This window comes from Bradyrhizobium liaoningense (assembly GCF_018130955.1).
Lineage (GTDB): Bacteria > Pseudomonadota > Alphaproteobacteria > Rhizobiales > Xanthobacteraceae > Bradyrhizobium > Bradyrhizobium liaoningense_C.
This window is the reverse complement of the sequence record NZ_JAFCJM010000025.1, coordinates 1-55,045: the sequence shown is the minus strand read 5'-3', so window position 1 is coordinate 55,045 and position 55,045 is coordinate 1. Positions and strand designations below refer to the sequence as shown.

General features: G+C 62.9%; 55 protein-coding genes and 4 pseudogenes (1 of these 59 cut by a window edge). 25 read left to right on the top strand and 34 right to left on the bottom strand.

Features of this window, described 5'->3' with window-relative positions:
* Window positions 1–287, bottom strand: partial view of an Ig-like domain repeat protein gene (locus JQ632_RS21165; RefSeq protein WP_212404513.1) — the start only. It extends 3,937 nt beyond the left edge of the window; the window shows 287 of its 4,224 coding nt (coding positions 1–287); the start codon lies at window positions 285–287; its stop codon lies off the left edge, out of view.
* Window positions 288–1,070: 783 nt separating this feature from the next.
* A complete protein-coding gene (locus JQ632_RS21160) occupies window positions 1,071–3,173 on the bottom strand; it encodes an autotransporter domain-containing protein (RefSeq protein ID WP_212404512.1) in 2,103 nt (700 codons plus the stop codon).
* Between the two features lie 282 nt (window positions 3,174–3,455).
* Between JQ632_RS21160 and JQ632_RS21155 the strand changes: the two genes are divergently transcribed.
* Both JQ632_RS21155 and JQ632_RS21150 read left to right on the top strand, forming a co-directional pair.
* Complete coding sequence (locus tag JQ632_RS21155; RefSeq protein WP_212404511.1) at window positions 3,456–6,014, top strand: sensor histidine kinase; 2,559 nt, start codon at window positions 3,456–3,458, stop codon at window positions 6,012–6,014.
* Window positions 5,992–6,714: a response regulator transcription factor gene (locus tag JQ632_RS21150; protein WP_212404510.1), complete on the top strand. Its 723-nt coding sequence runs from the start codon at window positions 5,992–5,994 to the stop codon at window positions 6,712–6,714. Before JQ632_RS21155 ends, JQ632_RS21150 begins: the two co-directional genes overlap by 23 nt.
* Before the next feature lie 14 nt (window positions 6,715–6,728).
* Here JQ632_RS21150 and JQ632_RS21145 read toward each other — a convergent pair whose 3' ends face one another.
* The 3 genes from JQ632_RS21145 to JQ632_RS21135 all read right to left on the bottom strand — a co-directional run bounded on the left by JQ632_RS21145 (window position 6,729) and on the right by JQ632_RS21135 (window position 10,539).
* Complete coding sequence (locus JQ632_RS21145) at window positions 6,729–7,790, bottom strand: neurotransmitter-gated ion-channel ligand-binding protein (RefSeq protein WP_212404509.1); 1,062 nt, start codon at window positions 7,788–7,790, stop codon at window positions 6,729–6,731.
* A gap of 9 nt (window positions 7,791–7,799) precedes the next feature.
* Window positions 7,800–8,831, bottom strand: coding sequence for a cache domain-containing protein (locus tag JQ632_RS21140; RefSeq protein WP_212404508.1), 1,032 nt, complete (start codon window positions 8,829–8,831; stop codon window positions 7,800–7,802).
* A 214-nt stretch (window positions 8,832–9,045) separates the two neighbouring features.
* On the bottom strand, window positions 9,046–10,539 hold the full coding sequence (locus tag JQ632_RS21135) for an MFS transporter (RefSeq protein WP_212404507.1): 1,494 nt from the start codon (window positions 10,537–10,539) through the stop codon (window positions 9,046–9,048).
* A gap of 160 nt (window positions 10,540–10,699) precedes the next feature.
* Between JQ632_RS21135 and JQ632_RS21130 the strand changes: the two genes are divergently transcribed.
* The 4 genes from JQ632_RS21130 (at window position 10,700) to JQ632_RS21115 (ending at window position 14,319) form a co-directional block, all read left to right on the top strand.
* Window positions 10,700–10,948: a hypothetical protein gene (locus tag JQ632_RS21130; RefSeq protein WP_212404506.1), complete on the top strand. Its 249-nt coding sequence runs from the start codon at window positions 10,700–10,702 to the stop codon at window positions 10,946–10,948.
* 269 nt (window positions 10,949–11,217) lie between these two features.
* Window positions 11,218–12,714: an IMP dehydrogenase gene (gene guaB, locus JQ632_RS21125; RefSeq protein WP_212404505.1), complete on the top strand. Its 1,497-nt coding sequence runs from the start codon at window positions 11,218–11,220 to the stop codon at window positions 12,712–12,714.
* A gap of 150 nt (window positions 12,715–12,864) precedes the next feature.
* A complete protein-coding gene (locus tag JQ632_RS21120) occupies window positions 12,865–13,887 on the top strand; it encodes an NADP-dependent oxidoreductase (protein ID WP_212404504.1) in 1,023 nt (340 codons plus the stop codon).
* A gap of 147 nt (window positions 13,888–14,034) precedes the next feature.
* Window positions 14,035–14,319 (top strand): hypothetical protein, encoded by a 285-nt coding sequence (locus JQ632_RS21115; protein WP_212404555.1) that lies wholly within the window; start codon window positions 14,035–14,037, stop codon window positions 14,317–14,319.
* A gap of 78 nt (window positions 14,320–14,397) precedes the next feature.
* Here JQ632_RS21115 and JQ632_RS21110 read toward each other — a convergent pair whose 3' ends face one another.
* The 11 genes from JQ632_RS21110 to JQ632_RS21060 form a co-directional block, all read right to left on the bottom strand.
* Window positions 14,398–15,462, bottom strand: a complete 1,065-nt coding sequence (locus JQ632_RS21110; protein ID WP_212404503.1) for a LacI family DNA-binding transcriptional regulator — start codon at window positions 15,460–15,462, stop codon at window positions 14,398–14,400.
* A 25-nt stretch (window positions 15,463–15,487) separates the two neighbouring features.
* Window positions 15,488–16,516 (bottom strand): succinylglutamate desuccinylase/aspartoacylase family protein, encoded by a 1,029-nt coding sequence (locus JQ632_RS21105; RefSeq protein ID WP_212404502.1) that lies wholly within the window; start codon window positions 16,514–16,516, stop codon window positions 15,488–15,490.
* A gap of 306 nt (window positions 16,517–16,822) precedes the next feature.
* Window positions 16,823–17,167, bottom strand: a complete 345-nt coding sequence (locus tag JQ632_RS21100) for a RidA family protein (RefSeq protein WP_212404501.1) — start codon at window positions 17,165–17,167, stop codon at window positions 16,823–16,825.
* Window positions 17,168–17,227: 60 nt separating this feature from the next.
* Complete coding sequence (locus tag JQ632_RS21095; protein WP_212404500.1) at window positions 17,228–18,025, bottom strand: transporter substrate-binding domain-containing protein; 798 nt, start codon at window positions 18,023–18,025, stop codon at window positions 17,228–17,230.
* Window positions 18,026–18,071: 46 nt separating this feature from the next.
* Window positions 18,072–18,800 carry an amino acid ABC transporter ATP-binding protein gene (locus tag JQ632_RS21090; protein WP_212404499.1) on the bottom strand — a complete coding sequence of 243 codons (729 nt, stop codon included), beginning with the start codon at window positions 18,798–18,800 and terminating at the stop codon, window positions 18,072–18,074.
* On the bottom strand, window positions 18,787–19,437 hold the full coding sequence (locus tag JQ632_RS21085) for an amino acid ABC transporter permease (RefSeq protein ID WP_212404498.1): 651 nt from the start codon (window positions 19,435–19,437) through the stop codon (window positions 18,787–18,789). The genes JQ632_RS21090 and JQ632_RS21085 overlap by 14 nt, the downstream gene beginning before the upstream one ends.
* Window positions 19,438–19,447: 10 nt before the next feature.
* A complete protein-coding gene (locus JQ632_RS21080; protein WP_212404497.1) occupies window positions 19,448–20,107 on the bottom strand; it encodes an amino acid ABC transporter permease in 660 nt (219 codons plus the stop codon).
* Between the two features lie 9 nt (window positions 20,108–20,116).
* A complete protein-coding gene (locus tag JQ632_RS21075) occupies window positions 20,117–21,412 on the bottom strand; it encodes an alanine racemase (RefSeq protein WP_212404496.1) in 1,296 nt (431 codons plus the stop codon).
* Between the two features lie 142 nt (window positions 21,413–21,554).
* Entirely contained in the window at window positions 21,555–22,394 is an 840-nt protein-coding gene (locus JQ632_RS21070) for a metallophosphoesterase (RefSeq protein ID WP_212404495.1), read from the bottom strand.
* Between the two features lie 63 nt (window positions 22,395–22,457).
* Window positions 22,458–23,324, bottom strand: coding sequence for a tetratricopeptide repeat protein (locus JQ632_RS21065; RefSeq protein ID WP_212404494.1), 867 nt, complete (start codon window positions 23,322–23,324; stop codon window positions 22,458–22,460).
* A 3-nt stretch (window positions 23,325–23,327) separates the two neighbouring features.
* Complete coding sequence (locus tag JQ632_RS21060) at window positions 23,328–23,951, bottom strand: acriflavin resistance protein (RefSeq protein WP_212404493.1); 624 nt, start codon at window positions 23,949–23,951, stop codon at window positions 23,328–23,330.
* 156 nt (window positions 23,952–24,107) lie between these two features.
* Between JQ632_RS21060 and JQ632_RS21055 the strand changes: the two genes are divergently transcribed.
* Together JQ632_RS21055 and JQ632_RS21050 are read left to right on the top strand one after the other, a co-directional pair.
* On the top strand, window positions 24,108–24,527 hold the full coding sequence (locus JQ632_RS21055) for an MAPEG family protein (protein ID WP_212404492.1): 420 nt from the start codon (window positions 24,108–24,110) through the stop codon (window positions 24,525–24,527).
* Between the two features lie 71 nt (window positions 24,528–24,598).
* On the top strand, window positions 24,599–25,900 hold the full coding sequence (locus JQ632_RS21050; RefSeq protein ID WP_212404491.1) for an RsmB/NOP family class I SAM-dependent RNA methyltransferase: 1,302 nt from the start codon (window positions 24,599–24,601) through the stop codon (window positions 25,898–25,900).
* A gap of 215 nt (window positions 25,901–26,115) precedes the next feature.
* Here JQ632_RS21050 and JQ632_RS21045 read toward each other — a convergent pair whose 3' ends face one another.
* The 3 genes from JQ632_RS21045 to JQ632_RS21035 all read right to left on the bottom strand — a co-directional run bounded on the left by JQ632_RS21045 (window position 26,116) and on the right by JQ632_RS21035 (window position 27,548).
* Window positions 26,116–26,325, bottom strand: a complete 210-nt coding sequence (locus JQ632_RS21045) for a cold-shock protein (RefSeq protein WP_212404490.1) — start codon at window positions 26,323–26,325, stop codon at window positions 26,116–26,118.
* Window positions 26,326–26,585: 260 nt separating this feature from the next.
* Entirely contained in the window at window positions 26,586–26,918 is a 333-nt protein-coding gene (locus tag JQ632_RS21040) for a DHCW motif cupin fold protein (protein ID WP_212404489.1), read from the bottom strand.
* Window positions 26,919–27,176: 258 nt separating this feature from the next.
* Window positions 27,177–27,548, bottom strand: coding sequence for a nuclear transport factor 2 family protein (locus tag JQ632_RS21035; RefSeq protein WP_212404488.1), 372 nt, complete (start codon window positions 27,546–27,548; stop codon window positions 27,177–27,179).
* Between the two features lie 149 nt (window positions 27,549–27,697).
* Here JQ632_RS21035 and guaA point away from each other — a divergent pair, with 149 nt between their 5' ends.
* Window positions 27,698–29,296 (top strand): glutamine-hydrolyzing GMP synthase, encoded by a 1,599-nt coding sequence (guaA, locus tag JQ632_RS21030; RefSeq protein WP_212404487.1) that lies wholly within the window; start codon window positions 27,698–27,700, stop codon window positions 29,294–29,296.
* Between the two features lie 292 nt (window positions 29,297–29,588).
* Window positions 29,589–30,845 (top strand): site-specific integrase, encoded by a 1,257-nt coding sequence (locus tag JQ632_RS21025; protein ID WP_212404486.1) that lies wholly within the window; start codon window positions 29,589–29,591, stop codon window positions 30,843–30,845.
* Here the strand turns inward: JQ632_RS21025 and JQ632_RS21020 are convergent.
* A complete protein-coding gene (locus JQ632_RS21020) occupies window positions 30,799–31,095 on the bottom strand; it encodes an AlpA family transcriptional regulator (RefSeq protein ID WP_212404485.1) in 297 nt (98 codons plus the stop codon). The genes JQ632_RS21025 and JQ632_RS21020 overlap by 47 nt on opposite strands.
* Window positions 31,096–31,265: 170 nt before the next feature.
* Between JQ632_RS21020 and JQ632_RS21015 the strand changes: the two genes are divergently transcribed.
* Together JQ632_RS21015 and JQ632_RS21010 are read left to right on the top strand one after the other, a co-directional pair.
* A complete protein-coding gene (locus JQ632_RS21015) occupies window positions 31,266–32,366 on the top strand; it encodes a hypothetical protein (protein ID WP_212404484.1) in 1,101 nt (366 codons plus the stop codon).
* Window positions 32,320–33,159 (top strand): annotated as a pseudogene (locus tag JQ632_RS21010) (DUF2130 domain-containing protein); the annotation flags it as partial. The gene JQ632_RS21015 and the pseudogene JQ632_RS21010, both read left to right, overlap by 47 nt.
* 282 nt (window positions 33,160–33,441) lie before the next feature.
* Here the strand turns inward: JQ632_RS21010 and JQ632_RS21005 are convergent.
* From JQ632_RS21005 to JQ632_RS20990, 4 genes are all read right to left on the bottom strand, one after another.
* On the bottom strand, window positions 33,442–34,236 hold the full coding sequence (locus JQ632_RS21005) for a TIGR02391 family protein (protein ID WP_212404483.1): 795 nt from the start codon (window positions 34,234–34,236) through the stop codon (window positions 33,442–33,444).
* Between the two features lie 98 nt (window positions 34,237–34,334).
* Entirely contained in the window at window positions 34,335–35,495 is a 1,161-nt protein-coding gene (locus tag JQ632_RS21000) for a patatin-like phospholipase family protein (RefSeq protein ID WP_212404482.1), read from the bottom strand.
* Window positions 35,492–37,759, bottom strand: coding sequence for a ThiF family adenylyltransferase (locus JQ632_RS20995; protein WP_212404481.1), 2,268 nt, complete (start codon window positions 37,757–37,759; stop codon window positions 35,492–35,494). Before JQ632_RS20995 ends, JQ632_RS21000 begins: the two co-directional genes overlap by 4 nt.
* Before the next feature lie 4 nt (window positions 37,760–37,763).
* Window positions 37,764–38,831, bottom strand: a complete 1,068-nt coding sequence (locus JQ632_RS20990; RefSeq protein ID WP_312015638.1) for a hypothetical protein — start codon at window positions 38,829–38,831, stop codon at window positions 37,764–37,766.
* A gap of 230 nt (window positions 38,832–39,061) precedes the next feature.
* Between JQ632_RS20990 and JQ632_RS20985 the strand changes: the two genes are divergently transcribed.
* Entirely contained in the window at window positions 39,062–39,385 is a 324-nt protein-coding gene (locus JQ632_RS20985) for a helix-turn-helix domain-containing protein (RefSeq protein WP_212404479.1), read from the top strand.
* On the top strand, window positions 39,382–40,263 hold the full coding sequence (locus tag JQ632_RS20980; protein ID WP_212404478.1) for an ImmA/IrrE family metallo-endopeptidase: 882 nt from the start codon (window positions 39,382–39,384) through the stop codon (window positions 40,261–40,263). Before JQ632_RS20985 ends, JQ632_RS20980 begins: the two co-directional genes overlap by 4 nt.
* A 318-nt stretch (window positions 40,264–40,581) precedes the next feature.
* Here JQ632_RS20980 and JQ632_RS20975 read toward each other — a convergent pair whose 3' ends face one another.
* The 3 genes from JQ632_RS20975 to JQ632_RS20965 are packed head-to-tail and all read right to left on the bottom strand — an operon-like array spanning window position 40,582 to window position 42,202.
* A complete protein-coding gene (locus JQ632_RS20975; protein WP_212404477.1) occupies window positions 40,582–41,307 on the bottom strand; it encodes an SOS response-associated peptidase in 726 nt (241 codons plus the stop codon).
* Between the two features lie 3 nt (window positions 41,308–41,310).
* Window positions 41,311–41,760 (bottom strand): hypothetical protein, encoded by a 450-nt coding sequence (locus JQ632_RS20970; RefSeq protein WP_212404476.1) that lies wholly within the window; start codon window positions 41,758–41,760, stop codon window positions 41,311–41,313.
* Between the two features lie 46 nt (window positions 41,761–41,806).
* Window positions 41,807–42,202: a hypothetical protein gene (locus JQ632_RS20965; RefSeq protein ID WP_212404475.1), complete on the bottom strand. Its 396-nt coding sequence runs from the start codon at window positions 42,200–42,202 to the stop codon at window positions 41,807–41,809.
* Between the two features lie 145 nt (window positions 42,203–42,347).
* Here JQ632_RS20965 and JQ632_RS20960 point away from each other — a divergent pair, with 145 nt between their 5' ends.
* From JQ632_RS20960 to JQ632_RS20950, 3 genes are all read left to right on the top strand, one after another.
* Window positions 42,348–43,280, top strand: a complete 933-nt coding sequence (locus JQ632_RS20960) for a Ku protein (protein ID WP_212404474.1) — start codon at window positions 42,348–42,350, stop codon at window positions 43,278–43,280.
* A 64-nt stretch (window positions 43,281–43,344) separates the two neighbouring features.
* Window positions 43,345–43,848 carry an NUDIX domain-containing protein gene (locus JQ632_RS20955; protein ID WP_212404473.1) on the top strand — a complete coding sequence of 168 codons (504 nt, stop codon included), beginning with the start codon at window positions 43,345–43,347 and terminating at the stop codon, window positions 43,846–43,848.
* Window positions 43,845–44,309 (top strand): metallophosphoesterase family protein, encoded by a 465-nt coding sequence (locus JQ632_RS20950; RefSeq protein ID WP_212404472.1) that lies wholly within the window; start codon window positions 43,845–43,847, stop codon window positions 44,307–44,309. Before JQ632_RS20955 ends, JQ632_RS20950 begins: the two co-directional genes overlap by 4 nt.
* A gap of 83 nt (window positions 44,310–44,392) precedes the next feature.
* On the opposite strand, the gene ligD (JQ632_RS20945) is transcribed toward JQ632_RS20950, so the two are convergent.
* A complete protein-coding gene (gene ligD / locus JQ632_RS20945; RefSeq protein WP_212404471.1) occupies window positions 44,393–45,340 on the bottom strand; it encodes a non-homologous end-joining DNA ligase in 948 nt (315 codons plus the stop codon).
* A gap of 140 nt (window positions 45,341–45,480) precedes the next feature.
* Between ligD (JQ632_RS20945) and JQ632_RS20940 the strand changes: the two genes are divergently transcribed.
* Window positions 45,481–46,101 (top strand): cell envelope biogenesis protein TolA, encoded by a 621-nt coding sequence (locus tag JQ632_RS20940; protein WP_212404470.1) that lies wholly within the window; start codon window positions 45,481–45,483, stop codon window positions 46,099–46,101.
* A gap of 61 nt (window positions 46,102–46,162) precedes the next feature.
* Here the strand turns inward: JQ632_RS20940 and JQ632_RS20935 are convergent, their stop codons facing one another.
* Both JQ632_RS20935 and ligD (JQ632_RS20930) read right to left on the bottom strand, forming a co-directional pair.
* Window positions 46,163–46,330: a hypothetical protein gene (locus JQ632_RS20935; RefSeq protein WP_212404469.1), complete on the bottom strand. Its 168-nt coding sequence runs from the start codon at window positions 46,328–46,330 to the stop codon at window positions 46,163–46,165.
* Window positions 46,330–47,250 (bottom strand): non-homologous end-joining DNA ligase, encoded by a 921-nt coding sequence (ligD, locus tag JQ632_RS20930; protein WP_212404554.1) that lies wholly within the window; start codon window positions 47,248–47,250, stop codon window positions 46,330–46,332. The genes JQ632_RS20935 and ligD (JQ632_RS20930) overlap by 1 nt, the downstream gene beginning before the upstream one ends.
* Before the next feature lie 105 nt (window positions 47,251–47,355).
* Here ligD (JQ632_RS20930) and JQ632_RS20925 point away from each other — a divergent pair, with 105 nt between their 5' ends.
* Window positions 47,356–47,544, top strand: a complete 189-nt coding sequence (locus JQ632_RS20925; protein WP_212404468.1) for a DUF3606 domain-containing protein — start codon at window positions 47,356–47,358, stop codon at window positions 47,542–47,544.
* A 25-nt stretch (window positions 47,545–47,569) separates the two neighbouring features.
* Here the strand turns inward: JQ632_RS20925 and JQ632_RS20920 are convergent, their stop codons facing one another.
* Complete coding sequence (locus tag JQ632_RS20920; RefSeq protein WP_212404467.1) at window positions 47,570–47,848, bottom strand: hypothetical protein; 279 nt, start codon at window positions 47,846–47,848, stop codon at window positions 47,570–47,572.
* A gap of 1,262 nt (window positions 47,849–49,110) precedes the next feature.
* Between JQ632_RS20920 and JQ632_RS20915 the strand changes: the two are divergent.
* The 3 genes and pseudogenes from JQ632_RS20915 to JQ632_RS20905 all read left to right on the top strand — a co-directional run.
* A pseudogene (locus JQ632_RS20915) lies at window positions 49,111–49,299 on the top strand (ArdC-like ssDNA-binding domain-containing protein); the annotation flags it as partial.
* Window positions 49,299–49,736: pseudogene (locus JQ632_RS20910) on the top strand (TrbI/VirB10 family protein); the annotation flags it as partial. The pseudogenes JQ632_RS20915 and JQ632_RS20910, both read left to right, overlap by 1 nt.
* 4 nt (window positions 49,737–49,740) lie before the next feature.
* Window positions 49,741–49,971, top strand: coding sequence for a DUF2274 domain-containing protein (locus tag JQ632_RS20905; protein ID WP_212404466.1), 231 nt, complete (start codon window positions 49,741–49,743; stop codon window positions 49,969–49,971).
* On the opposite strand, the gene JQ632_RS20900 is transcribed toward JQ632_RS20905, so the two are convergent.
* Complete coding sequence (locus JQ632_RS20900) at window positions 49,956–50,861, bottom strand: LysR family transcriptional regulator (RefSeq protein ID WP_312015637.1); 906 nt, start codon at window positions 50,859–50,861, stop codon at window positions 49,956–49,958. The two genes, JQ632_RS20905 and JQ632_RS20900, sit on opposite strands and share 16 nt — an antisense overlap.
* Window positions 50,862–51,229: 368 nt before the next feature.
* Here JQ632_RS20900 and JQ632_RS39520 point away from each other — a divergent pair, with 368 nt between their 5' ends.
* From JQ632_RS39520 to JQ632_RS20885, 3 genes and pseudogenes are all read left to right on the top strand, one after another.
* Window positions 51,230–51,385: a DUF3363 domain-containing protein gene (locus JQ632_RS39520; RefSeq protein WP_312015636.1), complete on the top strand. Its 156-nt coding sequence runs from the start codon at window positions 51,230–51,232 to the stop codon at window positions 51,383–51,385.
* 69 nt (window positions 51,386–51,454) lie between these two features.
* On the top strand, window positions 51,455–52,597 hold the full coding sequence (locus tag JQ632_RS20890; RefSeq protein WP_212404464.1) for a patatin-like phospholipase family protein: 1,143 nt from the start codon (window positions 51,455–51,457) through the stop codon (window positions 52,595–52,597).
* A gap of 119 nt (window positions 52,598–52,716) precedes the next feature.
* A pseudogene (locus JQ632_RS20885) lies at window positions 52,717–52,980 on the top strand (helix-turn-helix domain-containing protein); the annotation flags it as partial.
* 117 nt (window positions 52,981–53,097) lie between these two features.
* Here JQ632_RS20885 and JQ632_RS20880 read toward each other — a convergent pair.
* Together JQ632_RS20880 and JQ632_RS20875 are read right to left on the bottom strand one after the other, a co-directional pair.
* Window positions 53,098–54,300, bottom strand: coding sequence for an MFS transporter (locus JQ632_RS20880; protein WP_212404462.1), 1,203 nt, complete (start codon window positions 54,298–54,300; stop codon window positions 53,098–53,100).
* Between the two features lie 106 nt (window positions 54,301–54,406).
* Complete coding sequence (locus tag JQ632_RS20875; protein WP_212404553.1) at window positions 54,407–54,865, bottom strand: cupin domain-containing protein; 459 nt, start codon at window positions 54,863–54,865, stop codon at window positions 54,407–54,409.
* Between the last annotated feature and the right edge of the window lie 180 nt (window positions 54,866–55,045).

Sequence of the window (55,045 nt, the reverse complement as noted above, 5' to 3'; positions counted from 1 at the left end):
CCGCTTGCCGAGGCGCCGCCGCTCACGGTCGCCGTCAGCATCACCGAGTTGCCGTAGGTCGCTGAAGACGGCAACGCCGAGATGGACAGCGTCGGCGAGGCCTTATCAATCGTGATCTGATAGGTGATCCTGGCACCGAGGCCGCCATTTATGACGACTGCGTCGGCAGGATAGGTGCTTGGCGGGGCTTCGTCGATCTCAACGATTGTGCTGTAAGTGCCCGCCAGCGTGGGCGTGCCACTGAGGAGAGCCGTGCATGTGACGTCGCCAGGATTCGTCGTGCTCATGAACAAGAGCGTCGACGGCACGTTGGAGACTATCCGGTCGACGTTGCACCAAGCGCCGTTTACGTCCGTATCGATCGTGATACTCTGCGAATACGCAGTGCCGGCCGTTGCGTTCGGGAGCGTTCGGTCGGCGTGGGCGGGTGCGCTCGCCGAGAAAAGCAGAATGACGGCCAGCCAAATGGACAGGAAGCCGTTTCGAATGGTGGAAGTCAGCGCGGTTGCGACCGAGCGTTCGCCGGCAAATGGTGATCGACCGGCGCGACCGTTCTCAAGCTGGTCGCAACGCGCGACCACGTCGAAACAACCCGAATGCATGCCCTGTCCCCTTCGTTCGGATTGCTGCGAACGACGTCGCAGGAATCGCATCGGCGAGGAGAGGGTCGTCAGGGGAAATGGCCCGCCAGCCCTGATATCTCACACGCTGTTTCGTTGCGTCTGGTAGGCGACGGGTGGCAGATCCACCATCAACGTGGATTGATCTCAGGGGCTGGGCAGCCAGAAGGCGACATCGGCGAGGCTAGTCGCATTCCTGTGATAGTGCCGATTGTGCCGGGAGTGGTCGGTCTGCGGAGGCGCGTTCGCAGATCGTCAAGGCGACGATGTGAACGATCAGAAAGGCGGCGGCTACGGCCAGGAGCCAGCCCATTTCGTCTTGGGCTGGAGGGCCAGCGGTCAACCTTGCTCGATCTGACCTGCCTGCAACGATCATTTCCGGCCTCCGCAATCCGTGTGAAGTCCTGTGGGGTGTGTCATCGCGACCGATCCCACAACGCCAGCGCCATCTCAGAATCCAATCTTGAGGTGGGCCCGTCCGCGTTCGTTGCGCGCGTTGTTGGCGATCAGTTCGTCGAGCTGGACGCCAAGGCTGACCGACCGGTTCACCTGCAACTCGAAGCCGAGACCGATCAGGGCCTGGTCGCGCTTCTCCGCCAAGCCGAACAGGCTGTAGGTCGTCGTGGGATCAAAGTTGTAGGCGATGAGCTGAGTGTATGAGCCGCTGAAGCTGCGACGATAGGTGAGCTCGAAGCTCGATTTGAGCAGGCCGGCCGAGGTGTCCATCACATGGGTGAACCTGGTCCCGAGCATGCCCGCCAGATCGACGGCCGAGGTCCGGTTGAAGGTCAGGTTGTAGATGCCGGCGCCACTCTCGGCATAGCCGTCGAGCCGAATCCATTGTAGGTCCAGCCGCGCATAGGGCGCGATCTTCCAGCGATCGAGCTTGATCTCACGGCTCACCGCCAGCGAGCCGAACAGATCGTCGGCCCCTCGATGTCCGGAGCCGAACGCCAGTGCCGAGCTGTCGTAGCGATAATTGCCGAGCCTGCCCGCGGCATAGCCGAGGATGCCGTCGATGAACCACTGCGGCGCAGCCCGGTAGCTGGCATAGGCCTGCGTCGACCAGACATTGGCATTGATGTGCGAACCGTCGCTGCCGATCGTGGCATGATCGATACCGAAGCCGACGGCGACACCGGCTTTCAGGTTTCGGGTCAGGCGTGTGTCGACGCCGGCGGTAAGTCCGGTGGAGACAACGTTGTATTTGGCGCTGGCATAGGTGGTGTCCTGGCCGAATAGCAGCGAACCTGCGGTCCAGTAGCGCAGTGGAGAGTCGGATACGGCCGTCGCCGGCGCGTCCTTCGGCCCGTGCCGCGTCTGCGCCGGATTGGCGGCCGCGCCCGTCTTGTCCTCAGCACCCGCTGGCGGGCCATACGGCCTCTGTGGCGCTGGGATCTGCGCGAAGGAGGCCCTGTTGCTGACCACAGGCACGTCGTCATTGTGCAACTCGGTCAATCGGTCCTGCACATTGTCGATCTGCTGTTGCCCCATCACCTGCACGGTGTGAACCTGGAAGTCGACCATCGCCTTCACGGTCGGATCGGCGGTCGGATCCGGCATGGCCGTGTAGCGATAGATGCCCGTACCCGTGGCGGAGCCGAGCGGTGTGGTGACCGTGACGTCGACCGTGCCGGCGGCATGGGGCGGCGTCACCACCGTAATCTGCGTCGCGCTCAGCACCTGAAATCCGAGCACGTTTACGCCGCCGAACTGGACCGACGTGGCGCCGGTGAGTTGCTGACCGGTGACGATCGTCGTTTGGTGCCCGGCCACCAGCCCGGCGGCCGGGCTGGCGCTCGTCACCACGGGACCGGCACTCTTGACCGTGATGCTCACGGTCGCCGGTGACGACGTGCCGGCCGCATTGCTCGCGGTATAGGTGAAACTGTCGGCGCCGCTGTAGCCGTTCGCCGGCGTATAGGTGATGGACGTCCCCGACGCCGTCGCCGTGCCGTGCGAGGCCGACGCACTCACCGCTACCGAGGTTGCCACCGCGCCGGTGATGTCGAGCGTAACTGGATTGTTGCTGCTGTTTTGCGCCACCGTCGCGCTTACGGGATTGGCGACCGGCGCCGACGTCGTGCCCGAGCAGGTGACGGTGACGTCGATCTGGGACGGCAGGCCTTCGCTGAGCGCACGCCACGCGAAAATCTGTGCTCCCGTCGTTGTCACGGTGACATGCAGCGTGCCCGATACCGTGTTGGAGCCGTCGGCATAGTGGCCGCCGACGCCGAGCTCGATGCCGTAGAAGAAGGTCGTGTCAACGACGAACGTGTAGTTCAGCGTGATGATGTCGCCCGCGGTCAGCGACACCGTGGTGTCTGATTGGTGGTCGGCCCCGCTCGCGTCGAAGGCACCGGCCTTGATGTCGGCGCAGGTGGTTGCCGCCAGAGCCGAGCCGACGCTGGTCGCCTGGAGGAGAACGAACAGCACGATCAGGCGCAACGCCGCCGCAGCGGCCTGCCCGAAGCCGTTGGAAGGGGCGCGCAGGCTGACGAGAGCGTGTCGTATCACGCTTTGCGCGGCCATATCGAGATCAAAGCAAGTCATACCCCATCCCCACCTGCACGGATCCCAGCCGAGAGCTTGTCTCGGTGCTGCGGCCGCACTGATCGGGGCGTGCGGCCATCAACGGCCGCAAATCCAAGCGACGCGACGTCTTCGTGTCTGGGATCGACTGGAAGGTCTGGTAGGCGAAGGGGAGAGAATCGACCATCAACGCCGATTGATCTCCGGCTTAGGGGCCGCAAATCTCCGGTCTATATTGGCTCTGGACGAACGTGGCACACTCCTGCAAATGAAAGCAGGTGGCGAGCGAGGAGATCGGCCGGGATGCCGGCGGTAGAATTGGACCTTCCCGGGCTGATTGGGACGAGCGGCGAATTTCGCGACGGCAAGACGGAGGAGGCGTTCTCCGCGAGCATCTGGCAATCGGCACGCGCGATGGCCCTGTTGTGCATCCTCGCCGAAACGGCCGCGAGCCTGTCATTCGTGCCGCTGGATTTTTTGATGCTGACCGGCCCACGGCTCGCGTCCTTCGTTGAGGTCCGGCTGCTGATCGCGCTCACGGCGGCGGCCGCCGTGCTGGCCGTGCTGCGGACGACCCGATATGCCCGCATCGTTGCGATCACCCATCTGCACCAGGTTGCGTTCTTCACGCTCAACGCCCTGATATTCAACCATCCGAGCCTGACCCGTCATGGCGGACTATTGCTGCCGCTGATTGCCATCGCGCTCAACCTGTGTCTCCCGGGGCGATTTCGCTGGGTTGCGTTGACGAGCGCCTATGCGCCCATCGTCAGCCTGTTGTTCTGGGCGGTGCTCAGGCCCGACCCGGAGAGTCCGCTCGATCTGACGATCATCGTGCTGGTCGTGCTGGTCGGCTATGTCGTCGGTGCCGTGTCCCGCACGCAGTTCAATCGGCTGCGGCGCGAGGAATATCTGCGCATCGCCCGCGAACGGCAGACCAATCTCGATTTGCGCGAAGCCAAGGACGCGGCGGAGGCGGCCGCGAGCGTCAAGGCCGACTTCCTCGCGGTCATGAGCCATGAGATCCGCACGCCGATGAACGGAATCCTTGGCATGGCGCAACTGGCGCTGGATGATCCCTTGCCGCTCACCCAGCGCAGGCGTCTTTCGACCATCAGGTCCTCAGCGGAGGGCCTCCTCCGGATCCTCGATGACATTCTCGACATCTCCAAGCTCGAACGGCAGGCCGAGATCTACGAACGCGCGCCGTTCGACGTCAGGCAAAGTCTGCGCGAGATCGTCAACCTCATGACGCCGCGTGCGCACGAGAACGGCTTGACGCTGGAGCTCGTGCTTTCGCCGGCCGTGCCGCGATGGGTGCTCGGCGATCAGTCGCGGGTGCGGCAGATTCTGTTCAATCTGATCGGAAACGCCCTGAAGTTCACGAGTCAAGGGGGCGTCAGGGTCGAGGTGACGGTATCGGGGCTCAAGGACGAGGCGCGGGTCGCCTTCTGCGTTTCGGACACGGGCATCGGCATCACCGCCGAGCAGCAGTCCCATCTGTTTCAGTCGTTCGAACAGGGCGACGCCTCGATCCGCCGGCGTTTTGGCGGCACCGGCCTCGGACTTGCGATCTGCAAGCGGCTTGTGGAGGGCATGAAGGGCGAGATCGAGGTCGAGAGCGCGCCGGGGCAGGGCAGCCGCTTTCGCTTCTCATTGCCGCTGCCCGCGGACGATGGCTCGGCTGCGCGCGAGACGATCGACGCGCCGACCCCGCCCGTCAGGCCATTGAAACTGCTGCTGGTCGAGGACCTTCACATCAATGCGGAGGTCGCTCGCGGGATCCTGGAGAGGGCAGGTCACCGGATTGCGCTCGTGAGGACAGGCGAGCAGGCGATCGAACTAGTCCGGAGCGCGCGCTTTGATGCCGTCCTCATGGACGTGCAGATGCCGGATATGGACGGGCTGGAGGCCACGCAGCGTATCCGCGCGCTGCCGCTGTCACTGAGCGGGGTCCCGATCGTTGCCCTGACCGCAAATGTCATGTCGGAAGATGTCGATGCCTGTCGCGCTGCCGGCATGGACGGACACCTTGCGAAACCGATCGATGTCGCGGCGCTGCATCGTGCGGTGGAGACTGTGCTGAGGATCCGGCAATGGCCGGTCGCCGGCCCCGGCGTTGTCCTGACTGTCGGCGGTGATGTCCTGGTGGTGGGCGATGCACGCAAGGCAACGGACGGCCCGTTGCGGCATCTCGGGTTTCGCGTCTTTCCGGCCGGCTCGTTCGAAGCGGCCGGCGCCATGCTTGCGGCGCGCGAATTCGCAGCGATCGTTGCGGTCGCTCCACCGCCCGGCTTTCTAAGAGCGCTACGCGCGCGCGCCTCGGACGGAGGCAAGCGCATCTTCATCATCGCGGCCTCCATCCCCGGCGAGGGCGCGGGGCTGTTGGAGGAAGGCGCGGACCTCGTGCTTGCCGCGCCGCCATCGCCGGACGAGGTCATGTGGAAGGTCGAGGCGTTCCTGGCTCCGCAGCCGCCGGACGATTTGTTTACGCTCGAGGAGGTCTTCGGGCGTGATCGCATTGACGAGTTTCAGGAGCTGTTTGCCGGCGGCCTGCTAGAGTTGGACCAGGCGTTGGCGCGAGACGACCTGACGCCGAAGGAATTGGCGGGAATTGCCCACCGCATCAAGGGAAGCGCGGCCAACTTGCGTATGCCTGAACTTGCCGCGAGCGCCGATGATGCGTTGATCGCCGCAAGGACCGTCGTGGCCGGACTTCGGGATCGGGATCAGGCCGTCAATGCGCTCCGCAGGCAGATCGGCCTTGTGTTGAAGGGGCCGGGCGCCGGACGAGGCGCGCCGGCGTCAACAGCGGTCGGCAGTAAGTTCGAGGAAGCCAATGTCGACAGTGCTCGTGGTTGAAGACGCGCCGGAGATCCGGCTGATGCTGACCTCGTTCCTGAAGGAGGAGGGCATGGTCGCGCATGGCGTGGCGACCGGTGCCGAGCTGCGCGCCGCCCTGGCTGCGCTCAGGCCCGACATCGTCCTGCTCGATATCAACCTGCCGGATGCCGACGGCATCGCGCTGGCGCGTGAATTGCGGCTCGGCGAGCAATGCGGCCTGATCTTCGTCACCAGCCGTGACTCCGACGACGACATGCTGTCAGGACTCGATGCCGGCGGGGATGACTACGTCTCCAAGCCGATCAACCTGCGCACGCTGATGGCGCGCATCCGCAGCGTCCTGCGGCGGACGAACGAGTCGATCATTACTTTTGACGGATGGATCCTCGATCCGGTTCGGCGCGAGTTGTTTCGTCCCGACGGAAGCATGGTCACGTTGACGTCTGGGGAGTTCAACATCCTCGTCGCCCTCGCGTCCCACATGACCCAACCCTTGAGCCGCGATTTTCTGCTCGACGTCATCTCCAACCGCGACCCGCGCGAGATCAGTGAGCACACCGTCGACAATCTGATCGTGCGGCTGCGCCGGAAAATGCAATATGACGGAACGGCGGCGCCGATCGCAACGGTGCGCGGCGTCGGCTATGCGCTGATTCCGGCGCAGCAGGCGGCCCCGCGCCCGGCGAGCCAGGCGGACACTGGTACGGACTGTCCCTAAGCGTCTCGGTCCGGTCAGGCCGGGATCGCCCGCACGGCCGCACCGATGCATATGGCAGCCATGATGGAAGGCAGCGCCCAGCGAATCTGCCTCCTGAGTTCATCGATCACCGCCCTGCTGACCGCTTGGGTGTGACGCGACAAGGTGTCCAGCGACATGTCGACGATCAGGACCACGATCAAGTACATGTATCCAAGAGAGATGATCTGGGCGACCGGCGTGTTGAGCGAGATGCAGCCCGGGAAGCTCGATTCGAAGGTGAAGCTGATGGCCGCGAGGGCGAGCAGCGACGAGAAGATCAGGCTGCCCTTGTCCTTGGAGGCGAGACCTGGCGCCCATAGCACGAAAACCGATACGGCCAGTACGGCCATGATTGGCACAAAGATGCGCAGCAGGTAATGCGTCGAGATCCGCGCGAGCGTCATGGTCACGTCGAGCTTGGAATAGCTGCGGGCGTTCCACCCCATCGCGTCGCGGTTGGCGAAGCGCAGACCCGCGGCGCGCCAGTCCACCGACGCGGACGTATCCTCGATTCCGGAGATGTCTCGATCGGCCTCGGCGGAAATCAGGATTGCGTCCTGCGCCGCGTGGCGCGGCAGGAAGAACGAGAGCGTGAGATCCTGGCGATCGAACGGGAAGGCGTTGAGGTTCAGGCCAAAGCGAAAGCGAGCCTCGTAACGCTCGATGAGCATCACTTCGCCGTTGGCATAGGTTGACGTGGCCACGGTGCGGGCCTCCGGCTCGCCGATGCGATTCTCGATCTCGAGGCCAGCCGTCCAAATCGATTTCAGATACTCGTCGGCATCCGCACCTGTGCGGTCGAGCCGGCCGAAGCCTATCGCGACCGGATCGAAGGCCTGCCGATGATCGGTCCAGCGCTGCGTGACTTCGACGAACAGGCGTCCCTCTCCGACGACTTCCTTGATCGAGAGCACCTTGAGGATTCGCACCGCGACCCGCACCCGCACCGGAAGCTGCGCTCCCGCCGGCAACTCGATCTGAATCGCCTCCGCCGGCGCTGAAGCGAGACAGAACAACGTCAGGAAAAGGCCTAGGATGCCGGCGAATGGTCTCATGGTCATGCTCTACCGCGCGCGCGTGGCCCGGAACAGGAGCGCGAACGCCAGGAAAGCGCAGATGCCGCCGCAGATCGCAATGACGCGCAATTCGGTGCGCGAGCGTCCGAGTTCGGTGCCGTAATCAGCCTTGAGCGCGATCGAGAAGCCGATCATGCGGCCGCTGAAATCGACGAGCGGCCGCGTGATCAGGTCATAGCGACGGCCGTCAATCGTCGGCGAACCGGCCACGCTGTCGTGCGCCGGACGCAGCGGCATCATCTTCATCAGCGACGAGAACAGCTGCCCGTCGGTCGACATCGCCAGCACGAGATCGCCGAAGGCAGGCAGCTTGGGATCGAGCGCGATGCCCGCAAGCGAGGGAACGACGACGATCGCAATGTCGGCGTTGGAGGTTGCCTTGACGCTCTCGATCAAAGGCTTGAGATCGAGGCCGACCTCAACAGTCCCGACCATGGCGCCCTGCTGCTCGACGATGGTCGCCCCGCGCAGACCGATTCCGGCAACGCCGATCTCCAGCCCGACCTGCGGGCGACCGGTGCGATTGGCGGCGACGATCATCGGACGAAATCCGGAGATATCGTCGTCGAATTGCTCGGGCTTGTGGACGCGCAGGAAATAGCGGATGTTCTTGTCCTGGAAGCCGAAGATCTGCACGCCGGCCTGCTGGCGCAGATGGTCAAAGGTTTCTGCGGACTGGCGCATCAATTCGGCTCGATCCCTCGCAGCGAGCGCTTGGCGAATCGCCGTGCGCCGCGCCGTGACCTCGGCCAGCGCCAAAGCGAAGTGGCCACCGCGGTCGAAAGCGGTCGAGAGCTCGCCGTTGACGAGCCGCATCTCGTCGCTGCGGACGCGGGTTCGGATTTCAGTCTCGTAATCGTCGGCAAACCAGAGCATGACGCCGAAGGCGGCCGCGATCACGGCGGTCACCGTTGCGGCGACTACGCCCGACAGACCGAGTGACTGGCGGCGCTCGCGTTTGAAATCGAGCCGCTCCGTCGCCGTGTCAGCGGCTGTAGTAGAATCTTCGATCGCGAGCATATGGAAATTCCGTGGCGGCGGACGTGAGGCGGCGGCCTGATAGAGAGCAAGATGCAATTGCGGTGAGATGAGCTAGCGGGCGGCTGCTTCGCGTGGAAGCCGTCCATTTCCAGCTCACCCTATCGCAGCACTCTACCCGCTGCGGGTGGCGCCAAATATCAATGGGCGTTGATGAAAGCCTGAAATCCAGCAGGATGAGTGACGGGTTGAGGCGCTACCCCAGCCTCTGGTCCCGCACGTCCTGGGTATCCTCCGTCGCCGCCTTGACGGCGGCGCTCGCCGCGCTCTTGGCCGCGCCCTTGCGGCTTGCGACCTCGACCGCCTTGCGCCCCGAAATCTCGTGGCCGGCATCGGCCGGCATCTGCCAGAAGAACCAGCTCGACGCAGCCGAGCTCAGCGCGACCACGATGAAGGCCGGCGCGAACACGGTGGCGTTGAGCTCGCTGACATGGCTGAGCCACATCGTGGTCTCGACCGATGCGGCGCCGACGGCGACGCCGGCCGAGACCGCGAGCTGCTGGTTGACGCTGACAAGCGTGGTGGCGCGGCTCATCTGCGCCGTCTCGACGTCGGCATAGGCCACCGTGTTGATCGCGGTGAACTCGAGCGAACGGAAGAAGCCGCCGACCACCAGGATGACCATCATGATGAGCAGCGGCGTCGTCACCGTGAACAGCGCGCAGACGGCGAGGAAGAAGGCGCTGATGATCGCGTTGATGGTCATCAGATTGCGGAAGCCGAAGGTGCGGATGATGCGCGCCGCCAGCGTCTTCATGCCCATGGCGCCCAGCGAGGAGGCAAAGGTGACCAGGCCCGAATGGAACGGCGACAGCCCGAACCCGATCTGCATCAGGAGTGGAAGCAGGAAAGGTAGCGCGCCGATCCCGAGCCGGAACATGAAGCCGCCGAAAATGGCCGCGCGCAGCGTCGGCAGCTTCAGGAGCGAAAAGTCCAGCACCGGCGATCCCGTCCGCCGCGCGTGCAGGACATAGAGTGTCATCGAGATCGACCCGCCCACGACCAGGACCGCGACCGTGCTCCAGGGCAGGAGGTTGAGCCCTGCCACCGACAGACCGAACGCGATGCCGGCGAGACCGATGCCCGCAAGCACCACGCCGTAGAGATCGAACGGCTCCTGCGTCTCGCTCTTGATGGGATCGATGAAGCGGAGCGCCATGAAAATGCCGACGAGCCCGATCGGCAGGTTGATCAGAAAGATCCAGTGCCACGACGCGTAGGTCGTGATGAAGCCGCCGAGCGGTGGACCGATCACGGGGCCGATCAGGGCAGGGACCGTCACCCACGCCATGGCGTTGACCAGCTCGCTCTTGTCGATCGAGCGCAGCAGCACGAGGCGGCCGACCGGCGTCATCATCGCTCCGCCCATGCCCTGCAGGATGCGCGCGAACACGAAATGGGTGACCGATTGCGACAGCGCGCAGCCGACCGAGCCGACCATGAACACGCCGACCGCGATCGCGAACACCAGCCGCGCGCCAAACCGGTCGGCGGTCCAGCCGCTCGCCGGGATGAACACCGCCAGCGACAGCAGATAGGAGGTGATCGCGAGCTTGAGCGTCAGCGGGCTCGTGCCGATGTCGGTGGCGATCGCCGGCAGCGAGGTGGCGATGACAGTCGAGTCCATGTTCTCCATGAACAGGGCGGTCGCCACGATCAGCGGGATGATGCGTTGCTTGTTGTCCGACATGACCGAAAAGTAATGGAAATCGGAAGCGAGGGTGTTTGCGGCTTAACACCGCCGCGCGGTTGAGACCATTGCGGAACTGCGCATAGCACCTAGATCCTGCCTCACACCGGTGTGACCACCAAGCGTGTCCCAGGTTGCGCCGGCTGCCGGAGATCCCGCGATGATCTACATCCTTGCCGCGCTGCTGCCGCCGATCGGGCTGCTCCTGAACGGTCAGCCGTTCTCGGCGATCCTCAATCTCGTCGTGATCGTGGTCTGCGTAATTTTCGGCCTGATTTTCCCGGTCCTGTTCCTGGTGCCATCAGCCCATGCACTGATCGCGGTGCACATGAAGCGGGAAGACCGGCGGCATCGGGAGGTTGTGGACGCGATCCGCCAGCACGGCCCGCCGCCCGGCTATCCGCAGTAAGGCGTTTCCAGCGAAGCCTGTCCCGGACTTGATCCGGGATGGACACCGGTTCGCGTCGAGAAAACGCATCAAAACCAGTACCCAAGGCGCAAAAAAGCCTGTGCATGGCTGGCAAACGGGCCGAATGGCTTTGATTCGTCAGCCGGCCGTGCTATCGACCCGCGTCAACCCCACTGATGGGCTCCGATTCGACGGTACTGCCGCAAGGCAGGCCAAGGGCGGCGCTCATCCATAAGCATTTGCGGCATGGCCGCAGGAAGGAGTTGGCGATGGCGACGGTGCAGGGCCTTCAGGGCATCCGCGAAGCCTATACATTCGACGACGTGCTGTTGAAGCCGGGCCTTTCGGACGTGCTGCCGTCCGAGGTCGACATCCGATCGCGCGTCACCCGCGCCATTCCGCTCAACATCCCGATCATGGCGTCCGCCATGGACACCGTCACCGAGGCGCGCATGGCGATCGCCATGGCGCAGGCCGGCGGCCTCGGCGTCATCCACCGCAATTTCGACCCCGAAGGGCAGGCCGCGCAGGTCCGGCAGGTCAAGCGATACGAGTCGGGCATGGTGGTGAATCCGCTCACCATCAGCCCCGATGCCTCGCTCGACGATGCGCTCAAGCTGATGAGCGATCACGGCATTTCCGGCATTCCCGTAGTCACCGGCGCAGGCAAGACCACGCCGGGCAAGCTCGTCGGCATCCTGACCAACCGCGACGTCCGCTTTGCGCACGACCGCCGGCAAAAAGTCTCCGAGCTGATGACGCATGAAAACCTCGTCACGGTGCGCGAGAATGTCAGCCAGGACGAGGCGAGGCGGATGCTGCACAAGCACCGCATCGAAAAGCTGCTCGTCGTCGACGATCAATATCGCTGCGTCGGCCTGATCACCGTCAAGGACATGGAAAAGGCGGTCGCCCATCCGCTCGCCTGCAAGGATGCGCAGGGCCGCCTGCGCGTCGCCGCCGCAACGACCGTCGGCGAGAGCGGCTTCGAGCGCACCGAGCGGCTGATCGATGCCGGCGTCGATCTCGTCGTCGTCGATACCGCACATGGACATTCCAGGCACGTGCTCACCGCCGTCAACCGCATCAAGCGGCTGTCGAACTCGGTGCAGGTCGTCGCCGGCAACGTCGCGACCACGGAAGGCACGCAGGCGTTGATCGATGCGGGCGCCGACTGCATCAAGGTCGGCATCGGCCCGGGCTCGATCTGCACCACGCGCATCGTCGCCGGCGTCGGCGTGCCGCAGCTCACCGCGATCATGGATGCGGTCGAGGCCGCGAAGAAGGCCGACGTGCCCGTGATCGCCGACGGCGGCATCAAGTACTCCGGCGATCTGGCCAAGGCGCTCGCCGCGGGCGCCGACATCGCGATGGTCGGCTCGCTGCTCGCTGGCACCGACGAGACGCCCGGCGAAGTATTTTTGTGGCAGGGCCGCTCCTACAAGGCCTATCGCGGCATGGGCTCGGTCGGCGCAATGGCGCGCGGCTCGGCTGACCGCTACTTCCAGCAGGACATCAAGGACACGCTGAAGCTGGTGCCCGAAGGCATCGAGGGCCAGGTGCCCTACAAGGGCCCGGTCGGCAACGTCATGCATCAGCTCGCCGGCGGCCTGCGTGCCGCGATGGGTTATGTCGGCGCTCGCACGCTGGACGATCTGCACAAGAAGGCACAATTCGTCCGCATCACCGGCGCAGGCCTGCGCGAAAGCCACGTCCACGACGTGACTATCACGCGCGAATCCCCGAACTATCCGGGCGGGGGTTAGTCGGCTTCGCTCTATCCATCGTCATGGCCGGGCTTGACGACGGAGACTTGACAGCGCTGTCGCCCGGGATCGGGAACGACGGTGCTCGGGTTTGCGCCGTCGCGATGCGTCTCCTAAATGACTGCAACAAGCATTTTGGAGGAAGCCATCATGTCCCAAGGCAAACGCATCGTTCTCGCCGCGCGCCCCGTCGGCGCGCCAAAGCCGTCCGATTTCCGCATCGAGGAATTTGCGGTGCCGACGCCAGGGCAGGGCGAAGTTCTGCTGCGCACGATCTGGCTGTCGCTCGATCCCTATATGCGCGGACGCATGAACGACACAAAGTCCTATGCGGCGCCGGTGCCGGTCGGCGGCGTGATGGAAGCCGGCACGGTGTGCGAGGTGGCAGCCTCCAACAATCCGAACTTTGCCAAAGGTGACATCGTGCTCGCGCGGGCCGGCTGGCAGACGCATGCGATCTCCGATGGCAAGGGGCTTGCGAAGATCGATCCAAAACTCGCACCGATCTCGACCGCCGTAGGCGTGCTCGGCATGCCCGGAATGACCGCCTATACGGGCCTGCTCGACATCGGCAAGCCGCAACCGGGCGAAACCGTGGTGGTTGCCGGCGCCTCCGGCGCGGTCGGCTCGGCCGTCGGCCAGATCGCCAGGATCAAGGGGGCGCGCGCAGTCGGTATCGCCGGCGGCAAGGACAAGTGCGATTACGTCAAGAACGAGCTCGGCTTCGACGACTGCCTCGATCACCGCGAAACCGAGTTTGCCGCGAAGCTGAAGTTTGCCTGCCCGAAAGGCATCGACGTCTATTTCGAGAACGTCGGTGGCGCGGTGTTCGAGGCGGTCTTCCCGCTGCTCAATCCGTTCGCGCGCGTTCCCGTGTGCGGCCTGATCGCCCACTACAACGACACCGACGCCAAGCCGCCGAAATGGGCGTCGTCGCTGATGTTCGCGATGCTGACCAAGCGCCTGACATTCCGCGGCTTCATCGTCAGCGATTTTGCCTCCCGCCATGGCGACTTCCTGCGCGACATGTCCGGCTGGGTCCGCGAGGGCAAGGTGAAATACAAGGAGTTCGTCACCGAGGGCCTCGACAGCGCGCCTGATGCCTTCATGGGCCTGTTGAAGGGCGCCAATTTCGGCAAGCAGCTCGTCAGGGTCGGGCCGGACAAGGCGTGAGACGGGGGGCTTGAGCGGGCCCCGTATGGTTAATAAGGCGTTACCAATCGGCAACACCTGCCCGCAAAAGCCGCAAGTATGACCGCCGGTTCATTGACCGGCGGTCGAAGGCATTGAATCATCGAACCAATTTCAGGTGATGCGATGTTGTTTGAGATCGGTATTTTCTGCGTAATTCTTCTGGCCGCCGGCTATTGGGCGACGATGTTCGTCATGGGCCGGCGCGACGACGTCATCCATGGCAAGTTCGTTCATGCTGACGACGAGCCCGGGCAGGCAGCGATGCCGGTGCCTCCGCCGCCATATCCTGCACGGCCAAAATTCCCGGCGCGTCCGACCCCGCGCGTGGCCAATGACGCCAAGCCGGTGAACAGCGACGCGCTGCAATCGCTGCTGGCCGCGATCCAGCAGGATCTCAAGAACGTCGCCTAAAGCATGATCCGGAAAAGTGCGCAGCGGTTTTCCGAAAGCGCGATGACGATTCGACCTAACGCCATCGCGCTTTAGGCCTCAGACGCTGCCGCGCTCGAGGAGGACCAGCTCGACCGCATGTCGCGGCTCGGCTGGTGGCGTGCCGGCCAGACGCGCCAGCAATAGCTCACCCGCCGCCCGGCCGATCGCGGTGGCATCGAAGGTGATGGTGGTGAGGCCCGGCGTGATCTGGTCCGCAACATCATTGTCGCCGAAGCCGAGCAGCGCGAGGTCGCGCGGCACCGAGATGCCGCGCGAGCGGGCCTCGATCAGCGCGCCGGTCGCCAGGAGATCGTTGGCGCAGAAAACCGCGCTGACGGGATTGCCGCGATCGAGCAGGGCCGCGAATGCGGCCCGGCCATCGATGAGGCCGGTGATCTCGCCGACGCCGATCTCATGAACGATTTCGAGACCGAGCCTCGTCGCCGCCGCGCGAAAACCATCGCGGCGCAGCGCGCCGCGGCCGCTGCTCCGTCCGATGAAGGCGACCCGGCGATGGCCTGTCTGCGCCAGGCGCTCCGCCGCCATGGCGCCGGCATCCGCATTGGAAAATCCGACCAGCATGTCGATGGGGTCGCGCGGAAAGGCCCAGGTCTCGATCACGGGAATGCCGAACTCCTGCAACGCGGCGCGATTTTCCTGCAGCTCGATGACGCCGGTGAACATCACCGCCGCCGGCCGGATGCCGCGCAGAGACTGGATCATCGCGACCTCCTTGGCGTAGGAGTAGGAGGTCTGGCCGACCAGCACTTCATAGCCTTCGGGCTCGAGCGCGGCCGCGAGGCTGCGCACGGCGAGGCCGAACTGCTGACTGAGGATGTTGGAGACGAAGGCCACGACCACGTTCGATCGTCCCGACCGTAGTGCGCGCGCATGCGGGTTGGACGCATATCCCGTCGTCTCGATCACTTCGAGGATGCGGTCGCGGGTTTCGCGATTGACCTTCTCGGGATGTCGCAGCACCCGCGACACCGTGATCGGCGCGACGCCGGCGCGCTCCGCCACTTCCTCGATGCGCGGCGGTCGCCCGGTCGCAGGGCCGCGGCCGGGCGGCGCGGGGATGCGCACCACGTCGTCGTAGGTCGGTGTCAGCGGATCGGTCATCGAATCCCGAAGCTAGATTACAACTTCATCGCGCCAAAGCCTCATCGCGTGTCAGGGCACGGCCGACCTGGACCAGGCAATCGCCGCTCTGGCTGTCGGTGTGGAGGCGTTGCGAGATGACGATGCCGTCGGCGGGGAAGCGCAGCACCTCTTCGGCCAGCTCCGGGCGCTCGAAATCATGATACCAGCCGGCGACGCCGCCGGCCTTGACGCGCGTGCCGACCGTGACGGCCGGCTCGAACCAGCCGCGCCGCGTCGCGTACACCGCCTGGGCGTGACTTTGCAGGGCCAAAAGTTCGGTCGGTCCCTCGACCGGCGCATGCGGCCCGAGCACCGGCTTCTCGACGAGACCAAGTGCAAGCAGCAGGCTGTCGACGGCACGCGCAGTGAGCGCCATGGTCTGCGGCGTAACGGTGCCGCCGCCGCCGAATTCACCTGACAGCCCGATCGCGCCGGCGCGTGCGGCGGCCGCCATCGAGGTCGGCGCGGCCGCGCCGTTCTCGGCAACGAAGGCGAAGGGCATCCCTAACCCTTCCATGAGACGCAGCGCTTGGCCGAACATCTCGGGTGGTCCCTGTCGCTCGATCAGGGCGCAGGGCAGGTGGGTCATCGACGTACCGCCGGAGTGGATGTCGAACACCACGTCGTGGCGTGGGAACAGCTCGTGCTCGAGGAAATGCGCGAGGCGGAAGGTCGGCGTTCCCGCGGCGTCGCCCGGGAAAGCCCGGTTGAGATTGCCTTCGTCCAGCGGCGAGCGGCGGCGCGCCGCCATCACCGCCGGCAGGTTGGCGAAGGGCAGAATGGTGATCTCGCCCTTGATCGCAGCTTGATCAAGCCGGCGGAACAGCCGCGCGAGGGTAATCTCGCCCTCATATTCGTCGCCGTGATTGCCGGCCATCAGCAGAAGTTTCGGGCCGGCACCATTCCTGATCCGGAAGATCGGGATCTTGAGCTGGAAATAGGGGGAGCGGTCGATCGAGAAGGGAATGCCGAGATGGCCGGACCATTTCTGGTCCTTCTCGAAATCGATCTCGTGGAAAAGTCCGGTATGCATTGGCTGCCTCGAGACCGCGTCGTCGCCGACGCCGGCCGAAGGTTGGAAGAAAGGGCGGTGCCTTAGGGCATGATGAAACTAGGTTCGGCTGGCAGTTCGCGGTTCACCTCTCCCCAGCGGGGAGAGGTCGGATTGCGCCTGGCGATGCGAAGCATCGTCCAGAGCAATCCGGGTGAGGGGCCGCAGCGTTCCGTAAGACCTGAACCCCTCACCCGGCTCGCATCTGCGATGCGATCCGACCTCTCCCTACGGGAGAGGTGATTCGAGTTCTGAGCGCGCACGGTTTCAACCAAGATTCACTCCGCTTTAGAGCAAGGCGACCGCGGTCATCTCGACGCGCAGATCGGGATCGGCGAGGCGGGCTTCGACGCAGGCCCGCGCCGGCGGATTAGCCGGATCGATCCAGGCGTCGTACACCGAGTTCATGGTGTCGAAATCGGTGATGTGCGGCAGGAACACGTTGACCGCGACGAGCTTGGAGCGGTCTGAGCCGGCTTCCTTCAACAGCGCGTCGATCTTGGCGAGCACCTCGCGGGTTTGCGACACGAGGCCTGCCTTGCGGTCATCAGCGACCTGGCCGGCGATGTGCACCATGCCGCCGGCGGCGACGGCCTGGCTCATGCGGGGGCCGACGACGTAACGTTTGATCATCTGAATATTCTCCTCGTGAAGGTGAGCTCCCGCGCGCCGCGCGGGAGCGCTTGTTCGAGCTTACAGCGTCGGCAGCGTCTGCTCTTCCTTGAACCACTTCAGCTGCAAGACGCCAAGCTTGCCGTTCAGCTTGTTGGTGAAGATATCGGTGTTGATCCAGTTGAGCAGGTTCTGCTCGCCCTGACGTACGCCGATATGCGCCGGCGACTGGCGGATCAGGAATTTCAGCTCGACCTCCTTGGTCGGATTCTGTTCCTGCACCTTGATCGCGATCGCGCTGTTCTCCGCGAAACTGTCGGCCTGTCCGGCGAGATAGGCGGCGATGGCGGCCGGCGTATCCTCGAAGCGGACCAGCTTCACCTTGGGTGCGTTGTCGGTGAGCCAGACGTCGAGCGTCGTGCCCTTGGCGACGGCCACGGTGCGACCCTCGAGATTGTCCGGCTTCTTGCCGGTCGCCGACGCAAGCGACTTCGCGCCGTAGACGCCGAGGTTCACGACCGCGTAGGGCTGGGAGAACATCACCTGCTGGGCGCGCTCCGGCGTGGCGCCGAGACCCGCGATCAGGATGTCGATCTTGTCGGACAACAGGCTCGGGATGCGCGCTGCGCCCGTGACGGGAACGAGCTCGAACTTCACGCCCATGTCGGCTGCGATCAACTTGGCGAGGTCGGCATCGAGGCCGGCGATCTCGCCCTTGTCGTCCTTGAAACCCCAGGGCGCGGCGTCGGTGAGGATGCCGACGCGCAGCTTGCCCGCGCCGAGCACGTCCTGGAGCTTGTCAGCTCTGGCAAGACTCGACGTGGCAAGGACGGCGACCGCCGTCGCAGCAATCGTGAAGAGGGACTTCCACTTTCTCATGACGCTCTCCTGGTGTCGGCCGACGGCCGGATGACGGGGACGGTTCTCATTTCGCAGAGGCGATGAAGCTCGCGAGCTCGGGCGTTTCGGGGTTTGCAAACAGCTTTGCCGGCGGCCCCTGTTCCCAGACGCGGCCCTGATGCATGAAGACGATGCGGTCGGCGACGTTGCGGGCAAAACCCATCTCGTGGGTGACGAGGATCATGGTCATGCCCTGGCGTGCCATCGCCTCCATCACCTTCAACACTTCGCCGACGAGCTCGGGGTCGAGCGCCGAGGTCACCTCGTCGAACAGCATGAGGTGAGGAGCCATCGCGAGACAGCGGGCGATTGCGACGCGCTGCTGCTGGCCGCCGGAGAGCTGCTCCGGCCAGGCATCGATCTTGTCGGCGAGACCGACGCTGGCGAGCACGTCCTCGGCAAGCGCGCGTGCCTTCGTCTTGTCGGTGCGGCCGGTGAGGAGAGGGGCAAGCGTGATGTTGCGCTCGACCTTCAGATGCGGGAACAGGTTGAAGGCCTGGAACACGATGCCGACGCGCTGGCGGAATTGCTTGAGATCGCGCATCCGGGCATGGACCCTCTCGCCCTCGACGCGGATCTCACCGGCATCGACCGTCTCCAGCGCATTGATGCAGCGGAGCAGCGTCGACTTGCCCGAGCCGGAACGGCCGATGATCGTGACGATCTCGCCTTCCTCGACGTCGAGCGAGACGCCCTTGAGCACGTCGACCCGGCCGAACTTCTTGTGGATGTCGCGGATTTCAACGAGAGCCATCGAGGCGGGCCTCCAGGGAGCGGGACCAGAGCGTGAGCGGCAGGCAGAGCGCGAAATAGATGGCGGCGACGAGTGCGTAGGTGAGCAGCGGCTGGAACGTCGCCGCGCTCACCACCTGGCCTGCACGGGCAAGCTCGACGAAGCCGAGGATCGAGGCGAGCGAGGTGCCCTTGATGAGCTGCACCAGGAAGCCGACCGTCGGCGGCAGCGACAGACGCAGCGCCTGCGGCGCAATGATGTGGCGGAACTGCTGCCAGAGCGACAGGCCGAGGCAGCTTCCGGCCTCCCACTGCGCCTGCTTCACGGCCTCCAGCCCGCCACGCCAGATCTCGCCGAGGAACGCGGCGGTGTAGAGCGTGTAGGCGACGGTAACGGCGATGATCGCGGGCACCTGGATGCCGAGGAAGACCGGCATGCCGAAATAGAAGAAGAACAGGAGGCCGAGCAGCGGCACGCTCTGGATGATTTGGATGATCGCGGCCATCGCCCAGCGCAGGGAGGCAAATCGGCTGATGCGACCCATCGCAAGCCCAAGTGCGAGCGGTGCGCCGAAGGCAAGTGCAAGGACGACGAGCACAACGGTCCAGCGCAGCGCGGCGACGAGCGAAGCGAGGTCGATGAGGGAGAAGGATCGCATCGCCTCGCCCTCAACGCCGCCGCGGCCAGCGGAAAGCCGCCGCGCCGACCAGCGCGAACAGCGCCTTGAACGCCATCGCCATCGCGAAATAGACGGCGCAGATCACCGCATAGACCTCAAAACTGCGGTAGGTGCGGCTCTCGATGAAGCCTGCGACGTGAAACAGCTCGTCGGCGGCGACCTGCGAGGCGAGCGAGGTGCCGAGCAGCAGCAGCACGAACTGGCTGGTGACGGCCGGATAGGCATTGCGCAGCGCAGGCGGCAGCACGATGTGACGAAACACCTGCCAGCCGGAGAGGCCAAGGCACTGGCCGGCCTCGACCTGGCTCCGCGGAATGGAATCCAGTCCCGACCGGATGATCTCGACCGAATAGGCGCCGAAATAGAGCGACAGCGCCACGCATGCCGCTTCGAACGCCGGGAGCTTGAGGCCGAAGGTCGGGAGCACGAAGAACACGATGAAGATCTGGATCAGCGACGGCGTGTTGCGGAATAGCTCGATGTAACCGCGCACCAGCCAGCGCAGCGGCGCGATGCGGCCATTCAGAGCGACCGCGCCGGCAACGCCGATCAGGATTCCGAACAGGGCCGCAACCACGGTCAATTCGAGCGTGACGATGGCCCCGTCGATCAACTGGTTCTGATAGCGCCAGAGCGGCAGGAAATTCATCGCGCGCGCTCAGCCGAACTGGGTGTCGAGCGCGCACGTCACGGCGCCGTCGGCGTCGAGACCAAAGATCACGCGCCAGCGGTCGAGACAGGTGCAGGGATGCGAGATGCCGAAGGCGATGATGTTGCCGACCGCAAGCGGACTGTCCACGGGCACCTGGATGAAGGCGTGCTGGTCGTTGAGGCGGGTGACCGTCAGCTCGTCGGCGAGGTCTTGCTGTTCGATACCGTCGCGCCAGACGCGCAGCGAAACGGGAAGGCCCTGATCGAAGGAAGCATCGCGCATGCCGAAGCCTGCGATGGCGAGGCCCGGTTCGGGACGCGACAGCACCTCGGCCCAGAGCGTCAGGGCGGGGCGAAAGCCATCTGCCGCCGAGCGCCGTACGCCATCGATGACGAGGCCACCGCGCCGGTCGATCTCGACAAAGGCGCGGGCATAGATGCCGTGATCGGCGAAGAACAGCGCGCCCGAGCGCAGGATCACTTTTGCGTTGCCGTCGGCCTTCGCGAACGGGGCCAGCGCTTTTGCCACGACGTCGAAATAGGCCGAGCCTCCGGCGCTCAGCAGCAGCGGACGGCGAGGGGCAGCGCGTCGAACCAGCGCGAACGCGTCGGCCGTGCGCTCCATCAGCGTCGCGATGGCGTGTGTCGTTTCGTCAGCGTTCGATGTCGCCGCCGCGCCTTCGTAAGTCGCGACGCCGCCGAGCACGAGCGCGTCGGCGGCAAGCACCGCGGCGATGACCGCTTCGACCGCGGCCCAATCGCACGCGCCGGCGCGGCCCGTGCCGAGCTCGACCAGCACCGACAGCTCGGAGCGGCCTGCGTACCGCGCGGCCTCCGCGAGTGCGGCCACCGCGGCCGGCGAGTCGGCGAAGGCATGAAACTCGGCCTCCGGATAGGCGCTCAGCAGCGCGCCGAGCCGGCGCCCGGCGGCGAGCCCGCCGATCTCATTGGCGAGCAACAGCCGCCGCTCGCCATGGCCAAGCAGCACGGCGGCCTGCTGGATGTTCGCAACCGTCGTCCCCCAGGCGCCGGCCTCACGCAGCGAGCGGGCAAGCGCGGGCGACATCGGTGTCTTGGCGTGGGGCGCCACGCTGACGCCTGCAGCCTCGCACCAGCGCAGGAACAGGTCGCGATTGCCAGCGAAGGCGGCTTCATCGAGGGTGAGGGCGGGAAGCGCGAGGTCGCCGCGCGAGGGACGCCAGCCCCGGCTGCCGATCTCCTCGGAGGGAATGCCGTCGACCAGAGGAATTCCTCTGGTGGTCGCAGAAAGGCGCTGGGCTTCCCATCGGGACAAGGACTGCATCGTCGCTCCGTCTGTGGCGCTCGATCGCCAGAACGTACGATATGACCTAATGACAACGTTGTCATTAGCCAGTTTTAGACGTTTTGGCTCAACTTTAGGGCGAAGAGGTATTTAGTTAAGGGTGGAGCGACCGAGAATTGGGCTAGCCGCCGGGCTTCGCCTTCAAGAGGTCGTCGAGGTCGATATCGACCAGGCCCGCCGCCTTGACATGCCGGACCTCAAGACTGTCCGGCCGGAAGCGGTACTCGACCAGGCCGGTCTCCTTGATGCCGATGCGCTCCTGGCGCTTGTCGGACAGGATGAAGCTGGTCGACGGCGCCCAGACATGGCGGAGGCGGCCAAACGTGTAGTCGCGCCGCTGATGGACGTGACCGCTCGCAACAAGCCGCACGTTGGCACGCGCGATCATCTCGATCAGTTTTCGCCGTGCCGGCTGCGGCACGTAACGGATCGCGGTCTCGATCGTCTCGGAATCGCCGGGCAGGTTGAGGAACAGCGGCTTGTGCAGGAACAGCGCGATTGGCTTGCCCTCGGCGCGTGAAAGCTCGCGTGCCAGCCAGTCGAACTGCTCGGCGTCGGCAGCGAGCCCCGAATTCATCACCAGCGAGTTGAGCCCGATAAAGCACCAGCCGGCGGCTTCGAACTGCCAGCGATCCTCGCCGACCAGCGCGCAGAACTCTTGGCGGTGCTCCTCGCTCACGGGCTGCTTCGGCGCTTCGCCGACCTCGGTCGGATTGTCGCCGATGTCGTGATTTCCCGGCAGATGGCGGCAGGGCACGGGCAGGGCGTCGTGCAGGTCCTTCGCGAATTCGAGATCGGTCTTGCCGGTCGGCGCGTCGAAGGCGAGGTCGCCGGTGTTGACCACGAGGTCGGGGCGCGTCGTTGCGATGTGATCGCTGACGCGTGCAAAATTCTCGGTCAGTCGGGTCAGGCGGCGGGTGAGGTGGGTATCGGAAATCTGCGTCAGGCGGAATTCGGGCATGACATGATCATACAATGAGGCGGACGTCCGAATGATGAGAGGGCAATCTCGGGCGCGCCCAGTTTACCTGCCTTCAAAGCAGATCCGCCCGACTTGCCTGCCATCCTTGTCCTTCAGGCCGAACGGGCAGCGCAGGCGTTCCAGCGCCTTCGCGGCATCCTCGCTGCCGAGCGCAGCGGCCCGCTTGTAGTAGGCGATCGCGGCCTTGGGGTCCTTCTCGCCGGCGCGTCCGGCTTCGGCATAGGCGCCGAGCCGCTCCAATGCGTCCGCATGGTCGAACGCGGCGGCCTTTTCGAACAGCGCCCTGGCGACGACGTCGTCCTTCGGCCCGTCGTCGCCGTCCTGGGTCATCAATCCGAGCTGGAACAACGCCTCGCCGGAATTGGCTGCCGCAGCCTTGGCGTACCAGTTGCGCGCCATCGCAAGATCGGGCTTCACGCCGACACCGGCGCCATAGATCGCGGCGAGATTGATCATGCCCTCGACATCGCCGGCCTTTGCGGCCGTCTCGATCAGAGTCCGTGCCTCGTTGACGTTCTTTCTCACGCCGGCGCCGTTGATCATGAGCACGCCGAGCCCGGCCATTGCAGTTGTGCTGCCGGCCTTGGCTGCCTTGCGATACGCATTGGCCGCTTCAGTTGGTTGCCGGCCGGACTCGTAGGCGCGGCCGAGCTCCATCCAGATGCGGCGCGGCGCATCGGGCACGGCAGTGGCCGCCTTGCACGCCTTAACCGCGGCCGGAATATCGGAGCCGGCAATTGCGATGACGCCTTTGACCTCGGCCGGCTTGTCCGGATCGGTGGGATGAGCGGCAAGCCGGTCGCATGCGGCGATGTCGGCTGGCGCAGCGTTTGCGCGGATCTCCTGCCCGAGGCAGAGCGGCACGGCGAGGACGAGGCCGATGGTGAGGCGACACGCCAGACGAGCCATCCGTCACAGCACCCGATAGCGGATCGTGTAGGCGTCCTGCGGCGCCACGCTGCCGGCAACCGGGGAGGCGACGCGGTCGGCGAGGTGCCAGGGGCTGAACTCAACGGAGCGGTGCGGCTCGGCCGGCAGGCGCAGCTTGAACTCGAACGTGCCCTTGCCGGGCAGGCTGACGACGAGGAGCCGGTCGGCAGTGCGATGGTCGAGCGACACGGCGCCCCGCAGCACGGAGCGGCCGTCGCCGAGTTCCCTTGTGCCCTCGATCTGGGCGAGCTTCTGGTTGCGGTCGGTGTGCAGCTCGATCTGGCTCTCGGAGGCCGTGGTCAAAACCTCCCTGGGCATGCGGATTTCGAATTCGACTGCGGGTTTTGACGGATTGAGGCCGAGATAGGCGAGCGCGGCGTGGCGCATGTCGTAGGCCGCGAAGCTGAACAGGCCGAGCGCGGCCAGTGTCAAAAGGCCGTGCTTGAGGACGTCACGCCCTGTCCGGTAGCCGCTGCGCAAATAGACGGTCAAGGTGATCGCGACCGCCAGCGCTGCGGCGATGCCGGCCAAGGCCGACATCAAGATGCCGAGTCCGCCGTCCGGGGATTCGCTGAGGGGGCTGCTCAGGCTCGCGAAAAAGTTCATGGCGCCATCTCGCCGCTGCACCCCGAAGGGCCGAAATCGCTTTAACTACTGGCGGTTAGTCGCCTCGTCGCGAAAGGCGGTTCAAGCGCTTGATTGCCAGAGCCAAGGACGGCGGCTAATGACCGTCCCAATTCGCGTCGCGAACGGGAAAATCTGATGTCGGTTCAAATGGTTTTGCTGCCGGTCTTCGTGCAGGTCGCACTTACCTTGGCGCTGCTCGTGGCCATGGTCGGCGCGCGCCGGGCAACGCTCGTCTCCGGCGAGACGAAGATTCGCGACATTGCGCTGGGCGAGCCGAACTGGCCCAAGCGCACCACCCAGATCGGCAATTGCTACCGCAACCAGTTCGAGCTGCCGGTGCTGCTTTACGCGCTGATCGCGATTGCGTTGCCGCTGCGCCGTGCCGATCTCTTCATCGTGCTGATGTCCTGGGTGTTCGTGGTGACGCGGCTGGTCCATGCCGGCGTGTTCGTCACGTCCAACGACCTCGGCCGGCGCTCCACCGCGTGGATCGCGGGCGGCCTCGTGCTGCTCCTGATGTGGATCTATTTCGCGCTGAAAATGCTGCTGCTCTGATTTGAGCGCATGATCCGGACAAGTGGACACCGGTTTTCCGATAAGATCATGCGCAACACTGAAAGAATCCCATGACCCCTGCTGCCCGGCTGTCCGCGGCCATCGAACTCATCGACACCATCGAAACCCAGCGCGTGCCTGCGGCCAAGGCACTGAAGGAATGGGGCACTGCGCACCGCTTCGCGGGCTCCGGCGATCGCGCGGCGATTGCCGGCCTCGTCTGGGACGTGCTGCGCCGCTACGCCTCCAGCGCCTGGTTGATGGATGCCGACACCGCCCGCGCGCGGCTGATCGGCATGCTGCGTCTCGAACGCGGCATGGACACGGCCACCATGTCCGCGATGTTCGACGGCAGCCGCTTTGCGCCGTCACCGCTGACCGAGGCGGAGAGCAGCGCACTCGCGTCGCGCTCGCTTGCCGATGCGCCGGCCGCGGTCGCCGGCGACTATCCGGACTGGCTCGATCCTTATCTGGCAAAGGTCTTTGGCGAGGATCGCGCCGCGGAGGCGAGCGCAATGGCGAGCCGTGCGCCGCTGGACTTGCGCGTCAACACGCTGAAATCCAACCGCGACAAGGTCCTGCGTTCGCTGGCGCATCTGGGGGCAAAGCCGACGCCGTGGTCGCCGAACGGCCTGCGCATTGAGCTTGGCGCCGACGCGCGCAATCCCGGCATCCAGTCGGAGGAGGATTTCATCAAGGGCGCGATCGAGGTTCAGGATGAGGGCTCGCAGCTCGCGGCACTCTTCACCGCGGCAAAGCCCGGCGAGCAGGTGATCGATCTCTGCGCCGGTGCCGGCGGCAAGACGCTGGCGCTGGCGGCCCTGATGCAGGGCAAGGGCCGGCTGATCGCGACCGACCGCGACAAGCGGCAACTTGCTCCCATTCATGAACGCCTGTCGCGCGCCGGCGTGCACAACGCCGATGTCCGCACGCCCAAGGGCGAGGCCGATCCGCTGGCCGACATCCGCGCCTCGGCCGACCTCGTCGTGATCGACGCGCCCTGCACGGGCACCGGCACCTGGCGGCGCAACCCCGACGCCAAATGGCGCATGCGCCCGGGTGCGCTCGAGATCCGCCTGAAGGACCAGGCCGAGGTGCTCGAGCGGGCCGCGGCCCTGGTCAAGCCAGGCGGGCGAATCGCCTACATCACCTGCTCGGTGCTGACGGATGAGAACGACGAGCAGGTGAAATCCTTTACCGCGCGCCATCCCGAATTTGCGGTGGCGCCGCCCGAGCAGACCGCAGGCGTGCTCTGGGACAAGGCAGAGGCCTTTGCTGAGGCCGCGCTGCAATCGGAGCAGGGCTGGCTGATGACGCCGCGGCGGACCGGCACCGACGGGTTTTTTGTCTCGGTGCTGAAGAAGGCTTCGTAGAAGCTCTTGTAGGGTGGGCAAAGTGAAGCGTGCCCACCAATTCTGCATCCGCGTTGACGATAGATGGTGGGCACGCTTTCGCTTTGCGCACCCTACAGCCCCGAAATCTGCTTCAAAACGAAAGCCCCGCGCACCGAATTCTCGGTGGCGGGGCTCGTAATCTTACGCTTTGCCAGTACGTCCGTGGTCAAAGCGTGATCGGGTTGCGCGGCAGACTAGCCGGCGCGGAGGTTGTCAGCCGACGACTTGCCGCTGCGGCGGTCCGCGACGATGTCGAACGACACCTTCTGGCCCTCGTTGAGGCTGCCCAGACCGGCGCGTTCAACCGCGCTGATGTGGACGAACACGTCCTTGGTGCCGTCGTCCGGCTGGATGAAGCCATAACCCTTTTGGCTGTTAAACCACTTCACAGTACCCATTGCCATGGGGGAGTTCCTTTGTTGTAACGGTCTACGCACTGGGACCGGTACGCAAATGCTTTGCGCCCATGATCCCGATTGATCGATTTTGGGGAAATCTCTGAATCGTGCGCGCCCGTCATAAAAACGAGGCGAAGCGGCCCAGTCGTCCGGCCAAGTATCGAGATTGTGATAATACAGATTATTTGGGGCCACTTCAAGGCACCACACGCGTGCCGTGAAGTCGGGGCGGTACTCTATTCCGCGCTGCAGATCGGCGGGTTCCCTCAGTCGACGATGAAGAGCGTGGCGCCCACGGCCGTCGACGAGCGGTGCGCGGTGTCGCCAAAGTCCGAGACTTGGTAGCTCATGCCCGGCGTGAGCTTGAATTTGCGGCCGTCACGCAGCTCGGTGTCGAGTTCGCCCTTGAGCACGTAAAGCACGTGGCCGCGATCGCACCAGTGATCGGCGAGATAGCCCGGCGAATATTCCACCATCCGTACCCGCATCTCGCCGATGTCGAGCGTGCGCCACAGCGCCTGCCCGGTCTCGCCGGGATGCGTGGTGGCCGCGACCTTGCTCCAGTCGGTGACGGTGAAGGGCGAGGCGGGGAGCTTCATGGGGGTGGTCCTGTCGGTTCGCTGTGGGCGTGGCGCACGCTTTCGCACCATACGCCGCCATTGCTGTCGTGGTGGAAGCGGCGCGCTCAAATGTCTAACCGTCACCCTGAGGTGGCCGCTTCTTCAGCGGCCCTCGAAGGGCGACGGCCCGGCTGCCAGCTTGGCCGCTCATCCTTCGAGGCTCCCCATGCGCCGCTTCGCGCCGCATGGCTCGCGCCTCAGGATGACGGAGAAAGCGTCGTTTACGCCAAAGGCAGCCTAATGCGTCAAATGGTTTGCCGAGCCCTGCACGATCTTCGCGTCCGCATTCACCCGCAGATACTCGCAGATCTTCTTGCCGCGCTCGTTCTGATAGAACACGACGACACTGTCGGGGCTGACGAACAGGTCGATCAGCGAAAAATGCAGGTTGGGGAGCAGCGCAAGCGCCTTGCCCCAATAGGCGCGCAGGCTTTCCTTGCCGCGCAGGGTTCCGCTCTCGGCCAGCCCGAGCGCCTGGACCCTATCCGAGGTCATCTCGGCCTTATCGTCATAGAGCGCCAGCACGCGCTCGAGGTCGCGCGAATTCCAGGTGTCGATCCAGGTCCGGCCCAGGGTTTCCATGTCGGACGGCTGGTGGTGGTTTGGCATGGCATCCTCCCGTTTCAGGCCCATTCTGCAGTGGATCAAATTAGGTCAATAATACTGACATAAATGGGATATGTCCATGCCCAAAGAAGAATGTGGGCGCCCTCGTGCTCGCGGTTGCGGCAGGGGTCTCGGTCGCGTATCTGCTTGTCATGACAGCAGCACAGAACGCCCGCGAGTCGTCGACGCCCTCGGTGGCCTCGGCGCACGACAAGATTCTCATCGTCGACTTCGGCAGCCAGGTGACGCAGCTCATCGCGCGTCGCGTGCGCGAGGACGGCGTCTATTGCGAGATCGTCCCGTTCAACAAGGCCGAAGAGGCCTTTTTGGCGATGAAGCCGAAAGCGGTGATCCTCTCCGGCGGACCGGAGTCCGTGCATGAGGCCGGCTCTCCGCGCGCCCCGCAATTGATCTTCGATTCCCGCGTGCCCGTGATGGGCATCTGCTACGGCCAGATGACCATGGCCGCCCAGCTCGGCGGCGAGGTCGAGGGCGGCCATCACCGCGAATTCGGCCGCGCCGATGTCGAGGTGAAAGCCCCGAGCAAGCTGTTCGAGGACGTCTGGTCATCAGGCGGCAAGAACCAGGTCTGGATGAGCCATGGCGACCGCATCACAAAGATGCCGCCGGGCTTCACGGTGGCCGGCACCTCGCCGAATGCCCCGTTCGCGATCATCCAGGACGAGACGCGCAAATACTACGGCCTGATGTTCCACCCCGAAGTGGTGCACACGCCCGACGGCGCAAAGCTGATCCGCAATTTCGTGCGCAAGATCGCAGGGCTGACCGGCGACTGGACCATGCGCGCCTTCCGCGAGGAGGAGATCCAGAAGATCCGCGCCCAGGTCGGCAAGGGCAGGGTGATCTGCGGCCTCTCCGGCGGCGTCGATTCGGCCGTCGCGGCCGTGCTGATCCACGAAGCCATCGGCGACCAGCTCACCTGTGTGTTCGTCGATCACGGCCTGATGCGCCTCAATGAGGCCGAGCAGGTGGTCGATCTCTTCCGCGGCCACTACAACATCCCGCTCGTGCATGTGGACGCGTCAAAACAGTTCCTCGGCGAGCTCGAAGGCGTCACCGATCCCGAAGTGAAGCGCAAGACCATCGGCCGTCTCTTCATCGAGGTGTTCGAGCAGGAGGCCAAGAAGATCGGCGGCGCCGATTTCCTCGCGCAGGGCACGCTGTATCCTGACGTGATCGAGAGCGTCTCCTTCACCGGCGGCCCCTCGGTGACGATCAAGTCGCACCACAATGTCGGCGGTCTGCCCGAGCGCATGAACATGAAGCTCGTCGAGCCCTTGCGCGAACTGTTCAAGGACGAGGTCCGCGCGCTCGGCCGCGAGCTCGGCCTGCCCGAAATCTTCGTCGGCCGCCACCCGTTCCCGGGCCCCGGCCTCGCCATCCGCTGCCCCGGCGACATCACCCGCGACAAGCTCGACATCCTGCGCAAGGCCGACGCCGTCTACATCGACCAGATCCGCAAGCACGGCCTCTACGACGAGATCTGGCAGGCCTTTGCCGTGCTGCTCCCCGTAAAAACCGTCGGCGTCATGGGCGACGGCCGCACCTACGACTACGTCGTGGGCTTACGCGCCGTCACCTCCACCGACGGCATGACCGCGGACTTCTACCAGTTCGACATGAAGTTTTTGGGCGAGACCGCCACGCGCATCATCAACGAGGTGAAGGGCGTGAACCGGGTAGTGTACGACGTGACGAGCAAGCCGCCTGGGACGATTGAGTGGGAATAATTCGGGCCCGTCCGGGGCTATCCCGCTCTATCCAATTGAACGAATTAACAGACTGATTTTACGATCGAATTCGTTATCGACATTCGAGAACTATCGGCACGCATAAATCCGGACAGACGGGGTGCCTGACGGTGTCGCCGTCCATTGAAACTATCGATTCTGATCGATACCGTCACACGCGATGCTGCGTCTGACGGTATTTTTCTTTGTCTAAGTATCTGCAAAACAAGGAAATCTCCGATCAAACGCAGCTCAAAAACCGCTGACGGTATTTTGCCCGGAGGGGAAGTCCTTGCTGACAGACGCTGCGCTTAAGACACTGAGACCAAAGGAAAAATCGTACAAGGTCACCGACCGTGACGGCATGTATGTGGTCGTATCGCCCGCCGGGACGCTGTCGTTCCGGCTCGACTACCGTCTGCATGGTCGACGCGAGACTGTGGTTCTTGGGAAGTACGGCCCGACAGGGTTGTCGCTCGCACGCGCTCGCGAGAAGTGCATCGATGCGAGGCGCGCAATAAACGAGGGGCGGTCGCCTGCTATCGAGAAGCAGCGCGAGAAACGGCGCCTCCTTGAAGCCAGGAGTTTCGGCGAGCTCGGAGAGAAGTGGCTCGTGGCGGCTCCCATGGCCGACAGTACGCGGGCAATGCGGCGATCGATCTTCGAACGTGAGCTGCTTCCTGTCTGGCGCAAGCGCCTCCTGAATGAGATTGCACCGGACGATCTTCGCGCCCATTGCGCCGCCATCGTGGAGCGCGGGGCTCCCGCAACGGCGATCCATGTCCGCGATATCGTAAAGCAGATCTACGGGTTTGCGATCCTGCACGGCGAGAAGATCGCCAATCCGGCGGACGAGGTGGGGCCCGCGTCAATCGCGAACTTCGTCCCGCGAGACCGTTCGCTTTCGCCGACTGAAATCCGGATTATGCTCAAGCAACTTGATCGCGTTCCGACATTGCCCACTATCAGGCTGGGATTGCGCCTCTATCTGCTCACGATGGTGCGCAAAAGCGAACTGCTCGATGCCACATGGGATGAGGTCGATTTCGAGAATGCAGTCTGGACGATTCCCAAGGAACGCATGAAGCGTTCGAAGGCGCACAACGTGTATCTCTCGAGCCAGGTGCTTGACATCTTCATTGCCTTCAAGACCTGCGCGGGAAATTCAAAGTATGTGCTGCCGTCGCGTTATAACGCCGACGCTCCCATGTCGCGAGCAACGTTCAACCGGGTCACATACTCGGTCGTTGAGCAGGCAAGCAAGGAAGGGCTTCCGCTGCAGCCGTTCACGGTTCATGACCTCCGAAGGACCGCGTCAACTCTTCTGAACGAACTCGGATTCAACAGCGACTGGATCGAAAAGTGCCTTGCGCACGAGGACGGACGGTCATCGAGGGGAGTCTACAACAAGGCCGAATACGAGGTGCAGCGTCGTCATATGATGCAGGAATGGGCAAACATCGTTGACGCCTGGGTTGGTGGCCCGAAATACATCCCGACCCTCATTCCCCCTTCAATGCCGCTCCTGCAGCCCGACCCGGCCCTTTGACCGGCCGGGTTCGGCGCTGCCTCACATCAGGATGCGGCGCACGAGCAAGAGGTGTCGATCTTCGCGCCGCCAGCCATGCTTCAACCTCCGCAAGATCCCATACGACGCACCTAGGCGAGAGCGCGAACCGCCTTGGAAACTCCCCGCGCTGCTCCATGTCATAGATGGTGCTGTCGGCAAGCGGGACCATCTCGCGAAGCTGATCTCGCCGGATGGTGCGTTTGATGGGGGCTATTTCCCGAGGTGCCATATTGCTGTCCTGCAACGCGATTGAGACCAATAGATGCTGTGCAACTAGAGTTCTGTAATCCCTGCAGCAACTGCCCAATGAGCGTGTCGTATAAAAGGAAACGTTTGGCAGTGTTAGATAGAACGGTGATGCGGCCAGTTCACTTGCACCTTGCAGGCAGGGAACGCATCATGAAAGTCAATGGAGGGCGGTCGAAGCACGCCTCGTCCGTAAGCCTGTATCCCAGACTGGCAATTTATACTTTATCGGAAGCATTTGTTGATAGCGAGACGCGCATGATCTGCCAAATTCTAAGTGACGATGGTCGTCCTATGGACTCTCATGCCGAGCTCGATACGAGCGGCATTACTTTGTTCAGTCGCGGTGGCAGCTCCGCCAAAGGGAATGTAACAAATGCCGAGTATGGCCCCGCGCTGCGTCTTCTCCTCCGACGTATAGTTGGCGCCCGCTTGCCGTTTGACCGCGCATGGGTAGATAGCCTTGACGTTCGGCGCTTGCCCATCGAGCAGCGGATCATTTTGTCGAATGGCGAACTTGATGCGAATGGTTCGTCCGCCTTTACACTCATGTCCAGACGAATGAGGCTTGTCGGCCAAGGCGCAGGCCGAAAGGGCGGCAATTCGACAAAGAAGATTCGCATTCAATTTGCGGCAGACGTGCCGCTGTCAGAACTTGAGTCAGCGCTTCGCACGATCCATGTCCAGGAGGACGTGCGAAGCGCTGAAAGACTTCCCGCTGAAGCGTTCCGCGTGGTAACGGCGGAGCACGTATGGAATGCAGTGGAAAAGCTGCGTCAACCGGACTTCCGACATGGCTACGGTCCTTCGGTCGACTTTGATCTGATTGCAAGTGCAGAAGAACGCTATCCGCCAAAGGCTGTGTTTGGCCTCGCCGCGACAGAAGCTCTTGGCTATGAAGTGCTGCCCAGACATTTCTCGAGCGGTCACGGCACTCCGTGCTTCCGGATTCTCGAGAGCGCTGGCTTCACCATCGTCCCAAAAGGAGAGGAAAGTCAGACCATGGACCTCCCGGATTCTCCTGAGGATCGGTCGTGGACTGAAGGAAAGCCTCGCCTTGTCGCCCACCTGCGAAAAGAGCGTGCATCGGGGCTGGCGCAAGCCAAGAAGGACTGGTTTGTGCGCACACATGGAAAGCTATTCTGCGAGCGCTGCGGCATGGACCCGGTTGCGATTTATGATGGCGCACATGGCTCGGCATGCATTGAGGTCCATCAAGGACAAGTACGAGACCCAGATCAAGGATCGCGATGACACGATCGATCGCCTGAAGGATATGAAGGCCCGGCTCTCGACCAAGATGGTTGGCGAGACCCTCGAACAGCACTGCGAGACCGAGTTCAACCGGGTGCGCTCGATGGCCTTTCCGCGGGCGTACTTCGAGAAGGACAACGACGCACGGACCGGCAGCAAGGGCGATTTCATCTTTCGGGACTCGGACGACGCCGGCACCGAGATCATCTCCATCATGTTCGAGATGAAGAACGAGAGCGATAGAACTGCCACGAAGAGCAGGAACGAGGACTTCCTCAAGGAACTCGATCGGGACCGCGCCGAAAAAGGCTGCGAGTATGCCGTCCTGGTCTCATTGCTCGAGCCCGACAGCGAACTCTACAACGCTGGTATTGTCGACGTTTTCCACCGCTATCCGAAAATGTACGTCGTCCGGCCGCAGTTCTTCCTGCCGATGATTACGCTTCTCCGAAACGCGGCTACCAACGCCTTGAAATACAAGACCGAGCTGGCGCTCGTTAAGGCCCAGAATATCGACATCACCCAGTTTGAAAGCCAGCTTGAGATGTTCAAGAACGGCTTTGCCAAGAACTACGATCTCGCTTCCAGAAACTTCCAGACGGCGATCAATGAGATCGACAAGTCCATCGACCACCTCCAGAAGACGAAGGACGCGCTGATCGGCGCTGACCGCAACCTGCGCCTCGCGAATGACAAGGCTCAGGACGTGACGATCAAGAAGCTGACGCGGGGCAATCCGACGATGGCAGCGAAATTTGCGGAGCTTGAAAGCCAGGTTGAGGCCGCCGAGTAGTTGATGTCTTGGGCTGACCGCGCTTAAAAGGTTTACCTTTAAAGCAAGCCAATTTCTCTTGGCTCACTCACGGAGAGCTGCATCGGCAACCAGCGCAACATGGCGCGATTTACAAGTTGGACGTTCAGCCGACGCTGGCAAGTGGTCGTTCCTGCGGGAGTGGGAAGGGTCGCGCGCGCGGGCACCACTAAGATCAATACATTCGCTACGTGCGGGCTGGCCGATGTCGCGCTGATAGGCGTCTGGGCTTAAAAGCGAGCACGTAGATACAATTGGCCAGCATCAGGTGGACGCGCCATCCAGAAGCTTCGCTAGGAGGCTCACAAAGGCGATGAATTCCAACGCTCTCTCCGGATCATCATTGATGAACCCGTGAGCTCGCGGGTTGCGTAGTCCGGACACAGCGCCAGAAAACATCATCATAAAGCCCTTCTGCTCGTCCCTGTCGGATTGGTCAGAAAGGTCATTGAATTTCAAAATGGGGTTCGAGGGGCTAAATGCGCGCTCCATTAAACTTGTGCCATCCACCTCCAGATCGCTGCGCAATCTCACCAAGCCGTTCAGCCGCTTCACTGCCGCCTCGACGGCGTTGGCGTAGTGCCCATCTGTATAGAGCTTGCTCGCAGCACGGGCGATCTCGGGATGCAGGTCAAGACCGGCGTAGGCCCGAACAGCTTTCGACGCGGCATCGCCTCCAGCATCGCCTATCCGTTCCTTCGTGATCTCGATTGCGGTCTCAATATTACCGATCGCGCGGTCGACAGCAGATTTAATGTCCGGAATCCTGGATCGGACGGACGGCCAGCCACCACCCAAGCTCATCGGAGTATCATCGAGGGAGTGAACCGAATATCGATGATAGTCGGTCGTGTCTGCGCCGTAGATTTCCATCAGCGTATCGTCAAGCTTTCGTCGGAGGCCGCCTAAAACGCGATCCTCGTTCTCGTCCGTTAGACTGCCATAGTCCAAACCCTTAAACTCCGTTAGTCGCCGCTCTAGCTTCGGCAATGCAGCACGTAGCTGCTCAATAGACAGTTGCGCCGGAACAGGACCGCTGGGCGTGCCGCGTTTCGCCATGAAACCTCGGGTATGTATGTGTCAGTAGCTGTTCAATTTAGTTGCTCTTTGTCTGAATGCAACTTCGCTGACCAAGCGCTGCCCTGGACCACGTCAAACTAGCGGATATCCGGTAGACGGGAAAAATCCGGCTTGCTGGCAACTGGTAGTGGAATCCGACTTGCTCTCAGGGCGGCGTCGGCGTGCGCGTAGCCGGCACGCACGATATTCACCCGCGCATTGAGTGGGTACTTCGTCAACCGGGTCGGCACCTCGGCCGCCTGCCTAGTCTGTTCGGCTGTGAACCGAAGCTCGTCGCCGACACCATAGGAGGCAACGGGTTCTCCAATGCCCCAGTAGGCGATCCGCCGCTCACCGGTGCGTTCCAGCCCGAATAGCACGCGCCGGCGCATGTTAACGCCCTGCTGCAAGGCGATGTTGCTAGCGCGCACGGCGAGGGAAAGCCAGTTGGTTCGGGGCGCAATGCTAGGCGGGATTATCGCCCCTCCATCGCTGACCAGAATGGTCTTGTAGCGTTTCCAGATCGGCTCAAGCCCGAGGTTGTCGTACACGCCGCCGTCTGTCAGGCACAGCCGGGTCGTATAGGGCTCGCGATGCAGGTCGGCGCCGCTTTCCGGCCTCACCGCCCCTGGCGGAACGTCGATGTACGCCGGCGAAAGGTAAGGCGGAAACGCCGCCGAGGCCGCGACGACTGAAGCGATTCTCAGACTAGGATTGCGCCACATGCCCACGCGGTAGTCTGCGGCGTAATCGCGAGCGAAGCGCCACAGCACACCGCTTTGAAGGCTAGTTGCCGTGAATGAGAACCGAGGGTTCGTCGGCAGGTCCTGCAGCGTCTTGCCACGAAACAACCAATGATCATAGGCGAGAGCCGCGAGCTCGGAGGCATGGACGAAGGGCAGAAAACCAAGAGCAATTGCCGGGATGTCGACGTACTTGGAAGAGAGATTCAATATCGGTTCGGCGACTCTTTCGATGAGGTTGGTGGCAACGCCGGTTTGGTCGAATGTGAGCTGATCCCACGCGACTGCCAGCGCGCCAGCGGCCAGCGAGCCGCCTGATACGCTCGCAACGCGGTCCAGTTTGGCCAGCAAGCCAAGCTCGTTCATGCGGACGAAAGCACCGAGGTGAAACAGCATGGCGCGGAATCCGCCGCCAGACAGGCAAAGGCCGATGCCGTCTTCGAGTTTCTGGCCACCAAGGAAATCGGCGGCGGCGGCCGTCTCAAGGGCCCCCCCTTGTGATGGCACCTCGCTCACGTGTTCGCCCCTTCGTCATCGAGGGTGGCGCCGAGACAGATTCTGATGCCGGTATCGCCCGCAATGAGCATGACGCCGGGACAGCCGTCCATGGACAGCGTCGCGGCAAGCCAACCGAGTTGCAGGAGGTCCTTCCCGCTCGGATCAGTGCGCGTTCGGCGCGGATGTGAATGCCATTCGCCGACATAGCGCACCTGGTCGAGGGTCTGTGCGATGGCAGCTTCGACACCTTGCCGCAGGCCTTTCGTCCCCCGCTTGAACTCGGTCTCGGACGCTGAGCTGTCAGGTGGCGCGGGCCAGGCGTCAATGATGTCGATACGGGCTGCGACCAGATCAACCACGCCTAAGAGAACGCCGCCGGTCTCAGCCGGCAAGCCGACCGTCCTCATCTTCAGAATTTTGGCTTCGAGGGTGCTTGGAAGCGTGATTGTCCAGCCCAGACTGGATTGTACGCGGACGTCACCGATGTCGCCGTGATGGACGGCGACGCTGCCGTCCTTCGACAGTGACCAGACCCGTAGGTCGCTTTCGGGTTTGCCCACGGCCTCCATCAGCGCTGCGGAAGCGAGGCCGGCAAGGATCTGCGCGCGAGCGGCCGGGATCCGGTTGGTGACCGCCCGGCAGGCGCCGGCATAGGGCACCGCGTCGGCCGACTGCGACAGGTGATCTTCCAGCGCAGGAACGTTCAGGACGTCGCCATAGTAGCTCGCTTCGAGCAGGCGCAGATCGATTCTCCGGTCCCGGCTTTCCATCAGCAACACAACCGCGGTGCCGGCGGGGTTGAAGAAGACACTGGCGCGCCGTGCCGCAGTTGTCTGATCAGACAGCCATCTGGCCACCGGAACCGACGCTGCGGCATCAATCACCAGATCGGCTGCTTGCAGGGCGGTGGCCACGTCGTTTGCGCGGTCACCCGGCTTGAGCACGTTGGCGGCGATGGCCTCGGCGCGCAAATCCGTGCGCAGTTGCATCAGCCGCCGCGAAAGGGAGTGCGCTTTTGGCAGCCCGATATCTGCCGTAGTGAGTTCATGGCGAGCGAGGTTGTGGGGCAGCAAATAGTCGGGTTCGATGAAGGTCCAGTGCTGGCCCAATCCCTGCCGCGCGAGCGTCTCCGCAACCATCGAGCCGATCGCGCCGGCACCGATCTGCACTACACGGCGCGGGGCATCGATTGAGCTTCCGGCAAGATCGAGGGCTCTGCGCTGGTCAAACTCTACATGCGCCGCGGTCACGAGCACGACCATCGCTGCCAGCGCCTGTTCGTCGATTCCGACCGGCGCGAACAACCGGGCGTAACGAGCCCCGCGCGCTTCGGGCGAGCGCCCTAAGAGCCCAAGGGCCGCGCCGATATCACCCAGCGTCGCCAAAGTGAGGAACGCGACGTCGTCGCTCTGGCCCGTCGGGTTGCCGTCCGGTCCGATGATCGGCATGCGTAGCAGGAGGCCGATTCGGGTCTCGAAATTGGTTTGGTTCCCTGCGGCGCTCCACGCTGTGATGCGCGCCGTCAGCACCTCCGCGAGGTTGATGCCGCGAGCGCCCAGCTCATGCAGAAGGGAGTTCAAGTTCGCCGGGGCGCGACGCATCCGGCTCATGGCCCGGGGTTCCAGCGCCAGCGCGATCACCAAGAACGTGCCCGCCTGCAACTGTTGCAGCTCGTGCGGTTGCGGCTCGCGCAGTGACACGACGACCGGGTTCTGCGGATCATGGGCGAAGGCTACCAGCTCCCGCGTTCCCCCGTCGAAGGCGTTGCGCGGAATGATCAGGTGGTAGCCTTCGCGCATGAAGAACGGATCGGGCGGCTGACGAAGGTCATGGAGGCCGCCTCGGCCGGCACGCTCGAACCATTTGATAATGCGATGCAGGAGTTCGGCCGGCGTGTAGAGCGGTCGCGCCTCTTGCCACGGCCGGTCATCCACACAGAGCGAGAACGGAACGCCGTCTGGCACCCAGTTCTGATGCGGCGTGTCGGGGAAGTCCGGACGAAGGGCCAGCACGGACGGCGCGTAGCTGCCCTCGGTCGTAAACAGGATGCCGATGGGCTCTTCTCGCAGAAGAGGATATGCCGGCCGCTGCGGGCGGTTAGTCCGCACCTTGATGATCAGCAGCTCATACTCGGCGTTCGGCCCGCTGCGCCGAGCGCCTGTGATAGTCGCAAGCCCCTCGGCCTGGTTGATGAGGAAGTCGCGGAAGCGGACTGCCATCGAACCGGACAGGTGCTCCGGCTCGATGGCTTCGCCCCAGATGTGGAGCCAGTCGTGCAGCATTCGATCAGCCAGCGCGCGCCGGCCGCGAGGTCGCGATGCCGATGGCGGAGGGGGCCGCCAGCACCAGGCTGACGCCGGAGGCGGTAATCTCGACCACCAGCGGCTTCGGGCGGGACACCGACGGCGTCTCCATCGTGACCTTGAACTCGCCATCCTTGCCATCGACCACGCGACGGTGATGCGCGGCGGCCTGGCGGTGCGGCGGCTGGTCGCTCTTGTCGGCCTCGCTGCCCTTCGAGGGGATCGGGTCGCTCGGCGAGATGATCAGGCAGCCGTCACGGCCCTGCTCGAACAGCCACTTCACGTCCGGGACCGGAACCGTCTCGTCCTGGCCGCGATCGGGGCCGAGCGACAGATACGAGCAGTGGTGGAAGAGCTTCAGCACGTCCCAGAGCAGCCGGCCTTCACGCTTGTGCCGCTTGGTGGTCTCAACGATCTTGGTGAGCGTGTCGTGGTCGGCGTCGGAGCCGAGCAGACCGTAGCTTTCAACCCCGCCTTCTACGAAGGTGACCTGCATGACGATGCTGTCCTGATTGCGGTCCTCGACCTCGCGGTCGTTGAGGCGCCAGGCGAACGGGCTGTGCACGAAGAACTCGGCCTTGTCGGCGCCGAGCTTGTCGAAGCCCGGCACGGTCTGGCCGGCATCGACGATGCAGGAGGCGCGGCTCTCGACAGTCAGACCCCAGGAGGCCAGGAGATCGTGCAGGTGGCCGGGACGGGAGAACACCTTGATGCCCTTGCCGGCCTTGAGGCGCGCCCGCGCTTCTTGGCGGATGATACGGGCCTCGCCGCTCGATCCTTCTTCAGTGACAGCCGCCGCCGGCACCCACAGCTCCTTGATTTTGATCCGGCCAGCGCCCTGGTAGACCGCCGCATGCTCAAACCAGAAGAAATCCGTGGAGCCCTTGATGTGATCGTTGTCGAGATGGGTGAAGCAGACCACGTCGAAGTAGTCGCGGTCGGCATCCTTGAGGTCACGGCGGAGCTCCTCGGCGAGATCGATCCGCTTGTCATAGGGGTCCTTCGGATCCCGCATGTTCGCGAAGTCGATGAGAACCTTCCGGCTGCTCACCAGATCGATGCGGCAAGTATCCGCGTTTCCGAGAGGAAAAAATGCAATTTTAGCAGTCACTTAAGCCTCCTTCCGGGGCAATAGCCGACTTGTGGCGAGGTTGATGACGCTCCCAATGCCACTTCAGCTTGGAAGCATGGTTAATATGCCTACTCCGAACATAGGGGAACCTGTACCGGGAGTCAAGGAACTGCTATCTTGCTACTCCGAACATAGGAGTAGCTGCTGAAATGAGCGAGAAAATCGGAGCCAAGATCAGGAAGCTTCGGTTGGGAAAGGGGCTGACACTCGATCAACTGGCCGAAAAGTCGGGATCGAGTAAGTCTTACCTCTGGGAGTTGGAGAACAAGGATCCGCCGCGGCCGTCGGCCGACAAGCTTGCTGGCATCGCCAAGGCGCTTGAGGTCACCGTCGACTACTTCCTCGGCGAGGACACACCCGAGGAGCTGATAGCGGCGGAGGACAAGGCGTTCTTCCGCGAGTACCAACGCATGACGCCTGAGCTGAAGTCCAAGCTCCGCGAGATGCGCAAATTGCTGGACGACAAGTCATGAACTTCGAGGGGTGGGGCTCCCAACGCTGGGCGATTCATCTTACCCAGCTGCTGAACGCCGCCAATCCGCCGGACCGCTATCGGTTCAACATCGCGGCGTTCGCGAAGGAGATTTCCGCCTCTCTGTTCCCCGGCGACCCCATCGCCGAGGTGCGCAGCGTCGATCTCGAAGATTGCGAAGGCGCCTTGCTGCCGTCCGACTCGGGCAAGCGCTGGGGCATCTATGTCAACAAGAAGGGCTCACCGCGCCGCCGGCGGTTCACGGCTGCCCATGAGCTGGGCCATTACCTGGTCCACCGCCAGAAATACCCCGACGGCCTGCGTTGCGATGAAGCCGCAGTTGACGGGCGCAATGGCGTCGAGATTGAGCGAGAGGCCAACGATTTTGCGTCAACGCTGCTGATGCCTCTCGACGACTTTCGACGTCGGATTCCGGCGAAGTCGGAAGCGGATTTCGATCAACTGAGCGAATGCGCCACGCACTATGACGTCTCCCTAGTCGCGGCCATCCTGCGCTGGCTCAGGTACACCGAGCGTCGCGCCATGATCGTGGTCTCGCGCGACGGCTACATAAATTGGGCTTGGTCAAGCGAAACCGCTCTCAAGACCAGACGGTACTTCAAGACGAGCGGGGCTCCGGTCGAAGTGCCCGCCAGATCGTTGGTGGGGCAGTCGATCTTTACCGAGGAAGCCCGGGAAGGCGTAAAGCATCCCGATGGTGTGTGGTTCGATGAACCCACCAAGGAAATGACGCTGCGGGCTGAGCGGTATGATCTGAACTATACGCTGCTACAATTTGCGGACACAGTGTCGATGTTCCGGCACGATGAGCCCCGCGAGCTAGACACATATGACCGCTTTCTGGGAGTGCGGAAGTAGCGCGTCGCCGCATTGTCAGAATGTGGTTTTGCCGAAACGCATACGGCTGTGGAAGCGGTACCATCGTGACCGCCTATAATTCGTCAAAGAGGCATGAGTGTCGCTTCCTTCGCCTCGCGCGCGACGGCCAGCGTTGCGAGTAGAGGGCCGGCTCAAAAGCGCGGCGACGCCGCGCTCTTTAGACCTGCCCACCGCAACTGGCTCGCGCTAAGGTCTGGATTATCCCGTTTTTCCAAGCATGCGCAGAAGGTATCCGTGCAGACATGGATGATTTGCGCTGTCGGGGCGATGGCCCCGTTTGCTCGCCATCCTAGATGGTCACGTTGCTGGCCCGGCCGGGTCTTCCTTGACGCCGCGGGCGACGATCCGAAGTGCCTCATCCGGTAGAGGCCGTTTCAGCTTCAGGGCCTCGTCCGGAGGTGCCGTCATCCAGGTCTCGACCTCGTCAGGCTTCGTCAGGATCACCGGCATTGCCTTCGGGTGAATGGCGCCGACCTCGGCGTTCGCCTCCGTCGTAAGGAACGCGAAGAGATCGTTGGTCGTCTCGCCTTCCTTGACCTTCCGGACCGACGTCCAGTTGGTCCAGATGCCGGCGAAGCAGGCGAGGGGACGGGTCTCATTGAGCGCGAACCAGATGTCGCCGCCTTCGGCCTTGTTGAACTCGCTGAAGGAGTTGAACGGCACCACGCAGCGATTTTCGACTCCGAGCCATCGCGTCCAGTGCTTGCTCCTCACGTTGCGGATGTTGGTCGTGCCGCCGTCCGGCTCCATTCTGAGCAATTCCTTGAAATCCACTGCCTTGCCCTTGGCCTGCAGCTTCTCCGCTCGTTTCTTCGTCGCGTCCATCAGCGCCTTTGACGACGACGGCATTCCCCACCGCGCCGTAGCAAGTTCGCGGCCCTCAGCCCCGTTGCGCACGATCGGTGCCTGGTAGTCAGGAAAGACCCCAGGCATCGGCGCCAGATTACCAACGTAGCGGTTCACGACACGAAACACCGCGCTGATCGCGGCCTGGTTTGTCGTGATCGAATAGAGATTGCACATCGGTCATGATTCGGTTCGAGGGTGGCGCGGCTGCCACGTCAACTGTAGCAGAGTCGCGGATGGACGCCGGCCAGCCTTGGCGCATTTGCGGCAGCGCAGCCGGCTGGCGAGATCGTGCACGAAGGTGGTCGGCGGGTGCTTCATCGCCGCGAGGTCCACGTCGCTCGGCGTCTTACAGCGCGCACATCTGATCTCCAGCCAGGGGAAGCCTCCATTCACGGCCTGATCGATGGTCGGCGACGGATCGATCGGTTCGCCGTCACTCCACATCCGCTCATTCCAGCTTTCGCAAAGCAGCCTATCGGCTTGCTGGATCATCGCCTCGCCTTTGGCCCGCATCTCCGCCGATTGGCTAGCAAGGATGTTGGCCATCGCGCGGGCCTTGCCGAGCTCTTTTGCCAGAGCCTTGCGATCGCCGCCCGACAGGGGCGTAGGGTGATACTTCGGGGCCATCCGGACATCCAGGCGCGAAGAAATCGGATCGGCAAATCCAGAGCGACTACGGCGTCTCGAACGCTGGCCAGCACCCGTCTTCTTCATGTCTGCCGGTGCGCTGCCGGCAGGTATTGTCGAGCAGCCGCTGCGCGACGTCCTTCCAGAGCGCGTTGTCGCCATACAGTCGAACGGCATCGGCGGTCTGGATTTCCACGGTCCGCTCGCAGCGGCGGCAGGAGATGCGCAGCACGTGGCGCTGAATTTCGGAGAGACGTCGCTGCCGGATCTGGGCGCCGGTCGTGCCGGCGCGAGGGTCTTCGAGGACCGATTCCCAATATCCAGCCGGAAGCGGCGCATCTGGAGCCCCAGTGGAGGGGCTTGGCCTACGGGCGGCTTCAGCGGCCAGCTTTTCCATTTGCTTCGGGGTCGGCATGCGCCAGCTCGCGGGTCGATCGGTCATGCCTGAATTAGAACATAACAAGAACAAATGTCGAGTCCGACGAGGGCAGCTGCTGAGAAAAATCCTCCTACGGGACGGCTCGCGATGTCGGAACCAAGCCGGTTAGTTCGTCTTGAATCCGGCATCAGTAATGGAGTTCCCCGCGATGGCCCCCCGCGCCAACTGGAAAGGCTTCCTGCGTCTTTCGCTCGTCACTTGTCCGGTCGCGCTCTATCCGGCCACATCGGATTCCGAAAAGGTCTCGTTCAACCAGCTGAACCGAAAGACTGGCCATCGGATCAAGTACGCCAAGGTCGATGCCGACACCGGCGAGGAGGTCGATAACGAGGACATCGTCAAGGGCTACAAGGTTGATACCGATACCTTTATCGAGGTGACCAAGGAGGAACTTGAGAACGTCGCGCTGGAATCGACGCGAACCATCGAGATCGACGAGTTCGTCGATCGCAGCGAGATCGATCCGCGATATCTCATTCGCCCCTACTACCTGCGTCCTGACGGTAAAGTCGGGCACGATGCCTTCGCCGTCATTCGGGAAACCATCCGCGAGATGAACAAGGTCGCAATCGGCCGCGTGGTGCTGACCAATCGCGAGCACATCATCGCGCTCGAGCCGCTCGATAAGGGGCTGATGGGGACGCTGCTGCGCTATCCCTACGAAGTCCGTCCCGCCGACGAATATTTCGACGACATTCAGGATGTCAAAGTTACAAAGGACATGCTTGATCTCGCCAAGCACATCGTCAATCAGAAGGCGGGCCATTTCGAGCCGGACAAGTTCGAAGACCAGTACGAAACCGCCCTCATCGATCTCATCAATCAGAAGCGCGCCGGCAAGCCCATCAGGGCGAAAGAGCGTCCCCGTGGCGAGAATGTGGTCGATCTGATGGACGCACTGCGCAAGAGCATTGGACGAGACGCGTCGGCAGCGACACAGGCGCCCAAGAAGCCAACCAAGAAGGCGCGCAAGGCGGCGGCCGGGCAGAAGGAAATGTTGATGCCGATTGCCGGCAAGAAGCCAGCGAAGGAAACCGCGGCAAAGAAGCCGGCGGCCAGACCGCAGCGGAAGTCAGCCTAGCGTGTCGTGAAGCGTCCCGTGATGCCAGGCGGCCGTTAGTTCGTTGTCCGCGGCGGGGAGCGATATGGCTGCGCTGAAAAGGACTTCCAGGAGATCGATGTTGAGTGCGGGCATTCTCGCATACCGCAAGGGCGCTCGTGGGCTCGAGGTTCTGCTCGTTCATCCCGGCGGTCCGTTCTGGCGCAAGAAGGATAATGGCGCCTGGTCCATTCCGAAGGGCGAAATCGATACCGCGGATGCTCCAGAGCAGGTCGCGCGGCGCGAGTTCGCCGAGGAGCTCGGCGCCAGCGCTTCGATTGGTCCACTCCGACCTCTGGGTGATATCCGACAGCGAGGAGGGAAGCGTGTCATCGCATTCGCCGGCGAGGGGCATTTTGACCCGACGGCTCTGACCAGCAATACCTTCGATATCGAATGGCCGCCCCGAAGCGGTCGACGGCAGAGCTTTCCCGAAGTAGACCGCGCGCAATGGTTCGATATCGAATTCGCACGGACCAAGATGTTGTCCGCTCAGGTCGAACTTCTCGATCGTCTTTTGGCGATCACGGCTGAGAGCGACCGAAAATGATGTTCAGGATTGGAATCATTTCGGACACGCACGGCCTGTTGAGGCCCGAGGCCGAACGAGGCCTGACGGGCGTCGATCACATCATTCATGCCGGCGATATCGGGCGTCCTGAGATCGTCGACGCGCTTCGCCGGATCGCGCCTGTCACCGCCATCCGTGGAAACGTGGACAGCGGCGGGTGGGCCCGCGAATATCCCGACACGAAACTCGTGTGCTTGGCGGGAAAGTCGATCTACGTTCTGCACGACCTGAAGACGCTACAGATCGATCCCTGCGCAGGCATCGACGTCATTGTCTCCGGGCATTCCCACGTGCCGAAGATCGACACGGTCGGTGGCGTTCTTTACCTGAATCCCGGCAGCGCGGGACGGCGGCGCTTCAAGCTGCCGATCACGCTTGCGACGCTCGAAGTCACGCGTGAGGGCGTGCGACCGAAAATCCACGACCTTGGAGGCGACTGAGCGCACCACTACGGACGGTTTCACAGCGAAGGAGGCGAATGCGTTAATTCGTTCCGTTGGCCGGTTACGCCCGAACGGAAGCGCTATTTGCGCGAACGTTCTCGCTCGCGCACGACATCCTTGGCCCGCTTGTCGGACCTGAGCCCGAGATAGACCGGCTGGCGCAGTTCGCCTTTGCTTGTCCACTCCGCGAATTTGACCTCGGCAACCAGCGAGGGCCTGACCCAGGTCGTGGCGGCCTCGTCCTTCACTTTGGCAGGAAAGGGTGACTTAGAGGCCCTCAGCTTCAAGAGCTTGGCATGAAGGTCTTCCAGGGCCTTGTGGCTGAAGCCAGTGCCGACATGCCCGATGTAGCGCCATGCGTCGTCTTCCCGCACGGCGAGGACCAGGGCGCCGAAGAACGGCCTGGTGCGCCTGGGCGCCGTGAAGCCGACGATCACCACTTCCTGTCGCTTTGCCGTCTTGATTTTCAGCCAATCCGGGGTCCGGCTTCCGGACGCATACGAACTATCGGCCCGCTTGGCCATGATGCCTTCGAGACCCTTCAGCTCGGCCTCGGCGAAGAATTTCGTACCATCCCCTTTGCGGTGAGGGCTGAACGCGATCAGCTTGTCGCGCGGCAGGATTGCCTTCAGCCGCTTCTTGCGCTCGAGAAGAGGCCGCTTCCGCAAGTCTGTTGCGTTCTCAAACATGAGATCGAAGGCGCAATACAGGAGCTTCGCCTCATGGCGCAGCGCGTTTTGAAGCAACTGGAAATGCGAGACGCCGTCCTTTCCGATCGCGACGAGCTCCCCGTCGATCACCGCATCGCCCTTCACGCCCTCCAGCGCTTCGGCGACCTCGATATAGCTTCGGCTGATGATCTTGCCATTGCGGCTGTAGAGCGCAACCTTGCCCCGCCGGATTTCCGCGATCATCCGGAAGCCGTCATACTTGTCCTCGAAAACCCAGCCGGGATCGTCGAACGGCGCGTCGGTGAGCGTAGCGAGCATTGGCTGCAGGCGCTTGGGCAGGGTCGACGTCCGGCTCATTCGAGGCCAATCCTTAAGAGCACGTTGCGAAATGCATGGACGTCCTTCAAGGATTAGGAAACGCTTCGGGGCCGCGTCGTGTTCCGCAGGCTCCGTGGCATGCGACGTTGACGCTCGATTAAGGAGGGCGGATCAGACCGATGGCGAGAAAACTGAAAACCTTTCAGACTTCGCTGGGCTTCTTCGATCTGGCAATCGCCGCTCCTTCCATGAAAGCGGCCCTCGAAGCCTGGGGCGCCAACAGCAATCTCTTCCACCAGGGCGCGGCGAAGGAAAGCGACGATCCGGACGTCATCGCTGCGGCCATGAAGAAGCCTGGCGTCGTTCTCAGGCGCCCGGTCGGATCCAACCGATCCTTCAGCGAGCAGGCCGAACTGCCCTCCGATCTCGGCGGGGACAGAAGATCGACGAACGCGCCGCGCAAATCGAAGGGGCAAATTGCGAAGAAGCCTTCCTCACGTCCCGTCGACAAGACGGCCGAGCGGAAGGCTGCGCTTGCCAACGAACGGGAGGAGAGGCGCCGGGAGAGTGAACGGGCGAGGGAGGGGGCCGCCAGGGAGAAAGAGCGTGAGCGGCGCCGTCAGCAGGCGATCGACAAGGCGCAGGCTGCGCTGGACAAGGCGGAGCAGGAGCACGCGAAGCGGGCTGTCGCCATCCAGGCCGAGGTTGAGGCTCTCGCGAAGAGATCGCAAACAGAAGACGATCGCTGGAATAAGGAGAGGAAGCGATTGGAAGCTGCGCTGCAGCGTGCGCGGAGTTAGTCGTGACGGGCCTTTGATCTGCGGCACCCACGAGTGAAGGCCAGAGGTCATTGTCAAGCGTTCATCGTTCGGGATCCGGTACGCGCGCTGCGGCTCGGTTCACCGCGGTGCGGCCCCGTCGGTCCTCGGGACCGAGCCCCATGACCGCCTGATGCAGCTCGGCCGGGATCGTCAGCGGACTTTCCGGGGGCTTGTTCGCCCACTGCCAGAAGTGATCGAACGCATCCATCACAGGTCCTCCCTCAGGCCCCGAAAGAACGGGTGGCGGACCTTTCCCTCGGCCGACTTCGCGCGATACTCTATTTCAGCCAGAAGCTTGGGTTCGACCCAGATGCCCTTGTGACCAATGCGCTTGGTATAAGGCTGGGTCTTTCGAATGAGGGGTTTAAGCCGTTTCTGCAGATCGGCGGCCGAGATCTTGTCGAAGCCGTGGTCGACTTTGCCGGCGTAGACCAGATCGTCGCCCTTGCGCCGGCCGACGTAGATGCCGTCCCACTTCGTCCCATCGAGTGCGAAGCCGGCAATGGTCAACGTCTCACGCTGTACGCAGGTCTTTTTGACCCAATCATTCGTGCGTCCCGTTGGATAGGCGCTGCCCCGGACCTTCGAGACGACGCCTTCGAGGCCGAGCTTGCAGGCGTGCGCGAACATCTCGCGGCCGTCTATCTCGAAACTTTCGCTGAACTGGATGTCGGTGCCGCTTAGAATCTTCTTGAGTTCGGCTTTGCGCTGAAGGAGCGGTAGCTTCCGGATATCTCGGCCGTTCAGATAGAGCAGATCGAACGCGACGAGCACGATGCTCTTCGACTTGCCCTTGAGCTCGTTCTGCAGAACCGAGAAGTCGGTCGTGCCGTCGGCGGCAGGTACCACGATCTCGCCGTCCACCAAAGCCGAGTTCGCCTTGATCCGCCAGGCATCATGAGCGACCTTCTTGAAGCGATGCGTCCAATCGTGGCCGCGCCGGGTGAAGATCTTCGCCGTCTCGTTGGCGAGATGGACCTGAACACGGTAGCCGTCGAACTTGATTTCGTGAATCCAGCGCTCTCCGGATGGCACCTTCTCGATCGAGGTGGCCAGGGCCGGTTCGATAAAGCCGGGGAAGGGCGCCTTGACGCCGATAGCCGACGGCATTTTACGCTGAAATGCCACTGAAGAACTCCACGCTACAGGCGATTCAAATTGGCACAGTTCGAATCGTTCCGGAACCGGCGAATCCTTGTTGCGTTGCCTCGACGCCACGAACAGGAGGTATCCATGGCGGCAGCTAAGAAGACGAAGACGGCGCGCGGGCGGAAGCAGGACCGGGCACGGGTGGCCGGCGGGCAGGACTACGAAGTGAAATACGAGGCGAAGAAGACGGGAAAGTCGGCGCCGGCGGTGAAAAAGGCTGTCAAAAAGGTCGGCAACGCGCGAAAGCGCGTCGAGAAACGACTAGGCCGCTGACTCGGAGACTGGCTGGCGTCGAAGCTTAGCGCCGGTCCTCCTCGTCAGGGGAGCATTCTGGGCAGCTATCACCAATCGAGTCCAGCACGTCGCGAATTGCGGCCTCCGCTGCTTGAGGGGAGACGTCTGCCGGCGGGTCCTGACGGGCGATATCGAAGGCGCCCTCTCGTGCATGCGGATCGGCGCGGTCTTGCATCCAACCGTGCTCCTCGCACTCGCGGATGGCGCCGGCTTCGTTCAGCACGTTGATCGCCCAACCGCGCAGGGTGCGGATCGCCGGCCGTCTCTGCCTGGTCATCAGCATTGAAAGATCTCCCACGCTGAGACGAATCGTTTGGCCCCGCAGACGTTCCCTATCGCTAACACACAACTGGGATTCGGGATCGTGGGATCTCGTGGTTTTTCGAAGGCAGAATTGCGTGTGGCTGTCGCCGCACCGGGTACTCGTAAACCGGGCCGCACAGCGTCTCGGCGTGTGGCTTCGATCCCTCGCTCCGGAGCACCGCGCCCTCGCAGGGCAGAAACGAAAACCGGACCTTTATGCAGCAGCCACCTGCACAAAGGTCCGGCCTTATCTCAGCGTGCCGCGATACCGAACGGCTGCAAAGGACGCTTCTATCCTTTGGGAGGTCTCGGTTTTACCTGGGTTGCGACCCGAAGACGGCAATAGATCAGTAGCCGATACGACTACTTCTTCTTTGAAGTCTTCTTTGCCACCTTCTTGGTGGCTGCCTTCGCGGTCTTCTTTGCCTTCTTCGCTTTCTTGGCCATGTGGTCCTCTGTAAGAATTGGCTCTCAGTGAACATGCCCACGCCGTGCATAGACATGCGCACGAGTGGGACGATATCACAAAAGCAAAATCGATACCAAGAAGACGTGAATCCGTATTGAGTCGCTCGCCGGAGGCCCCCCGTCATTGCATGCCGGCGCCGCTATCACTGCCCTTCGGGTCGGGTGCCTTCTTAACCGGTCTTGCGACTGCACACGGTCCCGGGTCCCGCCGCTACGCGTCGGCGCTATGCGGATCCTCCTGCGGGTGCGTCCCGCGAGTGGCCTTCGCTTTCGCTCCACCCACAGGCCTCTCTTCCATAATTGTGAGACTCTGTGAGAATGTCGGGCGGTTCTCCTATCATTGCCTGCATCACGTTCGCTCAGGTTTTGGCGCGTGCGGCAAGGGCCGCACCGGGCTCTCGTGAACCGAGCCGCGCAGCGTCTCGGCCGCCGTGCGGCTTCGATCCCTCGCGCTAGAGCTTTGGTGCTCCTCGCCGGGGGCACTCGGGAAAGGGGCTCGCCTGCGGCGATCGCTATCACTGCCCCGTTCCCGGGTGCCGCTATTGAACCGGTCTCGTCGCTGCACTCGGACCCGCGTGCCCCTTCGGGTCGCTATGCTCACGCTCTCCGGGTGCCATTTTCCGTTGCGGCGATGCGCCCTTGGGCGCACGCCTGATCGCGAATGTTGCCCTCGGTAGATGGCGCAAGGACTGAGAGTAAGAGTGCAGGCTGGCTTATCCGTGACGGGTTAGATGTTGCGAGAGAGACTCGCGGCGCCCGTCGCGGAGACTCGCGATGTCAAACACTACTGCTCGCGCGCGCGCCGGCCAGGACCGGGCAACCCTATATAACGAAATTACCGACAAGATCATTGCCGAGCTTGAGGCCGGACGCGTCCCCTGGGTTCAGCCCTGGGGTACGTCCGCGGCGAAAGCGCCGCTGGCCATGCCGAAAAATGCGTCGACCAACCGGCAATACAGTGGCCGCAAGGAGCGCGACTGATAGGAACGTACGATAGCCAAGTCGCTTTTGGACAGTCGCGTGTGCTTCTGGTTTGGACCAGGCTGATCATGCCGAACGGCCGGTCCATCGTATTGGAACGGCAGCCAGGAGCCGACGCCGCGGGGTATTCTGGCCTTGAGGATCAGGTCGACAACCACTGGAAGGAGTTGTTGGGCGCGGCTGCACTCTCAACTTTGCTAGCTGTCGGCACCGAGGTGAATTCTGGGGGGGACGCCAACAACAGCAACAGTAGCATTATTCAGGCGCTACGACGGGGAGCAGGGGATTCCCTCAATCAGACCGGTCAGCAGATCGTTCGGCGTAACCTTAACATCCAGCCGACGCTGACCATTCGTCCTGGGTTTCCGGTGCGGGTGATCGTGAATCGCGATCTCGTGCTTGAACCGTATAGGAGCTAAGAGCATGGCCAAACTCAAGCTCGGTGCGATCACCGACGATAAGCCGGTCAAGGTCACGCACGAGTTGCCAGCAGCCGTACACCGAGACCTGGTCACGTATGCCGGACTCCTTGCGCGCGATAGTGGTCAACCTATCGGCGATCCGGTCAGACTGATCGCTCCAATGTTAGCGCGTTTCATGGCAACTGATCGAGCTTTCGCAAAACTTCGTCGCGCAAATCAGGTTGCCAAATGACGCGAGGGGTAGCGCTCGGAAAGAAGCTTCAGGAAAGTTTCGAGTGCCGGGTTTTCGTTGTCGTTCTGCCAGTAGGCAGCATAGCTCAGCATGCTCGGCCCAGTGCCGTCACGTATCTCCCGATACACGAGCCCCGAGAAATTGGCACCGATATCCGATTCTAGAACAAGGCTTATACCGGCCTTCATCGTAACGAGGCTCTTGACAACTCCGCGACTGACGTCGTGTCGCTCGATCTTTGGACGCTCTACCGGCGAAACAAGCTTGGAAACCAGCAGATCCTCAATTTCTTGTCCCGGATCGTATTGGCTTAGGATGATAGTTTCGTCGCGCAAGTCAGTCCAATAGACGGCCTCTCGCGCTGCCAGAGAATGTTCCGCGGGCAAGACGGCGAACACGCGCTCGTTCCAAAGTGGCTTTGCGTTGCTACTCGGCGACGGCAGGTTTCCTACAATGATTAGAACATCGAGGACACCGTTACGAAGAGCTGTCGCCAAGCGTGTGCGCCGTCGTTCAACTGTCGCGAGTTCGATCTGAGGAAATCTCTGGCGGAAATCCAGCAACGATGCTCTCAGATTACCCGTCGTAAGAGATGTACAGAAGCCTATGGCGAGTCGGCCAGCTTCGCCTCGGCCTGTAGCCCTCGTCATGCTGGCAAGCGTGTCTAGCTGCTCGAGTATTGATCGCGCCATCCGCAAGAACTGACGGCCGGTCGGCGTAGCTCGAACACCGCCGCTCGATCGCTCGAATATGGCAGCGCCAAACCTATGTTCGAGTAGCTGAATTGAACGGCTGAGGGTTGATTGCTTAATTGACAGTACTTCGGCAGCCTGTCGGAAACTGCCGTAGTCTGCCGCTGCTATCGCGTGCTGAAGTTGATCAAAATCCACGCCTAAACGTCGTCCTCCCCTAAACAGCCCGGGAAAACTGGGACACTCCATGGTAGCCACACCGTTCAAATGAAAATTTGCAGACGGTTGTACAAAAAAATAAGACGATTCTTGGTTGCAAATTCGGTCGTCGTATGATTAACGCTCTGGTGGACCAAGACGATCACGAGAATCGTGTCCCGTGGCTTGGTGTGGCTGGCCGTGAGCCACCGCGTTCGGGCGGGTTAGCTTTCGATAGCCGGAAGGCTGACGGCTGGATCATCGCTCTAGGGGCGCGACGGTTTTCAGTGTCATGTAACGGGCGCCCTAGACGGTCCATTCGTCTTGTTTGGATCGGATCTACCCAACTTGCCAGCGGCCGCTTCGCCATGATCGATGACGGTCTCGGCTTCAGCCTCGTACCCTGGCGGTCGGCCATTGAGAAGGAAATCGGCCGAGAGGTCGTCGGCATCGTGCGTGGCGACGACATCTCTTGGCAATATTTGGCCGAAAGCGAGGGCTCGGTATCTAGGAGCCAGCCGTGAACGAACAGCGATAAAGGTGGTCAATCGCCAGCGAACCTCACTGTTTTTGTTGGTCTTTTCGCTTGCTACTTGCGTTCGCGGCGCCGGGCGGATCGCACTGATCTCCCGGGACAGGTGGTGCTCGTTCTGCAAGGTGGCGGCGCACTGGGATCCTATCAGGCCGGTGTCTATCAAGGGCTGCAGGAAGCCGGAATCGAGCCGGACTGGATCATCGGCACCTCGATCGGAGCCATCAACGCAAGTCTGATTGCCGGAAACGAGCCGCAGCGCCGGCTAGAGCGGCTGCTGCGTGCCTTCTGGAGCCGCGTGCAGCGCGTCCCGCGCTGGGGCTTTGAGGGCGCTTTCCCTGGACTGGACGGACGGTGGTCGCACCGGAGCACGCTGACCCAGGGCATCCCCAGATTTTTCACGCCGAACCCGCTTGCCCATGCCGGAGACGCCTTTCTGCTGGGCGCCGACCACGCCGGCTACTACTCGACGGCGCCGCTCGATCACACTCTCGCCGAGTTGGTGAACTTCGACCTGATCAATCAGGGAAGGCCGCGCCTGACTATGGGCGCGGCGCATGTGCGAACCAGCCGGATGCGCTATTTCGACACCCGCGATGGCAGGCTCGACGCTAGGCATATCATGGCTTCCGGGACTCTTCCGCCTGCCTTTCCGCCCGTGCGCATCGACGGCGAACTCTACTGGGACGGCGGCATCCTTTCCGATACACCCACCAAGGCGGTGTTCGATGACAATCCGAGAAGGGACTCGGTGATCTTCTCTGTCCATTTGTGGAATCCGGTGGGACCCGAGCCGATGACGATGGCCGATGTTCTCAACCGCCACAAGGACGTCGAGTATTCGAGCCGCATTGCGAGTCAGATCGCGCGCCACCAGCAGATGCATCGGTTGCGACACGTCATCAACGAACTCGCATCGCGGCTGCCCGAAAGCAAGCGCAGCAACCCGGAGGTCAGGGAATTGCTGGGCTATGGCTGCCAGACCCGAATGCATGTGGTCCGATTGCTCGCGCCGCAGTTGGAGTATGAAGATCACACCGAGGACATCGATTTCAGCCAGACCGGAATCGAGCAGCGTTGGGAAGCAGGCTACACGCACACTAAAGCCGTGCTCGCGCGTAAGCCCAGGATGGACCATTTCGATCCACTGTCAGGTGTTGTCCTTCACGAAGCCAAGGACCTGACAGCGCTTGTCGCCGAATGAGCGACCACGAGCCATCACGCGCTTGCGGCCACGCTCAACTGGTATGGCCGGCCGGTCGCATCCAGGTCCTGAGCGAAACTTCCTGAGCTTGGAAGCGCCGTACTTCTGCACGCGTTTGGCTCGGCATCTCACAAGCCGAGTTGGCGATGGCCTCGAAGGTCGCTACGCGAACCATTGCCCATCTAGAGAACGGCGGCCGCATTCCGCACGACCGCACGCTCAACGAATTCCTGATGGAAGACGACGATGCCGCCGTCGGTGTCGGCATTCGCGTCCGCCAGCCCAAGCTTCACCCGAGTATCTTGTCGGCTCGCGAGGAGAGGGCCGAAGAGAGCGGTCTTCCGGCAATTGGAAAGCGGAAACCTGTCAAAACGAAGGGCTGACCGGAGCTGATCGTGCCGGTCACGATTCCCCGCAAGTCGTCCACTTATTCGAATGCTTGCACCGAGCCGCACGGCAAAGCGGCGGCTCTGGTTTCACGGAGATGGGTCGCGCTGGCGCTAGTCTCTTAGTGACAAGGTTAGCAGCGATGCCAACGCAAGCGAAAGTGCGATGCCAATGATGCACGCCGTCCACCCGAAATGATCAAATAGCTGTCCTAGGATCGCGCTGCCGACAAGGCCACCGAAAAAATATGAGGCCAGATAGGTGCCGCTGGCAACGCCCCGATTTTCGGTTGCGGCGCGCCCGACAAAGCCGGTTGCTGCGGCCTGCGCAAAGAACGTCCCAACACCGACAAGGACCATGCCGGTCAGGACTTCGCCGAGATGCGAGCTGAGCAAGAGGGGCAAGCCTACTACGGCAACCCCCAGTGCGCCCCAGATTGTTGGTCGCGTTCCGATGCGCGTCGAGACGGTACCAGCCATCAAAGTCGTCACGACTGATGGCGCGAAGACGAAGTATACAAAGCCGAGCCCCATCATGCCGAGCGACAATGGCGGCCGCACCAGTACAAAGTTGACGTAAGTGAACGTGCCTATGAAGGCAAACAGGATGCAGAATCCCAGACCATACGCTGCACGCAGCCGCGGATTGCGCCAATGCGCGATCATCGCGGCAAACGGGGATTCCGTTAGCATGGTCGCATGCATTGGCTGGACGCGCCTGATCGTGAAATAGACCAGCACCGCGCCGGCCAGATTGAGCGCGGCAAAGAAATAGAAGTTCCAAGACAGTCCAAGACTATCGGCAAGTGCCGCCGAAATCAGCCGACCGATGAGATTACTCGCGACATTGCCTGTGATGTAGGCGGCGAAGGCGCCGCCGGCGTCCATCGCGCTGCATTGCTCTCCGAGGTAGGCGAGCGTAAGCGCAAAGGCCGACGCCATGCACAGGCCTTGCGCCACGCGCAGGGTCGTGAAGACGGCGAGGTTGGGCGCCACCGCGGGCAGGCTCGTCGGAATCGCAAGCAGCGTGAGGCTGAGCAATATCCCGAGACGCCGGTCGATATGCGGGCTGAAGAAGCCGACGACCAAGCCGGCGACAGCCATGCCAAAGGTGCTGGCGTTGACGGCAAATCCCATCGCTGCCGGTGTCACGCCATAATGGCGCGTCAGCGAGGGCAGAATCGCCTGGGTCGCGAACAGGTCGACGACGGTCAGGAATGCGGTCAGGCCAATGACGAGTGAACGAAGCACGACGCCGGGCGAGTGCCCCTGCATCGCCATCTCGGACGGCTTCATATGCGCAGACAGATCGGTCATGTCGCGATGTTTCCTGAGCAAGTGGATGTGACGCTCGGCGTGCGGGGCAGCATGGGGGATTCCGGGCGTCACATCCGGTAACGAGGGCTGGGGCCTAGTGCGCTCGTTACATGTTGTGGTCGTGCGGATCCTTGCGGACGTCGCCGACGTAGAGGATGACCGTTTCCTTGCCGAGGTTCTTCCACCAGTGCGAGGTGCCGAAAACTTCGGGCCTGAGATCGCCGGCCTTGTGCACGATCGGATCGACGCAGTTGGAGGCGTATTCGACGATCTCGCCCTGCTGCACGAAGATCAGCGCCGGCCGGTCGTCATGGCTATGCCAGGGCACGATGCCGCCGGGCTCGATCGTCAGCTTGCGGAAGCGCAGCTCGCGGTCCTTGATGTTGGCCGGCTGCTTTTCGAGGTTGATGGAGCCGAGCGTGACGTCGGTGACGCCGACCGGCTTGGTGTCGACCATCTGGCGCGCGTTCGGCTTCATCTTGTCGGCCGGGCATTCGCCGGCGAGCGCCGGTTGCGCGACGAGCGCGCCGGCGAGCGTAAGGCCCGGCCAGATCGCGCGCGACAGTTTGGGCTCGAATCTCTAATTTCGACCTCCACACGCGCATCCCGCGCCAAGACGTCCGCAAGCCCGATGACCTCGGTCGCCATCCCTCCTTTTCCGTCGCCCTATCGCCTGCGGTGCAAGCGAAGGTCGTCTGCACCGAATGAAGCGCATCGGCCTCCATGAAGAATCTCGGGTATTGAA

Excerpts from the sequence above, each read along its gene's own strand:
- JQ632_RS21160 (WP_212404512.1), bottom strand. The coding sequence starts at position 3,173 with ATGACTTGCTTTGATCTCGATATGGCCGCGCAAAGCGTGATACGACAC.
- JQ632_RS21155 (WP_212404511.1), top strand. The coding sequence starts at position 3,456 with ATGCCGGCGGTAGAATTGGACCTTCCCGGGCTGATTGGGACGAGCGGC.
- JQ632_RS21150 (WP_212404510.1), top strand. The coding sequence starts at position 5,992 with ATGTCGACAGTGCTCGTGGTTGAAGACGCGCCGGAGATCCGGCTGATG.
- JQ632_RS21145 (WP_212404509.1), bottom strand. The coding sequence starts at position 7,790 with ATGAGACCATTCGCCGGCATCCTAGGCCTTTTCCTGACGTTGTTCTGT.
- JQ632_RS21140 (WP_212404508.1), bottom strand. The coding sequence starts at position 8,831 with ATGCTCGCGATCGAAGATTCTACTACAGCCGCTGACACGGCGACGGAG.
- JQ632_RS21135 (WP_212404507.1), bottom strand. The coding sequence starts at position 10,539 with ATGTCGGACAACAAGCAACGCATCATCCCGCTGATCGTGGCGACCGCC.
- JQ632_RS21130 (WP_212404506.1), top strand. The coding sequence starts at position 10,700 with ATGATCTACATCCTTGCCGCGCTGCTGCCGCCGATCGGGCTGCTCCTG.
- guaB (WP_212404505.1), top strand. The coding sequence starts at position 11,218 with ATGGCGACGGTGCAGGGCCTTCAGGGCATCCGCGAAGCCTATACATTC.
- JQ632_RS21120 (WP_212404504.1), top strand. The coding sequence starts at position 12,865 with ATGTCCCAAGGCAAACGCATCGTTCTCGCCGCGCGCCCCGTCGGCGCG.
- JQ632_RS21110 (WP_212404503.1), bottom strand. The coding sequence starts at position 15,462 with ATGACCGATCCGCTGACACCGACCTACGACGACGTGGTGCGCATCCCC.
- JQ632_RS21105 (WP_212404502.1), bottom strand. The coding sequence starts at position 16,516 with ATGCATACCGGACTTTTCCACGAGATCGATTTCGAGAAGGACCAGAAA.
- JQ632_RS21100 (WP_212404501.1), bottom strand. The coding sequence starts at position 17,167 with ATGATCAAACGTTACGTCGTCGGCCCCCGCATGAGCCAGGCCGTCGCC.
- JQ632_RS21095 (WP_212404500.1), bottom strand. The coding sequence starts at position 18,025 with ATGAGAAAGTGGAAGTCCCTCTTCACGATTGCTGCGACGGCGGTCGCC.
- JQ632_RS21090 (WP_212404499.1), bottom strand. The coding sequence starts at position 18,800 with ATGGCTCTCGTTGAAATCCGCGACATCCACAAGAAGTTCGGCCGGGTC.
- JQ632_RS21085 (WP_212404498.1), bottom strand. The coding sequence starts at position 19,437 with ATGCGATCCTTCTCCCTCATCGACCTCGCTTCGCTCGTCGCCGCGCTG.
- JQ632_RS21080 (WP_212404497.1), bottom strand. The coding sequence starts at position 20,107 with ATGAATTTCCTGCCGCTCTGGCGCTATCAGAACCAGTTGATCGACGGG.
- JQ632_RS21075 (WP_212404496.1), bottom strand. The coding sequence starts at position 21,412 with ATGCAGTCCTTGTCCCGATGGGAAGCCCAGCGCCTTTCTGCGACCACC.
- JQ632_RS21070 (WP_212404495.1), bottom strand. The coding sequence starts at position 22,394 with ATGCCCGAATTCCGCCTGACGCAGATTTCCGATACCCACCTCACCCGC.
- JQ632_RS21065 (WP_212404494.1), bottom strand. The coding sequence starts at position 23,324 with ATGGCTCGTCTGGCGTGTCGCCTCACCATCGGCCTCGTCCTCGCCGTG.
- JQ632_RS21060 (WP_212404493.1), bottom strand. The coding sequence starts at position 23,951 with ATGAACTTTTTCGCGAGCCTGAGCAGCCCCCTCAGCGAATCCCCGGAC.
- JQ632_RS21055 (WP_212404492.1), top strand. The coding sequence starts at position 24,108 with ATGTCGGTTCAAATGGTTTTGCTGCCGGTCTTCGTGCAGGTCGCACTT.
- JQ632_RS21050 (WP_212404491.1), top strand. The coding sequence starts at position 24,599 with ATGACCCCTGCTGCCCGGCTGTCCGCGGCCATCGAACTCATCGACACC.
- JQ632_RS21045 (WP_212404490.1), bottom strand. The coding sequence starts at position 26,325 with ATGGCAATGGGTACTGTGAAGTGGTTTAACAGCCAAAAGGGTTATGGC.
- JQ632_RS21040 (WP_212404489.1), bottom strand. The coding sequence starts at position 26,918 with ATGAAGCTCCCCGCCTCGCCCTTCACCGTCACCGACTGGAGCAAGGTC.
- JQ632_RS21035 (WP_212404488.1), bottom strand. The coding sequence starts at position 27,548 with ATGCCAAACCACCACCAGCCGTCCGACATGGAAACCCTGGGCCGGACC.
- guaA (WP_212404487.1), top strand. The coding sequence starts at position 27,698 with ATGACAGCAGCACAGAACGCCCGCGAGTCGTCGACGCCCTCGGTGGCC.
- JQ632_RS21020 (WP_212404485.1), bottom strand. The coding sequence starts at position 31,095 with ATGGCACCTCGGGAAATAGCCCCCATCAAACGCACCATCCGGCGAGAT.
- JQ632_RS21015 (WP_212404484.1), top strand. The coding sequence starts at position 31,266 with ATGAAAGTCAATGGAGGGCGGTCGAAGCACGCCTCGTCCGTAAGCCTG.
- JQ632_RS21005 (WP_212404483.1), bottom strand. The coding sequence starts at position 34,236 with ATGGCGAAACGCGGCACGCCCAGCGGTCCTGTTCCGGCGCAACTGTCT.
- JQ632_RS20995 (WP_212404481.1), bottom strand. The coding sequence starts at position 37,759 with ATGCTGCACGACTGGCTCCACATCTGGGGCGAAGCCATCGAGCCGGAG.
- JQ632_RS20985 (WP_212404479.1), top strand. The coding sequence starts at position 39,062 with ATGAGCGAGAAAATCGGAGCCAAGATCAGGAAGCTTCGGTTGGGAAAG.
- JQ632_RS20980 (WP_212404478.1), top strand. The coding sequence starts at position 39,382 with ATGAACTTCGAGGGGTGGGGCTCCCAACGCTGGGCGATTCATCTTACC.
- JQ632_RS20975 (WP_212404477.1), bottom strand. The coding sequence starts at position 41,307 with ATGTGCAATCTCTATTCGATCACGACAAACCAGGCCGCGATCAGCGCG.
- JQ632_RS20970 (WP_212404476.1), bottom strand. The coding sequence starts at position 41,760 with ATGGCCCCGAAGTATCACCCTACGCCCCTGTCGGGCGGCGATCGCAAG.
- JQ632_RS20965 (WP_212404475.1), bottom strand. The coding sequence starts at position 42,202 with ATGACCGATCGACCCGCGAGCTGGCGCATGCCGACCCCGAAGCAAATG.
- JQ632_RS20960 (WP_212404474.1), top strand. The coding sequence starts at position 42,348 with ATGGCCCCCCGCGCCAACTGGAAAGGCTTCCTGCGTCTTTCGCTCGTC.
- JQ632_RS20955 (WP_212404473.1), top strand. The coding sequence starts at position 43,345 with ATGGCTGCGCTGAAAAGGACTTCCAGGAGATCGATGTTGAGTGCGGGC.
- JQ632_RS20950 (WP_212404472.1), top strand. The coding sequence starts at position 43,845 with ATGATGTTCAGGATTGGAATCATTTCGGACACGCACGGCCTGTTGAGG.
- ligD (WP_212404471.1), bottom strand. The coding sequence starts at position 45,340 with ATGAGCCGGACGTCGACCCTGCCCAAGCGCCTGCAGCCAATGCTCGCT.
- JQ632_RS20940 (WP_212404470.1), top strand. The coding sequence starts at position 45,481 with ATGGCGAGAAAACTGAAAACCTTTCAGACTTCGCTGGGCTTCTTCGAT.
- JQ632_RS20935 (WP_212404469.1), bottom strand. The coding sequence starts at position 46,330 with ATGGATGCGTTCGATCACTTCTGGCAGTGGGCGAACAAGCCCCCGGAA.
- JQ632_RS20925 (WP_212404468.1), top strand. The coding sequence starts at position 47,356 with ATGGCGGCAGCTAAGAAGACGAAGACGGCGCGCGGGCGGAAGCAGGAC.
- JQ632_RS20920 (WP_212404467.1), bottom strand. The coding sequence starts at position 47,848 with ATGCTGATGACCAGGCAGAGACGGCCGGCGATCCGCACCCTGCGCGGT.
- JQ632_RS20905 (WP_212404466.1), top strand. The coding sequence starts at position 49,741 with ATGGCCAAACTCAAGCTCGGTGCGATCACCGACGATAAGCCGGTCAAG.
- JQ632_RS39520 (WP_312015636.1), top strand. The coding sequence starts at position 51,230 with ATGATCGATGACGGTCTCGGCTTCAGCCTCGTACCCTGGCGGTCGGCC.
- JQ632_RS20880 (WP_212404462.1), bottom strand. The coding sequence starts at position 54,300 with ATGACCGATCTGTCTGCGCATATGAAGCCGTCCGAGATGGCGATGCAG.